The following is a 57,671-nucleotide window of genomic DNA, read 5'->3' on the forward strand; positions in this document are numbered from 1 at the left end:
AAGCGGCGCAGGCCGTCACCTCGGCGCGCTACACGGCTTGCATGCTGGGCTTGCAGCGCTGGCTGCAGGCGCGCGCCTGGCGCGACAATTGTTCCGCGCGCCAGTTGCGGCGCCTGGACGCGCGCGTTTCGCCATTTGCCCGCGCCACCCTGCGCAAGGACCAGCGCCGGCTGATGCAGCGCGGCAAGCGCCTGCCGCATGCGACGCCGCAGCAGCGCCACCGGGTGCGCATCGCGGCCAAGAAGACGCGCTATGCGACGGAATTTTTCGCCTCGCTGTTTGCGGGCCGGGCCGTGAAACCATATGTGGGGCGGCTGTCGGCCTTGCAGGATGAACTGGGCTGGCTGAACGACGTGCAGGTGGCCGACCGGCTGCTGCGGCAATTGCCCGAAGTTCAGGCTGACCAGGCCGACCAGGCCGTCCAGGACGGGTTGCGCCTGCACGCGGCCTTCGTGCGCGGCTATCTGGCGGCGCGCGCGCAGGCGCAGGGCAGCGATGGCCGCATGCACAAGGCCTGGCGGCGCTTCAAGGCGGCCCGCTTGCCGGCCTGAACCCGGCTAGGCCAGCGGGCGTTGCAACTGGCGCTCGAGGATGGCCAGCGGCGACTTGTGCGGCGCGGCCATGGCGCGCACGGGCAGCAGCCAGGTTTGCTCCAGTGCATGCTGTCCCCGCAGGGCCGCGTGCGATACGACGTCACTGAAGACGATCCACGTCTGGCCCGGCGCGAACGCATGCGTGTGCTGTTCCACCTGCGCCTGGTAGCCGAGGTCGGCCTTCATGGCGTCGTGCAGCTGCAGCATGTAGTGGTCGTAGGCCGTGCGCCGCGACTTGGTGACGCGCAGCCATTGCAGCAGGGCCGCCAGCACCGGTTGCGGACGTTTCGCGGCGGGCAGGAAATGCTGCGCCACCTGCTCGAATGGCGCGCCCAGTTTCCACACGCGCGGTGCGTCGCGCGGATGGATGTTGGTGAACACGCGCAGGATGCGCCGGCCCTGCGTGGGCGAGGAGGGAAAGCTGTCGACGTGCAGGCGCGTATCGTCCTTGCGCCACGAGGTCACCCTGCCGGCGATTTCCACGGGGCGAAAGCTGCCCTTGCCCTGCTGCAGGTGGGCCGAATAGCGAGGCAGCAAGCCGGCCAGCAGGCGCTGCGTGTGCCGCGCATAGCGCTGCATCAGCGCGGCCAGCAGCGTCGCATCGCAGGCGTCGCCATGGCCGCGCACGCCGCGCGCCGGCTCCCAGCTGATGTTCTTGGCGCTGACGGCGCTACCCACGGCGCCGTTCAGCAGCGCTTGTTCTTCCTGTCGCAGGGGAAAGCCCAGCGCGGGCAACAGCAGCACCTGCCCATCTTCAAGCGCCTGCAGCGCCGCCGCCTGCTGCGCGGCGTTGCCGCTGGCATCCCACCGGTCCAGGGAAATATCGATGAGTTTGCTCATGGCACAAACGGGGAAGACATCGGAGCGGCCAGTATGGGCGCTTGCCGCCCGCTCCCGTTTGCGCTGGCGCAGCTTCAGCGCACGGTGTGGATACATCGCGGTTCATTGAAAGCGCGGCGAGCGGCGCGGCTCAGTAGGCCAGGCGGCCCGGCACGCTCACTTCGATCTGCGTGCCGGCGCCGGACCGGCTGTCGATGCGCAGGCTGGCCTTGATGGCGGCGGCGCGCTCGCGCATGCCGACGAGACCCCAGTGGCCGGGCCGCTGGCCCGTTTGCGCGACGGCGTCATCGAGGCCGCAGCCGTCGTCGCGCACGCGCAGGGTGAAGGCATGGTCCGCATAGTCGAGTTCCAGCACGATGTTGGCCGCCTCGGCATAGCGCGAGGCGTTGAACAGCGCTTCGCGCGCGATGGCATAGATTTCGTCATGCACGCGCGGCTGCAGGCGCCGGCAGATGCCGCTCACATGCACGGCGAAGGCATGCGCGCGGTGTTCTGCCAGGCCCTTGCCGAATTGCTGCAGCGCCAGGCGCAGTTCGTCGGGTTCGGCCGAGGCGCGCAAGTCCATGATCTGGTCGCGTCCTTCGATCAGCAACTGGTCGGCCAGATTGAGGGTGCCGTCGAGGCGCGCCCGTTCGCGCGTGCCCTTGGGCAGCATGTCGGCATGCGCATGGAACGAGAGGATCAGGCCCTGCACGCTTTGCAGCAGGGTGTCGTGCAGCGAACGGGCGATGCGCGAGCGCTCGGCCAGGCGCTCCTGCAAGCGTTCCTGCAGCCGTTCCTGCATGTCGCGCGTCAGGTGGCGGATGCGCAGCACATAGCCGCCATACAGCAGCAGCGCGGCGCCCAGCGCCAGCAGCACGACGAACCACGACGTTTGCACGAAGGTCGGTGCGATGACGATGCCTAGCCCTGTCCCCTGCGTGTTCCACACGCCGTCTTCGTTGGCGGCCGTGACCTCGAAGCGGTAGCTGCCAGGCGCAAGGTTGGTGTAGTAGGCTTCGCGGCGTCCCACTGCCTCCTGCCAGCCCGTGTCCACGCCCGTCAGCTTGTAGCGCAGGCGCACGCGCTCCGGCATCGACAGGCTCAGGGCCGTGAAGCCGATCTGCAGGGTCTTGCTGCCCTGCGGCAGGTGCAGCGGCTTGCCGTCGTCCAGCGCGTAGCGCGCGCCATCGGCCAGCAGGCTGTGGATCTGCACGGGCGGCGGCAGGGCGTTGCGGCGGATGTGCAGCGGGTCGAGCATGCCGATGGTGGCCGAGGTGGAAAACCACAGCTGGCCATCGGGCGCATGGATCAGCGACGGCACGGGGCGCAGCTGCGAGGCATGGCCCTGCAAGCCGTCGAGCGCGTCGAAGCGTTCCGAGGCAATAGCGCTGCCGTCGCGCATCCACGCGGCCAGGCTGGCGGCGCCGATATGGGCTATGCCGTCCGCGCCATGCAGCCACAGGTCGCCGTCCGGCAGGCGCACGATGCCCGACACGCCGCGAAACGCCGCGCCGCGCGCGCCGCGCAAGGTGTGGAAGCGGCCGGCACGGTACAGGGCCACGCCATTTTCGCCGCCAGCCCACATCGCGTCGCCATCGCGGTACAGCTGCAGCACGGTGCCCACTTGCAGTCCCTCGGGCGCGCCGAGCCGCCTGACGGCGCCCGCGCGCTGGCCATCGGCCACCAGGCTGACGGTATTGTCGGCATGGCCCAGCCAGACGGTGCCTGCGCCATCCATCGCCATGGCCGTCGTCAGCACCGTCGGCAAGCCCGAGAGGCCGCCGTTCGCGCTCCATTTTCCGTCGTTCAGGCGAAACAGGCCGCCGCCGGAAAACGAGGCCCACAGGGCGCCCGAGCGGTCTTGCTGCAGGGCCTGCGGATCGAGTCCCTGCACGGGCGCCACCACGCGCGTCATGGCGCCGTTGCGCGCGCGATGGTGCAGTTCCTGCTCGTTGCCCAGCCATAGCGTGCCGTCGGGCGCCCAGTGGCTGGCCGCCAAGGCCCCTTTCAAGATCAATTTTTTCATGCCGTCGGCCGTAAAGCTGCGCACGTCGCTGACATAGTCGCCGATCCACACGTCGCCGTCGGGCCCCGGCAGCATGCCGGGATGGTCGAAGGGCACGGCCACGGCCAGGGTCTTCAGGCGGTTCGGCCGCAGCCGGTCCAGGCCCGTCGAGGTGCCGAACCACAGATTGCCTTCGCGGTCCTGGAACGAGGTTTGCGGCAACGGGCCGCTGATGCCGTTCTGGCGCGTCAGGCGCTGGGCCGGCAGGCTGGGACCGGAAGGGTCGAACTTGCGTTCGATGCCGTCGGGCTGCATCAGCCACATGGTACCGGCGCGGTCGAAACGGATGCTGTTGCCCCTGGCGTCGGGCCGGATGGGCGCACCGCCGCGCGGCGCGCTGGTGCGCACGCGATAGTAATTGCTTTGCGCATCGACGGCCCAGATGGCGCCATCGGGCGCTTCATCCATGCCGGTGAGGATGGTGCGCGGCCAGGCATGGGAAAAATGCGTCTCGCCCGGCCTGCGGAAATAGGCGCCATGCATGGTGCCCATCCACTGCGTGCCATCGCGCGCGAACAGGATCTGGTAGACGCGCTTGTCGGGCAGGCCCACGTTGGCCGCTTGCGCAACGAAGCGGTCCGCGCCCGGCGCCAGGCGCGCCGCGCCATCGCGCGTGCCGACCCAGATGGCGCCGTCGGGCGCTACCTCGATATGGAACACGGCGCCCGGCGGCAAGCCGTCCGCCTCGCGGTAGGTGCGCACGCCATCCTTGCGAAAGACGCTGACGCCGCCGAGGCGGTAGCCGACCCACACGGCGCCGTCCGCCGGCGTGGCCAGGCCCAGCACATTGCTCGACGGCAGGCGGTGGCCGTACACGCTGTCGACCCTGTCGAAGCGCACGCCGTCGTAGCGGTACAAGCCGGTGGCCGTGGCGATCCACAGCCAGCCATCCTTGCCCTGGGCGAATTTCAGCACGTCGACGGGCGCGCCTTGCAGGGCGCCCCAGGCGTTGTGGGTGTAGTCGGACAGCAGGGGAGACGGGGCGGCAGCGCACGCGTGCAGGTGGCACGCCAGCAGGGGCAGGATCAACAGGCGGCGCAGCAGGCGAGCGGACATCGGGGCAGGGGAAGATAGCGGTGGCGGGGCAGTGATTGTAGCGCAGCGCCGTGCCTTTCAGCAGGCAAAAAAAAGCCTGCGCAGGTGGCGCAGGCTTCTTTTCGCCCTACGTTGACAGGAACTGGCGCTTACGCGAAGTTCTTGGCAACGAAGTCCCAGTTGACCAGGCCCCAGAACGTTTCCACGTACTTGGCGCGCAGGTTGCGGTAGTCGATGTAGTAGGCGTGTTCCCAGACGTCGCAGGTCAGCAGCGGCTTGTCGCCGGTGGTCAGCGGGCAGCCGGCGTTCGAGGTGTTGACGATGTCGACGGAGCCGTCGGCTTTTTGCACCAGCCAGGTCCAGCCCGAACCGAAGTTGCCCACGCACGACTTGGTGAATTCTTCCTTGAACTTGTCGAACGACGACCATTTGGCGTTGATCGCGTCAGCCACGGCACCCGCAGGCGCGCCGCCGCCGGCCGGCTTCATGCCGTTCCAGTAGAAGGTGTGGTTCCATACCTGGGCTGCATTGTTGAAGATGCCGCCCGACGATTTCTTGATGATCTCTTCCAGCGACAGGTTCTCGAACTCGGTACCCTTGATCATGTTGTTCAAGTTGGTGACATACGCCTGGTGATGCTTGGCATAGTGGTATTCCAGGGTTTCTTTCGAAATATGCGGCGCCAGAGCGTCCATTTCATATGGCAGTGGTGGCAGAGTATGTTCCATGTGATGTCCCTTTGTGGTGAGTATTCGGAGTCTACCGGCCTGTGGCCGGAGGGTTGAGCCAAGCTTGCTTGAAGCAGGCATTCTTGCTGAACGAGCCACTATTGTAAAGCGGATGCGCCATTGCTGCAGATTCCGGCACGCGTCGCGGATGCCTTTGGCGTAGTGATTCTCGTTCAGCCTGAATCGGGCGGAAAAGTTCCCAACCGCAAGCCTCAACGGATGCGCCGGGTGGTTTCCCTGACGATCAGTTCCAGCGGTGGAATGGCCGCCTGCACGGCCTCGCCATTGATCAGCCCCAGCAGCGCTTCCGTGGCGATGCGGCCGATGTCATACAGGGGCTGGTGGATGGTCGTCAGCGGCGGCGTCGTGTAGGACGAGCCGGGCAAGTCATCGAAACCGACGAGCGAGATATCGTCGGGCACGCGGATGCCCTTGCGGTACAGGCACAGGCGCACGCCGTAGGCGGACAGGTCATTGGCGGCGAAGACGGCGCTGAATTGCTGCTGCGTATCGAACAAATGGTTCATGGCAAGCATCCCGCTTGCCTCGTGGAAATCGCCTTCCACCATCAGCTTCGGGTCGATGGCGATGTCCGCTTCGCGCAGCGCGCGCTGGTAGCCCGTCAGGCGCTCGGCCGCATCCGTGTTGTTGGCGGGGCCGGCCACGAAGGCGATGCGGCGGTGGCCCAGCTCCACCAGGTGGCGCACGGCCAGGTAGGCGCCGTATTCGTTGTCGAGCTTGAAGCCGATGGCGCTTTTCGTGGCCAGCAGGCGGCCCGTCGAGACGATGGGCCGCTGCTGCGAGAAATCGAGCACGCTCTCGTCCGAGATGCGCCCAGACAGTAGGATGATGCCGTCGACCTTCCTCGCCAGCAGCAAGCGGATGCGGTCCGCCTCTTCCTGCGCATTCCAGTGCCCGCTGACGATGACGGACGCATAGCCCGTGTCCTTCAGGCCGTCGTCCACGCCGCGCAGGCTTTCGTCGAAGAAGGGGCTGGAAATATCCTGCACCACGATGCCGATGGTCATCGAGCGGCCCTTCTTCAGACCTTGCGCCATCTGGTTCGGCGCGAATTTCATGTGCGCGATGGCCGCCAGCACGGCGTCGCGCTTGTCGTCGGACACCCTGGCCGTGCCATTGAGGATGCGCGAGACGGTGCTCGGCGACACGCCGGCCTGGCGGGCCACGTCGAGCAGGGTGGAAGGGGGAGCAGCGTGGGCGCTATCGTTCAAGGTGATTCCTGGGTATCAAGATGGCTGGTTCTCAGTGCTCTGAAAACCTTTTCATCGAAAGATTACCATAAATGGCTACAGGGGCGGGGCGTCGGTCGGGGTAGGTCGGCGTAGGTCGGGTTAGCCCGCAGGGCGTAAGCCGACACCGCGCAGCCAACAACGCGCCGGAACCATGCCTCTGGCGCCAACAATGTTGTCGGATTACGCGCTCATGCGCTAATCCGACCTACGCTTGAAAACGTTTTCACAAAAAACAACAGCAATCTCCACAGTCTGTATTTTCGCCTTTTTCATAGGAGAACACGCGCCATGGCGTGGACCTTGTCACACTGCCCTCAATAAAAATGACAACTTTTTCGGTTGACTTGATTTTCTTTGCGGTGTTAAATGGACACATGTTGTGAAAACGTTTTCAAGATAGAAGACGCTCAATAAACGGAGATGAAATAATGAAGTCAAGCATCCTTGGCGCCGCCCCCCTGGCAGCGCTGACCCTGGCCTTTGGCGTGGCCGCCGCACCCGCCACGCCGACCGTCCTCCCGCAGGCCGCACCGTTGCCGGCGCTGGCCCCGGCCACGATTACCGTCGCCTCGTTCCCCGACCTGGACCGCGCCGTGAAAACGGCCTTGCCCCTGTGGGAAAAGCTGTATCCGCAAGTGAAGGTCAAGCTGGTCAGCCTGCAGATCGACGACCACCATAACTCGATGACGACGGCGCTGGCGGCCGGCGCGCGCCTGCCCGACGTGATGGCCATCGACTTCCGCTATGTCGGCAGCTTCGCCGAATCGAAGGGCATGGAAGACTTGCTGCAGCTGCCATACGGCGCAGGGCAGTACCGCGCCCTGTTCGTGCCGTTCACCTTCGTGCAGGCGACCAGTGCGCGCGGCACCCTGGGCGCCATGCCGGCCGACCTGGGACCTGGCACCCTGTTCTACCGCAAGGACTTGATGGACAAGGCGGGCATCCAGGAAACCGATCTGACGCAATCGTGGGAGTCGTATATCGCGGCCGGCAAGAAGCTCAAGGCCGCCACCGGCACCTATCTGCTGGCCGGCGCCAGCGACCTGGCCGACATCTATATTCGCGCCAACCTCAAAGACGGCGAAGGCATTTACTTTGGCGACAAGGGCCAGGTGCTGGTCGACTCGCCCCGCTTCGTCAAAGCGTTCGAACTGGCCAAGGCGGCGCGGGTCGCCGGCATCGATGCGCGCACCGTGGCCTGGACGGGCGAGTGGGCCGAAGGCTTCAAGCGCGACAAGGTGGCCAGTCAGATGATGGGTTCGTGGCTCAGCGGCCACCTGGCCAAGTGGCTGGCGCCCGATTCCAAGGGCCAGTGGCGCGCGGCGAACCTGCCTGCCGGCGCGCTGGCGTCGTACGGCGGCTCGTTCTACGGCATTCCGAAAAAGGCGGCGAATAAAACCCAGGCCTGGGAATTCATCAAGTTCATGACCGTCAACAAGGATATCCAGCTGCACTCGCTCAAAGAGATCGGCGCGTTCCCGGCCCTCAAGGCCGCGTATGCGGACCCGATGATGGACGAGCCGCAGCCGTATTTCGGCGGCCAGAAGACGCGCCTGCTGGCGCGCGACACGGCGGCGAAAATCCCCGTCATCCGCGTCGACAAGTTCGACGCCGTGGCGCGCGACATCGTCAACATGGAACTGGAAAGCGTGCTGGCGCAAAACAAGGATATCAAGACGGCGCTGGCCGACGCCAAGGCCCTGATCACCCACCGCGCGCGGCGCTAGGAGCAGCATGACTACTTCCATGCCTTGTACCGAGGACGCGCCCGCTGCTGCGGCGGCGAGGCCCGCCAGGAAACGCTTCAACATGAAGAAGTGGGCGCCGTATCTTTTCATCAGCCCCTTCTTCATCCTGTTCGCCGTCTTCAGCCTGTTCCCGCTGCTGTTTTCCATCTATCTGTCGTTCAACCAGTGGGAAGCGGCCAGCGGCGTGGAAGCCATGCAGTGGGTGGGCCTGGACAACTACAAGTACGCCTTGAGCGACCCGTGGTTTTTGCGCTCGCTGGGCAATACCGTCTGGCTGGCGCTGGCCTCGGGCGTGCCGCAGCACCTGGTGGCCATTCCGCTGGCAGCGTTCATCCACAACAGCTTCAAGCGCTCGCGCAACCTGGTGATCGGCATTTACTTTTTACCGTTCATCACGTCCAGCGTGGCCATCGCCATGGTCTTCAACACCCTGTTCTCGCGCGACTATGGCCAGATCAATGTGCTGCTCCAATGGTGCGCCAGCCTGCCGTTAATCGGTGGCCTGTTCCCGGCCGAATCGATCGACTGGCTGGGCAGCTCGCTGTTCATCAAGCCGGCCGTCGCCTTCGTGATTTTCTGGCGCTACCTGGGCTGGAACCTGGTGCTGTATCTGTCCGCGCTGCAGGTGATCCCCAAGGATCTGTACGAGGCGGCCACCATCGACGGCGCCTCGAAACGCCAGCAATTCTGGTACATCACCTTGCCGCAGCTGCGCCCCATGATCTACCTGGCCGTGACACTCACCATCATGGGCAACCTGCAGCTATTCGAGGAACCGTTCGTGCTGGTGGCCGAATCGAGCGGCGTGAGCCAGTCCGTGATGACGACGGCCATCTTCGTCTACAAGACGGCGTTTTCCTCGGGCGACTTCGGCACGGCGTCGGCCATTTCCTGGCTGCTGTTTTTGATCATCGCCAGCACCACCTGGGTCAATAACCGCATTTTCAGCCGCAATGAACGCAATGAGCGCAAGGAGGCCAAATGAAAACCACCCGCTGGACGGCCTACGCCATGGTGGCCATCGGCGCCCTGATCATGGTCGCGCCGTTCTACTTCATGTTCGTCTTCGCCACGCACACAAGCGCCGAGATCTACAGCCTGCCGCCGCCGCGTTGGTTCGGCACGGCCCTGCTCAACAACCTGGAATTGCTGCAGGAACGCCTGCCGTTCTGGCGCAATATCGGCATCAGCCTGTACGTGGCGCTGATGACGACGGCCCTGACCTTGTTCTTTTGTTCGCTGGGCGGCTATGCGTTTGCCATGTACGAGTTCCGCTTCAAGCGGCCCTTGTTTACCCTGGTGATGGCGTCGATGATCATTCCGTCCTTCATGAACATGATTCCGACCTTCATGCTGATGGATTTCTTCGGATGGCTGGACCAGCCGCGCGCCCTGTACGTGCCGGGAGCGGCCGGCGCGCTGGGGATTTTCCTCATGCGCCAGTACATCGGCACGGCCATCCCGAAGGATCTGATCGAGGCGGCGCGCATCGACGGCTGCGGCGAATTCGCCATCTACTGGCGCGTCGTACTGCCGCTGATCGGTCCCGCCATGGGCACCCTGGGCCTGATCACCTTCATCAACTCCTGGAACAATTTCATCACGCCGCTGGTCGTCATGCGCTCGGTCGAGAACTACACGATTCCGCTGGCCCTGCGCAGCATGCAGGCGCCGAACAACACGGAGTGGGGCGCGCTGATGACGGGCGCCGCCATCGCCGTGCTGCCGCTGCTGCTGATGTTTTTTGTCGCCTCGAAGCGTTTAATTGAAGGACTGACCCAGGGCGCAGTCAAAGGCTAGCACTTTTTTCATCCACTCACACTGACATGACCACCATGCATAACGACGACATTGACACCAACTTTCCCGCCACCTTCACCTGGGGCGTGGCCACCAGCGCCTACCAGATCGAGGGCGCCGCCGCCATCGACGGCCGCGGCCCCTCCATCTGGGATACCTTCAGCCATACGGATGGCAAGATCATCGACGGCAGCAATGGCGACGTGGCCTGCGACCACTATCACCGCTACGCGGAGGACGTGGAACTGATCGCCAGCCTGGGCGTGAACGCCTACCGCTTTTCCATGTCCTGGTCGCGCGTGCAGCCCACGGGTTCCGGCGCCTGGAACGAGGCCGGCTTCGATTTCTATGGGCGCCTGCTCGACGCCCTGGCCGCCAAGGGGCTCGATGCCCACCTGACCTTGTATCACTGGGACTTGCCGCAAGCCTTGCAGGACGAGGGCGGCTGGCTCAATCGCGCCACCTGCTACCACTTCGCCGCCTATGCGGCCGAGGTGGCGCGCCGCTTCGGCCACAAGGTCGCCAGCATCGCCACCCATAACGAACCGTGGTGCACGGCCGTGCTGGGCCACGGCACGGGCCAGTTCGCGCCCGGCATGGCCGACCCGGCCGCCGCCGTGCAAGTGTCGCACCATCTGCTGCTGTCGCACGGCCTGGCCATGCAGGCGATGCGCGCCGTCAATCCGCCCGCGAAACTGGGCATCGTGCTCAATCAATGGACGGCCACGCCGGCCACCGACAGCGCCCAGGACCGCGAACTGGCCGAACTCGAATATGCGCGCTCGGTGCAGTGGTATATGGACGCCATCTTCAAGGGCCGCTACCCGGTTTTGGCCCTGAAACACGTCGACGCTTCAGCTTTGGCTATCTTTGAAAACGATTTCATGGATATCAAGCAGCCCATCGATTTCCTCGGCGTGAACTACTACACGCGCGCTTTCATGAGCGCCGAGACGCCGCCGCGCAAGCCCGAGTGCAAGCTCGGCGTCAACGACATGGGCTGGGAAACCTATCCGCAGGGCTTGACGGAACTGCTCGTCGGCCTGCACCGCGAATACCGGCTGCCGCCCGTCTACATCACGGAAAACGGCATGGCCGTGGCCGACAAGCCCGTCGACGGCAAGATCCACGACGCGCCGCGCATCGAGTACGTGCAGCTGCACCTGGACGCCTTGCGCGCCGTGATCGCGCAGGGCATCGACGTGCGCGGCTATTTCTACTGGAGCCTGATGGACAACTTCGAGTGGAACTCGGGCTACGCCAAGCGCTTCGGCATGCTGTACGTCGACTACGCCACGCAGCAGCGCAGCTTCAAGGACAGCGCCCTGTGGTACCGCGACTTCATCGCGGCCCAGCGCGCATCCCACGCCGCCGTCCTGGCCGAGGAGCACTGACATGGCCGCCATCTCCCTGCGCGGCATCCGCAAGACCTACGGCGACGGCCCGGAAATCGTCAAGGGCCTGGACCTCGATATCCACGACGGCGAATTCATGGTGTTCGTGGGTCCGTCCGGCTGCGGCAAGTCGACCCTGCTGCGCATGATCGCGGGACTGGAAGACATCAGCGCGGGCCAGCTGCGCATTGGCGACCTGCTGGCCAACGACGTGGCGCCGGCCGAGCGGGGCATCGCCATGGTCTTCCAGAGCTACGCCCTGTATCCGCACATGACGGCGCGCGACAACATGGGTTTTGCCCTCAAGTTGGCGGGCAAGCCGGAAGCGGAAGTGCGCGCGGCCGTCGGCAAGGTAGCGGAGATTTTGCAGATCACGCACCTGCTCGAGCGCAAACCCAAGGCCCTGTCGGGCGGCGAGCGCCAGCGCGTGGCCATCGGCCGCTCCATCGTGCGCCAGCCCAAGGTGTTTTTGTTCGACGAGCCGCTGTCCAACCTCGACGCGTCCTTGCGCGTGCAGACGCGCATCGAGCTGGCCAAGCTGCACCAGGAACTAGGCACGACGATGATCTACGTGACGCACGACCAGGTCGAAGCCATGACCCTCGGTGACCGGGTCGCCGTCTTCCACGGCGGCCACCTGGAGCAGGTGGGGGCGCCGCTGGACCTGTACCGCCATCCGGCCAGCCAGTTCGTGGCCGGCTTCATCGGTGCGCTGCGCATGAACTTCTTGCCGTGCGCCGCCGTCCCCGCGCTGGCCAGCCAGCTTGGCGGCGAGGCCGGCATGCTGGTCGGCATACGCCCCGAGCACCTGCGCCTGGTGCCGCGTCACGAAGGCTACGGCGCCACGGTCACCCTGATCGAGCAGCTGGGCGACGCGCAGATCATCCACGCCACGCTCGATGCCAACCCGCACGCGGTGGCCATCAAGCTGCACGGCGAGGCGCGCCACAGTCTGGCGCAGGGCAGCGCCATCGGCTTCGCGCCGGAAGAGGGCCATGCCTTTCTATTCGACACGGCCGGGCGCGCCGTGGCTACCCATTGACCCCGCACGGAGGCGACATGACTTCAGATTGACACCCAAAAAATGTGCAGCAATAGCCAAAGAGCTATGTGATCATCAATCAACCAGCGGTACAGGAGACAACAACAATGCAACAGCTCAAACGCAATACCATCGCCCTCAGCCTGGCGCATGCGACCTTCGCCCAGTTCATCTTGCTGGGCAGCGGCGCCGCCATGGCCCAGGAGGCTGCAGCCACGGACGCGGCAAAGCCGGCCGCCGAGCAGATGGACCGCATCGTCGTCACGGCCACGCGCCGCAATACCTTCGTGCAGGAGACGCCGCTGGCCGTCACCGCCTTCAACCAGGACACCCTGCAAAACAACCAGGTTAAGGATCTGGCCTCGCTGGCGACCATGGTGCCCAGCCTCGTCGTCGAGCAGCATGGCGACTCGGGCGGCGTGCACGTCTACATGCGCGGCGTCGGTTCGGCCAACCACACGGAGCTGGGCGACCCGGCCGTCGCCTTCTACGTCGATGGCGTGTATTCGCCGCGTCCGCAGGGCGCCACGGCGCTGATGTATGACCTGTCGCACGTCGAGGTGGCGCGCGGACCGCAGGGCACCCTGAACGGCCGCAATTCGACGGCCGGCGCCGTCAACCTCGTCTCCGCCGCGCCGAGCACGGCCAAGTTCATGGGCTCGGCCGGCATCACGGTGGGCGACTACCGCCATCTGCAGACGCAGGGCATGATCAATATCCCGTTTTCCGACGACGTGGCGCTGCGCATCGCCGCCATCAAGGATAGCCACGACGGCACGGTGGATTTCCGCCGCGGCTCGAACGTCATGCCGGGTACTGCCAAGTATGGCGCCGGCGACCAGATGGGCGTGCGCGCCTCGCTGCTGTGGAAGTTCACGCCGCAGCTGCGCGGTACCTTCATCGCCGACTACTTCCTCGACCAGGGCGCCGGCAACGTCTACCTGGCGGCCGAACCGAAACCCGGTGAAAAACTGCGCTCGGCCCTGATCGATACGCCAGGCACCCTGGACCAGTCGATTCTGACCTATAAGGGCAAGCTCAATTACAAGCCGACGGACGCGCTGGACTTCACGTACCTGGGCAGCTGGAGCCGCTACAAGCGCCAGAACAGCAACGACTCCGATGCGGGCCTGTTCCCCGGCTTCAAGTCGGAAAACCGCACGGACTGGGCGCAGTTCGACAGCTATTCGCACGAGCTGCAGGCCCGCTCGGATGACGACGCGCCGTTCCAGTGGGTGGCCGGCCTGTTCCTGTTCAATGAAAAGAACAAGGTGCGCTTCGATATCGACCGCAGCCAGATTTCGCAGGCGGCCGTGCAGCAGGATATCGCCAACGGCGCCGTGATCTTCGTGCAGCCGACCGTGGGCCAGTACGCGTCCTCGATGTCCTTCATCCAGGGCGACCGCCAGCTCAAATCGAAAGCCGTGTTCGGCCAGGTCAGCCAGCAAGTGACGGACCAGATCAAGCTGACGGCCGGCGCGCGCTACACGAAAGACCATAAATTCGATATCGGCGGCAAGAACTGGGCATGCCCGAACTGGCCGGCCAACACGCCGCTGGGCACCACGGTCCTCACTGCGGACCAGCTGCGCCAGCTCGTCACGCCGGGCACGGGCCTGGCCAACACGCACAATATCGGCCCGGGCGGCGCCATCACGGCCGCCACCTGCGGCAATACGCCGGGCGACAATACGGCCGACCTGAAATACGGCCAGGCCACCTGGCTGGGCCGCATCGAGTACAAGCTGCGCCCCGACATCCTGCTGTTCGGTTCCGTGACGACGGGCTTCCATTCGCCGGCCATCGGCGACGGCGGCGCCACCACCAAGCCGGAAAAACTGACCAGCTATGAAATCGGCTTCAAGTCGGACTTGCTGAACCGCGAACTGACCTTGAACCTCGACGCGTTTTTGATGAAGTACAAGGACAAGCTCGAGTCGCAGGTGGTCAACAGCGTGCTGGCCAACTTCAACGCGGCCGGCGCCACCGTCAAGGGCCTGGAAGCGGAATGGGTGTGGCGGCCAACGAAGGTCGACCGCCTGACGGGCAACGCCACCTGGCTCAAAGCCGTGTATGACGATTTTCTCTCGTGCGACGTCGATGCGGCGCGCGCGAATGGGCAGTCCTGCGGTTCGACGGCGCCACTGGTGAACGTGGGCGGCAGCACCATGAAGCATGCGCCGAAGTTTTCCACCACCGTGCAGTACGAGCATGATTTCACGGTCGCCGGCGGCCAGCTCACGCCGCGCGCTTCGGTGCACTATGAAACCATGTCGTACGTGGGGGCGGGCGCGTTCAACGGCGACGTGCCGGGCCACGCCGGCGTCAAGCGCCAGGAAGCCTACACGACCCTGGACCTGAGCCTGCGCTTCCAGCCGGCCAACAAGGCCTACACGGTCGAAGCGTTCGTGCAGAACGCCACGGACAAGGCCGTCAAGCTGGACGTCAATGAAATCTGCACGGACGTGGGCATGCCATGCCAGCCGACGCAGCAGATCTACGGCGCCTTCTACAACGCGCCGCGCACGTTTGGCGCGCGCGTGTCGATGAAGTTCTAAGTCAGGTAGTGTGAAAGAGCAGTTGCGGTAGCAGTCCACTCAGTAGGGAAGGTGTTGGGCCGGGGTTCTTCCCCGGCCTTTTTTATTCTAACGCTTATTCCAGGCTGGCTTGCACGCTGGCGATGCCGACCTGCGCGCTGCCTTCGGCCAGGCGCACGTTGACGTTCTGGCGCGCCTGCAGCTGCGCCGGCGAGCGCACGATATTCCCTTTTTCATCGCGCAGGATGGCGTAGCCGCGTTCCAGCGTGCGTTGGGGATTGAGCAGTTCCAGCTGCGCCGCCAGGCCGTCGAGGCGGTGGCGCCGCTGGCCCAGCTGCTGCGCCATGGCCGCGCCGCTGCGCCGCTGGGCTTCCAGCAGCCGCGCGCGCGATGCCGTGACGTCGGGCCGCAGGTTGGCCCAGCGCGAGCGCAGGCGTTCGAGCGCGTACTGCGACTGGTTCAGGGGCGCGCGCGCCGCATGCGTCATGGCCGTCGACAGGGCCAGCAGCTGCAAGCGCTGCTTCCGCAGCTGCGCTGTCGGGTTGAGCAGGCGGCGGCTGTGGCGGTCCAGCGTTTGCGCCGCGTCGTCGAGGCTGCGGCGCATGGCGCGGCGCAAATCGGCCGCATCGGCGCGCAGGGACGCCATCCAGTCGGCGCGCGGCGTGGCCGCCAGTTCGGCCGCCGCCGTCGGCGTGGCCGCGCGCAGGTCGGCCGCGAAGTCGGCGATGGTGAAATCCGTCTCGTGTCCCACGCCGCTGATCACGGGCATGGAACAGTCGGCAATCGCATGGGCCACGGCTTCATCGTTGAACGACCACAGGTCTTCGATGCTGCCGCCGCCACGGCACACGAGCAGCACGTCGCACTCGGCCCTTGTCGATGCCGTGCGGATGGCGTGCGCGATCTTTTCCGGCGCCTGCTGTCCCTGCACGGGTGTCGGGTACAGGATGATGTTGACGTGCGGCGCGCGGCGCTTGAGCGCGATCAGCACGTCGCGCAGGGCGGCCGCCTGCGGGCTGGTGACGATGCCGATGCTGCGCGCGAACATGGGGATGGCGCGCTTGCGCTCCTGGTCGAACAGGCCCTGCGCGGCCAGCTTTTCCTTCAGGCGCTGGAATGCTTCGTACAGTGCGCCCACGCCGGCGCGGCGGATGGCTTCCACGTTGATCTGGTAATCGCCGCGCGCGCCGTACAGGGTGACGAGCGCGCGCACTTCGACCTTGTCGCCTTCGCGCGGCGTGAAGCCCGCGTACTGGGCGCGGCCGCGGAACATCACGGCACGGACCTGGGCGCCATCGTCCTTCAAGGTGAAGTACCAGTGGCCGGAAGCGGCGCGCGTGAAGTTGGAAATCTCGCCGGCGATCCAGGTCAGGGGGAACGAGCGCTCGAGCAGGCGCGCGACGGCCTGGTTCAGGGCGCTGACGGTCAGCACGGGCGGGGCGGCAAAGCCGCTGTCAGTGGGGTTGTCGGTCATCATAAAGCTGGGAGCGGGAAGGGAACTGTCCACATATTATCGGCGAGGTCATGCTTATGTCATATATCGCGCAAAACAACAAGTTCTATTTCTAAGTAATTGATTTCATGACGAATTCCCGTATGCCTGATTTGCGTGCACAGGGAAAAAATCCTTTAATATCAAGCACATCAGTGTAGCCCCTGCCACTTACGCACAAAGTTATCCACAGAAAGTGTGCGGAACTTTTTGCCTTGGACAAACATGACACGGCTGGACCTGATCGAGCGATAAAAGTGCCTTGCTACATTTTTGCGCACGGAAATAAAGTACATAGGAATCAAGCGCTTAGTATGCCGTGAATGGCCTTGCGCACAATCTTATCCACAAAAAATGTGCAGAACTCTGGCGCGGCACCGGATTTATCCACTGCAAGGCATATTGCATGGCTTGCCTTAATTTTGCGCAGCATAAAAATAGCCATATAAATCAAGGGGGTAGCATCGAACCGTACGTCTTGCTCACAATCTTATCCACAGAATGTGTGCAAAACCGCATAAACCGTTTCGTCTTTTATCGTGTTTTTCCACCGCGCGATCAGCTTGATTTGCTGCCTCATTTTTCAGCATGAAAAAAAAGTCCTTTAAAATCAATGCTCTTGCATGGAGTCAATCGGCTTGCTCACAATCTTATCCACACTTTATGTGTGGAACTGCGCTGGCGCTGGAAAACTGCAGTTTTGAAGTGGAATCGGACCGTGAAAAACACGCTTTTCAGCCATTGCCACATTTTTATGCATGGTAATAAAAACGATATAAATCAATGTACTTGGCGCGTATCCGTACGCTTGCGCACAATCTTGTCCACAGATTGTGTGCAGAACTTTGACGGCCAGTCTGACGCCGATTGCGCGCCTGCTGCCACTTTTTTACGCATCGATTTAATCTCCTTTAAAATCAATGGCTTGATTACATTCCTCGGCTTTGCGCACAATCTTGTCCACAGTAAATGTGCAGAACTCTTCAAGTATTAACTTATTGACATTGACTACTATCGATAAGCTGCTATGCCTGTATTTTGCGCAGTATCATAATCTCCATGTAAATCAATCACTTGCATGCTGGACTTCATGCTTGCTCACAATCTTATCCACACAAAGTGTGCAAAACTGTGCCCCCGCCAGCACGCTGGGGACATGCAGGCGCCTCTTGCCGCCGGCGCGGCAACGCGCTACATTGCGCCATTCCTGCGCGCACGTACAATCGGTCTTCGGCGCTCGGTACAATACAGGCTGTTCTGGCGCTCCATCGCCTTCCCTTTACCAGGAGTTTCTTTTGCTCGCTATATTTCAAGCCGCTGGCTGGCCCATCTGGCTGTTGTTGATCGCTTCCATCGTCGCCCTGGCCCTGATCATCGAGCGCCTGCTGTATTTGCGGCGCGGAAAAATCCTGCCCCGCAAGCTGTTCGATGAAGTGGTGCAGGTGTATCGCAGCGGCAAGATCACGCCGGACACGGTGGCCAAGCTGGAAGACAATTCGCCGCTGGGCGTGGTGCTGGCCGCCGCCCTGCGCAATGTCGACGCGCCGCGCGAGGTGATGAAGGAATCGATCGAAGAGGCAGGCAGCGGCGTGGCCCACACGCTGGAACGTTTCCTGACGACCCTGGGCACCATCGCCACCCTGGCGCCGCTGATGGGTCTGTTCGGCACGGTGGTGGGCATGATTGAAATCTTCGGCTCGCAAAACGCCAGCGGCTCCAATCCGGCCCAGCTGGCGCACGGTATTTCGGTGGCCCTGTACAACACGGGTTTCGGCCTGGCCATCGCCATGCCGACCCTCGTTTTCTACCGCCACTTCCGCGCCCTCGTCGACAGCTTCGTCATCGACATGGAGCAGCAAGCCGTCAAGTTCGTCGACATCGTCCACAGTGGCCGCAAATGAACTTCCGCAAAGGCAAGGGGCGTGAAGACCCCGAAATCAACCTGATCCCGTTCATCGACGTGTTGCTGGTGATCCTGATCTTCCTCATGGTCAGCACCACCTACAGCAAGTTTACGGAGCTGCAGATCACCTTGCCGACGGCCGACGCCGAGCAGGCGAAAGAGAAGCCGCAGCAGATCGACGTCACCATCGACGCCAAGGGCAACTACACGGTCAACCGCGAGCCCGTTTCGTTCCGCGACGTGGCAGGCCTGGCCGACGCCCTGCAAAACGCGGCAAAGGCGGCCAACGGCGGCAAGGCGCCCGCGCAGACGCCCGTGGTGGTGGTCAACGCCGACCAGTTCGCCATGCACCAGATGGTCATCCACGTCATGGAAGCGGCGCGCCTGGCCGGCTATGAAAAGCTGACGTTCGCGGCGCAGGCGGGTGGCAAGTAGGTCGGCTTAGCCGGCACGGCGTAAGCCGACAAAGCCGCAGCCGAGCATGTCGGATTACGCTGCGCCTGGCGGCGCAGCTAATCAGACCTACCCCCATTTTTAAGTCTTCCCCCATGCCCACATCCTCCCCCGCCAAGCTTGAAACCACATTGACCCGCGCCTGGCTGACGCGCGGCCCGCTGGCGTGCGCGCTGTGGCCCGTGTCGCTGGTGTTCGGTGCTTTGAGCCGTATCAGGCGCTTCCTGTACCAGGCAAACATTTTGAAATCCGAACGCCTGCCTGTGCCCGTCGTTGTCGTCGGCAATATTTTCATTGGCGGCACGGGCAAGACGCCGCTGACGATCTGGCTGGTGCAAGCCTTGCGCGACGCGGGCATGCGCCCGGGCGTGATTTCGCGCGGCCATGGCAGCGCCGACCGTTCGCCGCGCGCCGTCACCGCCGCTTCCACGCCGCAGCAGGTGGGCGACGAGCCGCTGCTGATCTTCCAGCGCGGCGGCTGTCCCGTGATGGTGGGACGCGACCGCGCGCAAGCGGGCAGGGCGCTGCTGGCAGCGCACCCCGACGTCGACGTGCTGGTCACGGACGACGGCTTGCAGCATTACGCCTTGCGGCGCGACGTGGAAATCGTGCTGTTCGACGGCCGCGGCGCGGGCAATGGCTGGCTGTTGCCGGCGGGGCCTTTGCGCGAATCGCCGCGCCGCCGGCGCGACGTGACGGTGATCAATGCGCCCGGGCTGGCGCCGGCGCTGGTGGCCAGAGTCGCGCCGCAGGGCGGGCTGGTGGTGCAGATGCTGCTGGCCGGCGGCGTGGCCGAACGCCTGGTGGACCGCGGCGAAAGCGTGGCGCTTGCAACCCTGGCGGCCAGCGGCCAGCGCATCGTGGCGGCGGCCGGCATCGGCAACCCGCAGCGCTTCTTTGCCATGTTGCGCGGCGCCGGACTGGACTTCATGGAACTGCCCCTGCCCGATCATCACGACTTCCTCGACCAGCCATTTGCGGGGCTCGACACGGATGTGATCTTGATCACCGAGAAGGATGCAGTAAAATGTGCGCAAATTGAATATCTCAAAGATGACCCGAGACTGTGGGTCGTCCCCGTCAGTGCGCGCATCGATAGCGCGCTGGCCCAACAAATTGTGGAGAAATGTCGTGGACGCTCGACTGCTTGATATCCTGGTCTGCCCTGTTTGCAAGGGTCCGCTTGAACACGATAAGAAGGCGCAGGAACTGATTTGCCGCGCCGACCGCCTCGCCTATCCTATCCGCGATGGCATCCCCATCATGTGGGCGGACGAAGCGCGCACCCTGCAAGACGCAGTGGAATAACGATGGCGTTCATCGTCATCATCCCGGCCCGCCTGGCCTCGACGCGCCTGCCGGGCAAGCCGCTGGCCGACCTGGGCGGCAAGCCCATGGTGGTGCGCGTGGCCGAGCAGGCAGCCCTGTCGGGCGCCGCGCGCGTCATCGTCGCCACCGACCACGAATCCATCCGCGCCGCCTGCGCCGCGCATGGCGTGGAAGCGTGCATGACGCGCAGCGACCATCCGTCGGGCACGGACCGCATCGCCGAAGTGGCGCGCACGCTCGCCTTGCCGCCGGACGCCGTCGTCGTCAACCTGCAGGGCGACGAACCCTTGATCGATCCGTCCCTGCTGGCCGCCTGCGCCGCGCAGATCAGCGCCGCCGTCCCCATGGCCACGTGTGCCCATCCGCTGCACGATGTGGCCGATGCCTTCAACCCGAACGTCGTCAAGGTCGTGCTGGACAAGAACGGCCGCGCCTTGTATTTCTCGCGCGCGACGATTCCGTGGCACCGCGACGGCTTTGCGCAGTCGAAAGACAGCCTGCCGGCCGGCTACGTGCCGCTGCGCCATATCGGCCTGTATGCCTACAGCAATGCGTTCCTGCAAACGTATCCCGGCCTGTCCGCGTCGCCGCTGGAAGCGATCGAGGCGCTGGAGCAGTTGCGCGTCTTGTGGCATGGCTATGCCATCGCCGTGCACGTGACCGATAGCGCGCCGGCCGCCGGTGTCGACACGCCGGAAGATCTCGCACGCGTGCAGGCCCATTACCGCGCCCTGTAAGCGCTACCCGCAAAACGGCAGGCGTGCAAATAAAATTTTGCGCGCCTGCAGCAAAAACCACATTTTGAAACGTCTGCTTCGATAATTGCTGGCTTTGATCAATCAGGGCATAGCAATTCGACAGCAAACTGGCGTTCCGGGGATTTTTTGTGGTAAGTTTCGTAGGGAAAGATAGCCATAGCAACATCATCTAAAAATAATTACACATACCACCATCCAAAATCTGTTTTTTAGGAACTTTTCAATGCGTCTGATACTTTTAGGAGCACCCGGTGCCGGCAAGGGCACCCAAGCTAACTTCATCAAAGAAAAATACAATATTCCACAAATCTCCACGGGCGACATGCTGCGCGCGGCGATCAAGGAAGGCACGGAACTGGGCCTGGCAGCGAAAAAAGTCATGGATGCGGGCGGCCTCGTGTCGGACGACATCATGATCGGCCTGGTCAAGAACCGCCTGCAGGAAGCCGATTGCGCCAATGGCTACCTGTTCGACGGCTTCCCGCGCACCATCGCGCAAGCGGACGCCATGAAGGATGCCGGCATCAATGTCGACTACGTGCTGGAAATCGACGTGCCCGATGAGTCCATCATCGAGCGCATGGATGGCCGCCGCAGCCACCCGGGTTCGGGCCGCGTCTACCACGTCAAATTCAATCCGCCCAAGGTCGACGGTATCGACGACATCACGGGCGAGCCGCTGATCCAGCGCGACGACGACAAGGCGGAAACGGTCAAGAAGCGCCTGGACGTGTACCACAACCAGACCAAGGTCTTGCTCGGTTACTATAATGACTGGGCCAAGTCCGGCCTGCCGGGCGCGCCGAAATACCGCCGCATCGCCGGCGTGGGTCCGGTCGAGCAAATCCGCGACAGCGCATTTGCCGCCCTGGCGGAATAAGCAGTATTTGAAAAGCGGACCTGAGTGTCCGCTTTTTTTGTGCCCGCGCTTGAGGGCGCCGTGTCGTTTTCGTGGTTCAGTTTTTTTGCAGGTCGTGTTTTCCTGGCTGCGCGTGCCTGCCCGGTGCGGTCTGCAGCTGTTGGCAATGACGTCGGATAAAAACAGAAGGGGACGATATGGCAGCCAGTCTGTGGTTTGCGGTAGCCTGCGGCGTGGTCGCAGTTATTTACGGTTTGGTGTCGCGCAGCTGGATCCTGCGTCAGGATCCCGGCAACGCGCGCATGCAGGAAATCGCGCTGGCCATCCAGCAGGGCGCGGCCGCCTACCTGGCGCGCCAGTACCGTACCATCGCCATCGTCGGCGTGGCGCTCTTGATCGCCATCTATCTGCTGCTCGGCCTGCATACGGCGCTGGGTTTTCTGATCGGCGCCGTGCTGTCGGGCGCCTGCGGCTTCATCGGCATGAATGTCTCCGTGCGGGCCAATGTGCGCACGGCGCAGGCGGCCACCCTGGGCATCAACCAGGCCCTGAACGTGGCCTTCAAGGGCGGGGCGATCACGGGCATGCTGGTCGTCGGACTGGGCCTCCTGGGCGTGACCCTGTTCTACTGGCTGCTGGTGACGACGGGCGCGCCGGGCCTGACCCAGCATGACCTGATCAAGCCGTTGATCGGCCTGGCCTTCGGCGCCTCGCTCATTTCCATCTTCGCGCGGCTGGGCGGCGGCATCTTCACCAAGGGCGCCGACGTGGGCGCGGACCTGGTGGGAAAGGTCGAAGCGGGCATCCCCGAAGACGATCCGCGCAACCCGGCCGTCATCGCCGACAACGTGGGCGACAACGTGGGCGACTGCGCCGGCATGGCGGCCGACCTGTTCGAAACCTATGTCGTGACCCTGATCGCCACCATGCTGCTGGGCGCGCTGCTGATGGCCGAGGCCAGCGGCATGGCCATCATCTATCCGCTGCTGCTGGGCGCCGTGTCCATCCTCGCCTCCATCGTCGGCTGCTCGATGGTCAAGACGGCCCCCGGCAAGAAGATCATGTCGGCCCTGTACACGGGCCTGTGGTGGGCGGCCGGCCTGTCCCTGGTCGGCTTTGCCGTCGTCACGTGGCTGCTGTGGCCCGACGACGCCATGCGCTACAAGATGCTGGGCGCGACCGTCGTCGGCATCGTCCTCACGGGGCTGATGGTGTACATCACCGAGTACTACACGGGCACGGACTTCAAGCCCGTGCGCCACATCGCCGAAGCGTCGACGACGGGCCACGGCACCAACATCATCGCCGGCCTGGGCGTGTCGATGAAGTCCACCGCCTATCCGGTGCTGGCCGTCTGCATCGCCATCCTCGTCTCGTATCAATTGGCGGGCCTGTACGGCATCGCCATCGCGGCGACCTCCATGCTGTCGATGGCCGGCATCATCGTCGCCCTCGACGCGTATGGTCCCATCACGGACAACGCGGGCGGCATCGCGGAAATGTCGGGCTTGCCCGACTCCGTGCGCGCCATCACCGACCCCCTGGACGCCGTCGGCAATACTACCAAGGCCGTCACCAAGGGCTATGCCATCGGCTCGGCCGGCCTGGCCGCGCTGGTGCTGTTTGCCGACTACACGCATGCGCTCGAATCCGTGGGCCAGCACATCACGTTTGACTTGTCGAATCCCATGGTCATCGTGGGCCTGTTCATCGGCGGGCTGATACCGTATCTGTTCGGCGCCATGGCGATGGAAGCCGTGGGCCGCGCGGCGGGCGCCGTGGTGGTCGAGGTGCGCCGGCAGTTCCGCGACATCAAGGGCATCATGGAAGGCACGGCGCGGCCCGAATACGACAAGGCCGTCGACATGCTGACGGCGTCGGCCATCCGCGAAATGATAGCTCCCTCCTTGCTGCCGGTGGTGGTGCCCATCGTCGTGGGCATGCTGCTGGGGCCTGCGGCCCTGGGCGGCCTCCTGATGGGCACCATCGTGACGGGCCTGTTCGTGGCCATTTCCATGACCACGGGCGGCGGCGCCTGGGACAACGCGAAGAAATACATCGAGGATGGCCATTTCGGCGGCAAGGGGTCCGATGCGCACAAGGCGGCCGTCACGGGCGACACGGTGGGCGACCCGTACAAGGACACGGCCGGTCCCGCAGTGAACCCCCTGATCAAGATCATCAATATCGTGGCCCTGCTGCTGGTGCCGCTGCTGCCGGCCACGGGCTGGCTGGCGGTCAAGGCGCCGGCCCCGATCCACGCGCCCGTGCCGCCCATCCTGGCACCGGCCACACCCGTGCAAAGCTTGCCGGCGCAATAAACTGGTCACTCCCTGCAGCCCCGTGGCCCGCGCCGCGGGGCTGTTTGCATTTGTATGGACGCGACTCCCGGCTGGCCTTGTTCCCGGCGTCTAAAAGGTGAGCAATTGTTACGGCAGCTTGGCTTGCGCCGCCCGTTTGCCAATAATGGAGAAAGGATGATGAACGCCTTGCACGGCAGGAGGATGTCATGGACAGCAAGCACAAAAGACGTGGCCTATGGCTGGCGCTGCTGGTAGCGGGCCTGGTGCTGGCAGGCGATGCCTGGGCCACGCCCGGTGGCCATGGCGGCCACGGTCATTTTCACGGCCGCGTGCATGGCGGCGCGTGGGTTGGCCATGGATGGCACCATGGCCACGGACCGCGCTGGTATGGCAATCCCTGGCATGGCTATCCCCGTGTTGACTACTACGGCGGCACGGTCATCGTGCCGCCGCCCGTGTATCTGGAACCGGACGTGTGGTATTACTGCGCGCGGCCACGCGGGTACTACCCGTACGTGGCGCGCTGCATGACACCCTGGCGCGCCGTGGTGCCGGCCAGCGTGCCCTGAACGTCAGAAGCGCGACGTCAGGCCGACGAACATGCGCCGTCCCGGCACATAATAGTCGACCAGTCCATCGGCCAGCGGGCCTTTCTTGAACAGGTTTTCCACGCCGCCGCGCACGGTCCAGCGGGGCGTGACCTTGTACGACACGACCGTGTCGACGATGGTGTAGGCCTTGTTGGCCGCCTGGCCCGCGTCGAGTTCCTTGCCCGTGTACTGGGCCGATACTTCGCCGAACAGCTGGTCGTTGACTTGCCAGCCCAGCGCCGAGTACCACGACAGCTTCGGCGTCGACAGCAGGTTGGCGCCCGTCGTCAGGTTTTTCGCTTCCGCCATGTAGGTGACGTTGTTACGCCAGTTCAGGTTTTTCGTCAGCGGGACGGTGGCCGTCGCTTCCACGCCGCTGGTGCGCGCTTTCTGGATATTCGTCATCTTCGTCCACCACTGCTTCTGGTAAAAACCCAGCGGCGCGTAGTCGATCTTGTTCTTGAAATTTGTGTGGAAGTACGTCACGCCCACGTCCCAGCCATTCTGTTCCCACGCCACGCCGATCTCGCCGGCCGTGCTCGTTTCCGGCTTCAAGTCCGCATTGCCGGCCATGTAGCAGCCGCCCGTGATGTAGCCCAGCGGTTTGAGGCTGCCGCAACCGCGTCCGCCCGACTGCGTGGCCGCCGCCGGCGAGTTTTCCTTCAGGCTCGGGGCGCGGAAGCCTTGCGACACGCCGCCCTTGATGGTCCAGGCGGGGGCAGGGTGGTACACGAGGTACAGGCGCGGGCTGTAGTGGTTGCCGAACTTGCCGTGGTGGTCGAGGCGCAGGCCGGCCGTGGCCGTCAGGTTCTCGCGCAGGAACAGCTGGTCTTCCGCGAACAGGGCCGACGTGGTGCCGGACAGGGTGGCGCCGCTGACGGGGTTGCCCAGGTAATCGGTAGGGATGGTGCCGATGGTGTCCGTATTCGTCAGTTCCTGGTGTTTCCACTGGCCGCCCATCACCAGCATCTGTTCGATGCCGCCCCAGCCGACGCGTTTTTCCAGGCTGGCGTCCAGCGTGCTGTCCTTGGATTTGGCCACCGTGCCGACGACTTCGTTGTCGAAATCGTTGTGGTACAGGTTGATCATGGCCTTGCCGAAGTCCCAGCGGCCTTCATAGCCGATGCTGGCGCTCTTGCGTATCAGCTTGCTCGCGCCCCAGGCGCCGAACAGCGGGTAGCCGTCCGCATCGAGCGTGGTCGAATCCGTCGATTGCTGTTTGCCGTAGCTGGCGTCCAGCGTCAGGTTCTGTTTCTTGTCCAGCGCCCAGCTCAGCTGGCCCGTGACCGTCTGGTTGCGTTCGCCGCCGATGCCACCCGATTTGCCGATGGCTTTTTCATCGGGATTCTGGCGCGTCTGGCCCACGCCCAGGCGCATGCCGACCGTGTCCGACAAGGGGCCGGCCACGTTCACGCCCAGCTGGTGCGCCGTGCCGCGGCCGCTGTCCTGCGGCTGCGTGTAGTTGGCCGTGGCCGAGCCGTTCCACTTGCCCGGCACCTTGCGCGTGATGATGTTGATCACGCCGCCCATGGCGTCCGAGCCGTACAGCGAGGACATGGGGCCGCGCACCACTTCGATGCGCTCGATCATGTCGGGCGAAATCCAGTTCAGGTCCTGGCGGCCCAGGTCGGGACGGTAAGCCGTGTCGGCCGAGCTGCCCACGCGCTTGCCGTCGACGAGGATCAAGGTGTATTTGTCGGGCAGGCCGCGCAGCTTGATCTTCGATTCCTCGCCCACGGGGCTGGTGCCGCCCGTCACGCCGGGGATGCGGCGCAGCAGGGTGTTGAGGTCGTACACGGGCTGGCGCTCGATTTCCTCGCGCGTGATGACGCTGATGCTGGCCGGCGCATCCTTGATGTCGATGGCCGTGCCGGACGCAGTGACGACCACCGTGTTCATGGTCGGGTCGGCGGCCGCATTGCCTTCGGCCCAGGCGCTGCTGACGGCCAAGGAGAGCAGGCAGGGCAGGAGCAGGGCGGCGGAATGCATGGAGCGGGCGGGAGCGACGACGGGGGCTGCGAGGGGTGCGAAGGCGGGACTGCGCTGTGTCATGGTGAGCTTTCCGGGTATTGTTATTTCCTGGCTGCCTTCCGGGTGGCTCGGGTATGAATGATTGAAAATGCAATAAACTGCGCTCCCATTCTGCTAATGAGAATAAGAATCGTTCTTATTGTAATGCCGTCCTGGCAAGAAGGAAAGTGCTGAAAGGAAATAAAACACTGTTGCAGCATGTGCATGGCAGCTACAAGCGTGAGAAATTGTTACGCGCGCTGGTATCTGTCACGGCGTGTGCCAATAATGAACACCATGAGATCGATGCTTGGAGAGGCGGCATGAAGATGATGAAAAAAGCGATACCGGTGCTGGCCTGCGCCATGCTGCTCGCTGGCGGCCATGCCTGGTCGCAGGAGCCGCCGGCGCCCGCCGAATCCTTGCCTGAACCTTTGCCCGTATGCCGGCTCGACCCGCGTGACAGCGGCAAGCTGCTAGAGGAACCATGCCGACCGGCGCCGCCCGTGCGGCCGCGCCGTTCCGTGGCGCAGGTGATCGGCCGCATGCCGGCGCAAGTTACACCTCCCGTCGTGCCCATGGCGCCCCTGCCGCCCAGTCCGGCCGTGCCCATGCCCCGCGCGCCGCAGCCGATCGGCGCTTGCGACACGGGCGGTTGCCGCGACGCGTCGGGCGCACGCTACAACGGCGCGGGCAACGCCACGCTCGACGCCAATGGCCGCATCTGTCACCGCAATGGGGCGTTCGTGCAGTGTTTCTAGGGTGCAGGTGCCAGCGTATGGCGCTGTCACGCCGGAAGAAATAGGCAGGCCCGGCGCATTGCCGGCGGGCGCCATCCGTGCGTGTTCCCACTGTTCCATTTTCGAAGTATTAATAAAAAACAAATTTCGGCGATGAGTGGTCGGGATTTATCTATTGCTTTTTTGTATATATCATGAAACAATAAAAGTAAATATTTAATAATTTATTGTTGTCATCGTATTGTTGTCAATTCATAATGAAACCAGCCCATCTTCGTCTCTTGTTCGTCACGTTTTCCATCTGTGCACTGGCTGTATTTTCCTGGTATTTTTTGGCAGGAAATGCACTGCTGGAGGCGGCCTACGACGGGCGCTCATGGTCGGTGCTCAATAAGGTACTCGGACATGCGGACCGCCACCCGCTGGCATTTTATGTTCAGAAAATGGATGCATTGGTGAGCTTTTACCTGTTGCTTTGGCTGGCCTTCACCGTCACTGCCGCAGTATTCCTGTATCGCTTGTATCGGCCCGCTGCAATGAGCGACGATGGGCTCGATTACCTGTTGTTCGCCATTTACACCGCAGTGTTTGCCGGCATGCTTCTGCGTTTCGGCACGCAGGAAAGCTGGTACCTGATCGATGACATCATGGCATTCAAAGGTACGCCGCCGTTCCAGCACCGGGTCATGTTCATTTTCCCGGCGCAGGTCTTGCAGTACCTGTTTCCTCGCCTGGGCGCCATCGAATGTTTTCTCTGGTCCCAGGTGCTGGCCGTGGTGCTGATGCTGTGGTCGGTCCGGCGTTTTGCCGCTCTCTTCATCCGACGGGATCTGGCCTTCGTGGCGCAGTTTCTGGTGTTGTGCATGTGGGCGCCCACGGTCACCTATTACACGTTTTACGATATCGGTATCATTTTTGTCTATTCCTTTTGCCTCTACCATCTGCTGCGCCGCGAAATGCTGCCCTACGTGGCGATGCTGGTGGCGGGAACGTTCAATCACGAGATCACGCTCTTCCTGATCGTGGCGAGCGGCTTTGTCTTGCTTGGACAGATGAAGCTGCGCTCGCTGGCGGGCTGGATATTGCTGCAACTGCTGCTGTACGGTCTGGTGCGCGTACTGATGTTTTATGTGTTGCCAGCGCATCAGGCATGGGAGGGTGGTAAGATTGACAACAATATCAATCTCTTCCTGCACCATCCGCGTACGCTGGTACAGAACGTTGGCCCTATATTGCTGTGGTATCTCTTGGCCGCCTCCGGCTGGCGCTATGCGTCTGAGCCGTTGCGCCGCTGCCTGATTATCCTGCCGTGTTTGCTGACCATGACCTTTATGGTGGGACAGTTCAATGAAGGGCGCCAGTTTGACGCCTTCATCCCCGTTGCCGTGGCATTCATGTTGTGCGCACTGAGTGCACGTGTCGGTGCGCCAGCCATGCCCACGCTGGATCGGGACAGTGCTTGGTTGCTGTCACGCATGCCGGCATCCGGCACGGGAAGGTAATATCATGGCCGAACCCATGTTGCGCGCGCAGGGCGAACAGAAGAGTGTACCGCTGGTGGTCGATCTCGACGGTACGCTGATCCATTCGGACTTGCTGTGGGAAGCGATTCTCATCTTTATCAAAGTGCGGTTCTTGCAGCTCTGGCGCTTGCCGTTCTGGCTGTTTTCCGGCAAGGCTGGCTTCAAGGAAAAAATGGCGGACATGGTGGAGATCGATCCACAAGCCTTGCCGTATGATCAGATTTTGCTGGCCGACCTGGCGCGCCAGCGCAGCGAAGGGCGCCAGATCATCCTGGCGACAGGTTCGCAGCGCCGTTTCGCCGATGCCATCGCCGTCCACCTGGGCCTGTTTGACCGCGTGCTGGCCACAGAGGGCGGGATCAATCTCACTTCGCATAACAAGGCGCATCAACTGAGCGAACTGTTTGGCGCCAGGGGGTTTGATTACATAGGTAATGCCAGTGTTGACGTCGCGGTATGGAATGCCAGCAACGCGGCGTTTTCCGTCACGCGCACCCCGTTCCGGCTGGCCGGTGGCGGCGCCACGCAGGCTGCGGGGACGCCGCGCGCCGGGTGGGGCGCGCCTCTGCTCAAGGCAATGCGGCCCCGCCAGTGGCTGAAGAATCTGCTGGTCTTCGTGCCGATGCTGGCCGGCCATGCGCTGAATCTGCCGACCTTCCTGCAGGCACTGGTGGCGTTTTTCGCTTTTTCGCTGTGCGCCTCTAGCGCCTATCTGCTCAATGATGCGCTCGATGCGCCCGATGACCGGCGCCACCCCACCAAGTGCCGCCGGCCGATAGCCGCCGGCAGCTTGCCGCTGCCCGTTGCCTTGCTGGCCAGTCCGCTGCTGGCCATCCTGGCACTGGCCATTTGCGCGCTGTTCGATCCGCTGCTGTTGCTGGCCGTGGCGATTTACTTCGCCAGCACCTTGGCGTACTCGATTTACCTGAAACGCTTGCTGATGGTCGATATCGTCACCCTCGCCATCCTGTATACCTTGCGCATACTGGGGGGCAGCGCGGCGACGCATATCGAACCTTCGTTCTGGCTGCTGGCCTTTTCCTTCTTTATTTTCCTCAGCCTGGCACTGCTCAAGCGCTATAGCGAGTTATTCAATCTGGAGCGCCAAGGCAAGGAAAAGACGCGCGGCCGCAGCTATACGACGGCCGATAAGGCACCGATCGGCATCATGGGCGTGAACAGCGGATTTATTTCGCTGCTGGTGTTCATGCTGTACTTTAATTCCCAAAACATCCTGGTACTGTATGCGCGTCCTTACCTGTTGCTGGGTATCGTGCCCCTGCTGGTGTTCTGGCTGGGGCGACTGTGGACGCTGACCTTCCGGGGCGAGGTCAACGAGGATCCCGTGTTGTATGTGAGTAAAGATACTGTCAGCCTTGTGGTCATCGCCGCCTGCATGGCGCTGGCGATCGGCGCTAGCCTGTAGAATGCCGCACCTTCTCCCGAAACCGTACCCGAACCGCTACCGATGATGACTTCCGCTTCTTCAGGCTTCCTATGGTGCGCGCTTGCCTCAGTGGCCAGCGCGGCCGCCACCTTGCTGATCAAAATGTCCAGCCAGTATGGCAGCGGCCTGAGTGTCGCCCGCCTGCTGTGGCTGGGCAGCGCAGGGGGGGCCTATGCCCTGGGTTTCATCTGTTATGCGGTGGCGCTGGAAAAGCTGCAAATCAGCCTGGCCTATCCCGTCATGACGGCCATCACGATGGCGCTGGTGACCTTGATCGGCTGCAGCGTGCTGCAGGAAGCGCTCACCATGCCGAAATTGTTTGGCATTCTGCTGATCACTGCGGGCGCTTTCGTTCTGTCCCGCTGAGCGCTCCAGCGCCGACCTGCTCCGTTCGTCCTTAACTTTTCGCTGCGTCGCGCAAAAAATGGCTACAATTGTCGCCGACATTACGTTTACGTAAACGTAATAATGGCATCATGTGCCATGCAACCATCAGGCGCCGGGAACGTGGCCCTTATTACTCAGGATACTCAGGAGATTTCATGCAGATTCAGGACAATGTATTCATCATCACGGGCGGCGCATCGGGACTGGGCGCGGCCACGGCGCGCATGCTGACGGCCGCTGGCGGCAAGGTCGTGCTGGCCGACGTGCAGACGGAGGCGGGCCAGGCGCTGGCCGCGGAACTGAACGGCGTGTTCGTGCAATGCGACGTGACGTCGGAAGAAGACGGCATGGCCGTGGTGGCGGCAGCGGCCAAACTCGGCACCTTGCGCGGCCTGGTCAACTGCGCCGGCGTGGCGCCGGCCGTGAAAACCGTGGGCAAGGATGGCCCGCATCCGCTGGCCCTGTTCCAGAAAGTCGTCAACATCAACCTGGTGGGCACCTTCAATATGTGCCGCCTGGCGGCCGACGCCATGGCCAAGCAGGATGCGACTGCCGAAGGCGAGCGCGGCATCATCATCAACACGGCTTCCGTGGCGGCCTACGATGGCCAGATCGGCCAGGCTGCCTACGCGTCGTCGAAGGCGGCCGTGGTGGGACTGACCCTGCCGATGGCGCGCGACCTGTCGCGCAACGGCATCCGCGTGATGACGGTGGCGCCCGGTATTTTCGAAACGCCGATGCTGCTGGGCATGCCGGCCGAAGTGCAGGATGCGCTGGGCAAGATGGTGCCGTTCCCATCGCGCCTGGGCAAGCCCGGCGAATACGCGCAGCTGGTGAAAGCCATCGTGGAAAACGTCATGCTCAATGGCGAAACGATTCGTCTCGACGGCGCCATCCGCATGCAGCCGAAGTAAGCCCTCGGCCAGGGTGCAGCGCCGTGGCCGGCATTTGAGGTAGCATACCCGGGTATCTTTACCGGAGTAAGCATGATCACATTGAAGCCGCTGGCGCTGAGCCTGACCTTGCTGGGAGCACTCGCTGCCAGTCCCGTATTTGCCGAGGCGCCGCAGAAGGCGCCGGAAATCGCCACCGCGTATGCGGAAAAATCGGGCTGGGCGGCGCAGAAATTCATGGTGGCCGCCGCCAATCCGCTGGCCGCCGATGCGGGCTACCAGATGCTGAAAAAGGGCGGCAGCGCCATCGACGCGGCCATCGCCACGCAACTGGTGCTGACCCTGGTCGAGCCGCAATCGTCGGGCATCGGCGGCGGCGCCTTTTTGCTGTATTCCACGGCCAAGGGCGTGCAGGCGTTCGACGGGCGCGAAACGGCGCCGGCCGCCGCCGATGAACACCTGTTCCAGAATGCGGACGGCACACCCGTCTCGCGCGCCACGGGCGTGGTGGGCGGGCGATCCGTGGGCGCGCCGGGCGTGCTGCGGATGCTGGAACTGGCGCACAAGGAACACGGCAAGCTGCCGTGGGCGACGCTGTTCGGCCCCGCCATCAAGCTGGCGCACGGCGGCTTTCCCGTCAGCCAGCGCCTCAACGGCCTGCTGAACTGGGACCAGGCCCTGAAGCGCGATCCTGTCGCCGCCGCGTATTTCTATGACAAAGAGGGCAAGGCCTGGCCCGTCGGCCACGTGCTGAAGAATCCGGAACTGGCGCGCACCCTGCGCGAGATCGCCCGCGGCGGCGCCGACGCCTTTTATAACGGCCGCATCGCGCGCGACATCGCCGCCAAGGTGGCGTCGCACCCGACCAATCCCGGCAAGCTGACGGCGGCCGACATCGCCGGCTACCGGGCCAAGGTGCGCGAGCCCGTCTGCAGCGATTACAAGGCCTGGACCGTGTGCGGCATGCCGCCGCCATCGTCGGGCGGCATCGCCATCGCGCAGATGCTGGGTATCCTGGAAGTGAAGGACATCCGCCCGTATGCGCCCGTCGACGGCGTGCTCGATGCGCAAGCGATCCACCTGTTCTCGGAAGCGGGGCGCCTGGCCTACGCGGACCGCAACCGCTACGTGGCCGATACGGACTTCGTGCCGCTGCCGGGCAATGGCGTCGCCTCGATGCTCGACAAAACCTACCTGGCGCAGCGCGCTTCCCTGATCGGCGACAAATCCATGGGCCGGGCCTTGCCCGGCACGCCGCCCGGCATGCAGGTGGCGTGGGGCATGGACAACGCCTTGCAGCGCCCGTCGACGTCGCACCTGGTGGCCGTCGACGCTTTTGGCGGCGGTCTGTCGATGACTACCAGCGTGGAAGACGCGTTCGGTTCGCGCCAGATGGTCGACGGCTTTTTGCTCAATAACCAGCTGACGGATTTCTCGTTCGATTCGCGCGATGCGGATGGCCCGATCGCCAACCGCGTCGAAGCGGGCAAGCGGCCGCGCAGCGCCATGTCGCCCACCCTCGTGTTCGAGAAGGGCACGCACAAGCTGGTGCTGGCCACGGGTTCGCCCGGCGGCTCGTCCATCATCAATTATGTGGCCAAGGTCCTGGTCGGCACCATGGACTGGGGCTTGAACGTGCAGCAGGCCATCAGCCTGCCGAACTTCGGCAGCCGCAACGGCCCGACGGAACTGGAAAAGGGCCGCGCGCCGGCAGCGCAAGTCGAGGCGCTGCAGGCGATGGGCCACGAGGTGCGCGTGATCGAGCAGAACTCGGGCTTGCAGGGCATCATGCGCCTGAATGCGCATGGCAAGGATTTCTGGTTTGGGGGGGCGGATCCACGGCGTGAAGGCATGGTTCGGGGCGATTAGGGGGCACCGGACCAAACCTACTGCGCGTCGGTATAGGCGGCCTGCGATGCTCACCGTACTAGAGTACGGTTGCGCTTCTTAGCCGCCTCTCCCTTCCGCTCGCTACGGTTTTGTCCGGCGCCGTGCTGCCAACAATATACCTGCAGGAACTGGCGTCTACCTTCCAAACTTTTCCACAAAGCATCCAGACCCTGCTAATCTGCCGGCATGGGAATGCAAAATAAAACAGGCTTGATACTCACGGGAGGAGGCGCCCGTGCCGCCTATCAGGTGGGTGTGCTGCAGGCGATTTCGGCGATTCTGTGGGAAGCGGGCTGGGCGCCGGCGCGCAACCCGTTCGACATCATCTGCGGCACCTCGGCCGGTGCCATCAACGCCACGGCGCTGGCCTGCCGGGCCGATAACTTCGGCGAAGGCGTGCAAAAGCTGCTCGATGTCTGGCAGCACATCGAAGTCGAGCAAGTGTACCGCGCCGATTCGCTGGGCGTGATCCGTTCGGGCGCGCGCTGGCTGTCCCTGCTGTCGTTCGGCTGGCTGCTGCGCCAGTGGCATGCGTCGCCGCCCAGTTCCCTGCTCGACAATACCCCGCTGGTCAGCCTGCTGCACCGCATGCTCGACTTGCCGCGCCTGGACGCGGCCCTGGCCGATGGCCTGCTGCATGCGCTGGCCGTGACGGCGTCGTCGTATTCGGGCAGCCGCCACATGACGTTTTACCAGACGGCCGAGGACATCGCGCCTTGGGTGCGCACGCAGCGCCTGGCGCTGCCGGATCAGATCGGCGTGGAGCACTTGCTGGCCTCGGCCGCCATCCCCTTCATCTTCCCCGCCGTGCCCCTGTACGTGGGCGGCCAGCGCGAGTACTGCGGCGACGGTTCCATGCGCCAGCTGGCGCCGATCTCGCCGGCCATCCACCTGGGCGCGAACAAGGTGCTGGTGGTGGGGGCGGGGCGCATGACGGAGCCGGCGCCGGCCGCGTCCGAAGCGGCGCGCTACCCGAGCCTGGCGCAGATCGCCGGCCACGCGCTGTCGTCGATCTTCCTCGACGGCCTGGCCGTCGACATCGAACGCCTGAACCGCATCAACCTGACCCTGTCGATGCTGCCGCCCGAGTTGCTGGGCAAGACGGCGCTGAAACCGGTGGAATTGCTGGTCATCGCGCCGTCCGAGCGGCTCGACGCCATCGCCAGCCGGCATATCGGCAGTTTGCCGCGTCCCATCCGCACCATGTTGTCGGGCATCGGCGCGGCCGAAGCGCGCGGTGCGGCGCTGGCATCGTATTTATTGTTCGAATCGACGTATACTAACGAGCTGATCCGTCTTGGACAGCGCGATACGCAAGCCCGCAAGGACGATGTACTGGCGTTCTTTGGTTCCTGAGACGGCCCTTGGAGCGGCGTGCGGGTTTTTCGCGTTTTTTTTGACAGGACGATTGTGCGGGTATTTCGACGTGTTTGCGATGTTGCCTTACTATTAATTCTGCTGGTGGGTGGCTCGGCCGTGGCGGGGCCTGCGCCCACCCTGCGTTTCGACCAGCTCAGCGTCGACCAGGGCCTGGCGCAGGAATCGGTGCTGGCCATCGCCCAGGACCGGCAAGGCTATATGTGGTTCGGCAGCCAGTCTGGCCTGAGCCGCTACGACGGCTACCGCATGGTCGTCTACAAGAATATCGAAGGTGACAAGACCAGCCTGGCCGACAACTGGGTGGGCGAACTGCACGTCGATGGCCAGGGCCAGCTGTGGGTGGGCACGGACAATGGCCTGGACCGTTTCGACGCCGCCAGCCAGACCTTCATCCATTACGGCCCCGCCGAAAAGAGCAAGCGCGGCAACGGCAACCGGCATATCCACGCCATTCTCGACGATGGCGCGCGCGGCTTCTGGATCGCCACCTCGGACGGCTTGCAGCATTTCGACCCCGCCACGGGCCACTTCCGCACCTGGCACCATGAAGAAGGCAACCCGCACAGCCTGGGCGACAATGAAATCAAGGCGCTGGCGCTGGACGCGCAACAGCGTTTGTGGATAGGCACGGTAACGGGCCTGGACATGCTGGCGCCGGGCAGCGAGCGCTTCGAGCATTTCGCCGTCGATGCGGCGCCCGGTTCGAAGTACAACGTGATCCAGTCGCTGCTGATCGACCGCCAGCAGAACCTGTGGATCGGCACCATGGCCGGGGCCGAGCGCTGGCGCCTGGGCGCCGCCGGCCAGCCGCCGCAATCGAGAGTGCGCTTCGGCGAGAAACATGGTTTTTCCGCCATCCGCGTGGCCAGCCTGTACCAGGATGTCGACGCCACCGTCTGGCTGGGCAGCAATGCCGATGGCCTGTTCCGCTGGCTGCCCGAAAGCGGCACCTTCCTGCAATACCGCCACCAGACGGGCGACAAGTTCAGCGTCGCCGACAACCAGCTGTCGTCCTTGTACCGCGACCGCGCCGGCACCTTCTGGGTCGGCTCCTGGTACAACGGCGTGAGCCGGGTCGACCTGGGCAGCGGCGGCTTTTCGCGCATGGCGCGCGCGCCCGGCGACGTGGGCGCGCTGGCCGACAAGAAAGTGCGCGCCGTGGCCGACGCGGGCAATGGCAAGCTGTGGCTGGCCACCAAGGGCGGCCTGAAACTGTACGACACGCGCGACGGCAGCTCGCGCCTGTTCGACTTGCGCAGCGCGCCCGGCATGTCGCGCGACGAGCAAGTCACGACCCTGTACAAGGCGCCGGACGGCGTGCTGTGGGTGGGCGGCTCGACGGGCTTGCACCGCTTCGATCCGGCCCTGGAACGCTTCTTCACCATGCGCTTTGCCGCCGGCGACCCGAATAGCGACACCATCCGCAATATCGTCAGCGACCGCAGCGGCATGCTGTGGGTCTCGACGCGGGGCGGCGTGCACCGCTTCGAGCCGGCCAGCAAGCGGTTTATCACCTACCGCCACGATCCGGCCGACCCGAACAGCCTGTCCGACAACATGGTGCGGCCCGTGCTGGAAGACGGCAAGGGACAGCTGTGGATAGGTTCCTTCCACGGCCTGGACTTGCTGGACCGCGCCAGCGGCCGCTTCCGGCATTTCCGCCACGACCCGCAAAACCCGCAGAGCCTCAGTCACGACGAGGTGCATTTCCTGCACGAGGACAAGCGCGGCGTGCTGTGGGTGGGCACGGCCAATGGCTTGAACCGCATGGACGTCGACGCGAAAGGCGAGATCCGCTTCCGGCGTTTCCTGCGCAAGGATGGCATGGCCGACGACGCCGTCGCCAGCATCCTCGGCGACGACAACGAGCAGCTGTGGCTGAGCACGAATAGCGGCATCACGCGGCTCGACATGCGCAGCGGCCTGTTTCGCAACTACGACAGCGCCGACGGCACGGTGGAAGGCTCGTACTTCGATGGCGCGGCCCTGCGCGCATCGGACGGCACCATGTATTTCGGCGGCTTCAACGGCATGACGGCGTTCGTGCCGCAGGATATCCACGACAACCGCGTGCCGCCGCTGGTGGCCGTCACGGAGCTGCAGATCTTCAACAAGCCGGTGGGCATCGGCCGCGGCGAGTTCGCGCACGTGCTCAAGACGGCCATCGACCACACGCGCAAGCTGGTGCTGACCAGCCGCGAAAGCGTCTTTTCGCTGGAATTCGCGGCCCTGCATTTCGCCGCGCCCCAGCGCAATATGTTCGCCTACCGGCTCGAAGGCTTCGACCAGGACTGGGTCATGACGGATGCGGGGCGGCGCTTTGCCACCTACACCAACCTCGATGCGGGCAACTATGTGTTTCGCGTCAAGGCGGCCAACAAGGACGGCGTGTGGAACGAGAGCGGCGCCACCCTGGCCATCACGATCTTGCCGCCGTTCTGGAAAACCTGGTGGTTCCGCACCCTGATGGCGGCGTTGCTGCTGGGCGCCGTGTATGGCGCCTACCGCCAGCGCGTGCGCGCGTTGCGGCGCCAGCAGAACGAATTGGAAAAACTGGTCGGCGAACGCACGGCGGAGCTGCAGAGCAAGGAAATCGAAGTGCTGGCCCAGTCGGAAAAGCTGGCGCAAGTAAACAGCAGCCTGACGAAAAACGAGGAAAGCCTGCGCCAGGCCAAACGCAAGGCCGAGGATGCGACGCGCCAGAAGTCGGAATTTTTGGCCAATATGAGCCACGAGATGCGCACGCCGCTCGCTGGCGTGATCGGCATGCTGGGCTTTGCCCTGCGCGACGAGCAGCTGCACGACGCCACGCGCGAGCAGATCCTGCGCGGCCAGGCCAATGCCCAGTCGCTGCTGGTGATCATCAATGACTTGCTCGACTTTTCCAAGATCGAAGCGGGCAAGCTGAGTATTGAAAACATCGATTTCGCGCTCGGCGCGGCCATCGAGACGGTCGTGGCCCTGTTCGAGGAACAGGCGGCCGCGCGCAGCATCGGCTTTTCCATCGATTTCGCGCCCGACCTGCCCCCATTCGTGGTGGGCGACCCGACCCGCTTGCGCCAGGTGCTGGTCAACCTCGTCGGCAATGCCTTCAAGTTCACCCAGCGCGGCGGCGTGAGCGTTTGCGTCGAGCGGGCCGGCGTGGCCAGCGGCAGGGGCGGGCGCAAGGTCAACCTGATCCGCTTCAGTGTCAGTGACAGCGGCATCGGCATCGATGCGGAAGCGATGGCGCGCCTGTTCCAGAAATTCGAACAGGCCGACGCCAGCACCACGCGGCGCTACGGCGGCACGGGGCTGGGCCTGGCCATCTGCCGCCAGCTGGTCGAACTGATGGATGGCGAGATCGAAGTGACCAGCACGCCGGGGCAGGGCAGCACGTTTGCTTTCACCTTGCCGCTGGCCGACGGCGTGGCGCCGCCGCTGGTGCCGCAGGTGGCGCTGGCGCCGCACAGCCACCAGCTGCGCGTGCTGTGCGCGGAAGACTTCCCCACCAACCAGATCATCATCCGCGTCATGCTCGAAGAGCTGGGGCATCGGGTCGACGTGGTCGCCAATGGCATGCTGGCCGTGGCCGCCTGCGTGCATACGCGCTATGACCTGATCCTGATGGACGGGCGCATGCCGGAGATGGATGGCGCCACGGCGACGCGATTGATCCGCGTGGGCGGCTGGCCGGACCAGCCCGTGCGCGACAAGGAATTGATGATCGTCGCCCTGACGGCGAACGCCAGCGAAGAGGACCGCAGCCGCTACCTGGGCGTCGGCATGGACGATTTCCTCAGCAAGCCGGTGGACGAGACGGCGCTGCATGGCTTGCTGGCGCGCGCCATCGAGCGCCAGCTGCAGCGCGGTTTCCTGTTGCCGCGCATGCCGCCGAACGAGCCACGCGGCGCTCCTCGCGGGCAGGCTGAACTCGACGCCCTGTTCGGCCTTGCGCCGGCAGGTCCCGCCTTCACGCCGTCCCAATCCATCCGCAGCGGCGAGCTGCAGCGGCGCATCCGCGTCGCCTTCGTCTCCGACCTGGAAGGGCGTTTGCGCGAACTCGACGACGCCCTGGCGGCGCAGGACCGCGATAACGCCGGGCGCCTGCTGCACGGCTTGAAGGGCAGCGCCGCCTATCTCGATGAAACGCAGCTGCACATGCTGTGCACGGAAATGGAAGAGGCGGCGGATGGCGGGCGCTGGACGCAGGTGGCCCTGCATTTGCCGCAATTGCGCGCACTGTTGGCGCAAATAGCCGTTTCGGGCCAGGAAATGTAAAATAAGCAATTCCGGCTGTGTGGCGCGCCGCGAAACTGGGTAGAATACGGCCAGGGCCCTGACGCCGCCGGCAATGGAGAAAGCAATGAAAGTACTGGTGGTTGACGATGATGTCGTGTCGCGCATGGTGCTGATGCACCTGATCGACAGCTGCGGCGTGCACGATATCGTGGAAGCCGAGGATGGCGCGGCCGCGTGGGAACAGCTCGAAGGCGGCTTGCGTCCCTCGCTGTGCTTTTGCGACTTGCGCATGCCGCGCCTGTCCGGCATGGAGCTGCTGCAGAAGATCCGCTCTGACAGCGCGCTCGACGCCATGCCGCTCGTACTCGTCTCGTCGGCCAATGACCAGGACACGGTGCGCGACGCCGTGCAGGCCGGCGCCGCCGGCTACATCATGAAACCCTTCCAGCCGGAACAGGTGCGCCAGCATATCGACGCCTGCTTTGACGTTTCCGCCTTGCCGGCCGAGGTGCCGCGCGACACCTTGCAGCGGCTGGGCATCGACAGCGAACGCCTGCTGGCGTATCTGACGGGTTTCCAGGGACAGATCGGCGCCGCCAGCGACCAGGTCGACGACTTGCTGGCGCGCGGCGAACCGGCCCAGGCACGCCAGCAGCTGGAACGGCTGCACCTCGGCTGCCGCACCCTGGGCTTGCACGGCGCGGAAGCGGGCATGAGCGCGCTGCTGCAGTCGGCGGTGCTCGACGGCGAGCAGATGCAAACGGCCCTGGCGGCGCTGGCGCGCAGCGTGGCACAGCAGGCGCGCTTGCTGCAGCAACAGGACAGAGACGACTGAATCTGCTGTTTTTCGCTTGCCGGAAAAATACTTTAGGTTTAAAGTATCTGCTTCCGGGCCTTGTGCACGCGCCCGCTACCCGCCAGGATGAGCATGAGCAGCGACCCTTCGCCTACCACCGCATCTCCCCAGGACGACTTTGCGCGCACGCATTTGCCGCCGCGCGCACTCTGGCCGCAGCTGTGCCTTGATCAGCCCGAGCTGCAATATCCTGCGCGCCTCAATTGCGTCGCCGCGCTGCTCGATGCGGCCGTGGCCAATGGCGGCGGCGGGCGCACCGCCATCCTGGCCGACGGCCAGCGCTGGAGCTACGCCGACCTGGCGCGGCAAGTCGACCGCATCGCCCACGTGCTGCGCAGCGACCTGCGCCTGATCCCCGGCAACCGCGTGCTGCTGCGCGGCGCGAATACCCCGATGATGGCGGCCTGCCTGCTCGCCGTGCTGAAAGCCGGCTGCATCGCCGTGCCCACCATGCCGCTGCTGCGCGCGCGCGAACTGTCCACCATCCTCGCCAAGGCGCAAGTGAACGCCGTGTTGTGCGCGCAGGGCTTGCGCGCGGAGCTCGACGCGGTGCCATCCCTGCCGGCCATGCTGTGCTTTGGCGCCGATGACGGGGAGCTGGAACGGCGCATGGCGGCCCACGCTGCGCCGTTTGCCGCGCACGACACGGCGGCCGACGATGTCTGCCTGATCAGCTTTACCTCGGGCACGACGGGCGTGCCCAAAGGCACCATGCACATGCACCGCGATATGCTGGCCATCTGCGACTGCTTTCCCCGCTCCATGCTGCAGGTGCGCGCCGACGATATCTTCATCGGCACGCCCCCGCTGGCGTTTACCTTCGGCCTGGGCGGCCTGCTGCTGTTCCCCCTGCGCTTTGGCGCGGCCACCGTGCTGCTGGAAAAGCTCACGCCCGACGGCCTGCTGCGCGCCATCGGTGCCTATCAAGCCACGATCTGCTTCACGGCGCCCACCTTTTATCGCCAGATGGCACCCCTGGCAGCCAGCCACGACTTGCGCAGCCTGCGCTTGTCCGTGTCGGCCGGCGAAGCGCTGCCGCTGGCCACGCGCGACGCGTGGCAGGCGGCCACCGGGCTGGCCATGACGGACGGCATCGGCGCGACCGAGATGCTGCACATCTTCATTTCCGCCACGGGCGAGGGCATCCGCCGCGGCGCCATCGGCAAGGCCATACCCGGCTACCAGGCGTGCATCGTCGACGATGCGGGCGTGCCGCAGCCGCCCGGCGTGACGGGCCGCCTGGCCGTGAAAGGCCCCACCGGTTGCCGCTACCTGTCCGACCCGCGCCAGCGCGAGTACGTGCAGAATGGCTGGAACCTGACGGGCGACACCTTCGAGATGGATGCGGACGGCTATTTCTATTACCGTTCGCGCAGCGACGACATGATCGTCTCGGCCGGCTACAACATCGCCGGCCCGGAAGTGGAAGAGGCGCTGCTGCGCCACCCGGCCGTGGCCGAATGCGGCGTGGTCGGGCGCGCCGATGCCGAGCGTGGCCAGATCGTCGAGGCGCACGTGGTGCTGAAAGACGGCCGCCAGGCCAGCGATGCGCTGGCGGCCGAATTGCAGGACTTCGTGCGCCAGCAGATCGCCCCGTATAAATATCCGCGCGCCATCCGCTTCCTGCCTTCGCTGCCGCGCACGGAAACGGGCAAGCTGCAGCGCTTCAAACTTCGCACGGACACTCCATGAATATTGTCTGCATCGGCGGCGGTCCCGCCGGCCTGTATTTCAGCCTGCTCATGAAAAAGCAGAATCCGGATCACCGCATCACCGTCATCGAGCGCAACCGCCCGTACGACACGTTTGGCTGGGGCGTCGTGTTTTCCGACCAGACCCTGGGCAACCTGGCCAACGCGGACGAGCCGACTGCGCGCGCCATCCTGCAGGCGTTCAATCACTGGGACGATATCGAGATCCACTTCAAGGGCGAGACCGTGCGCTCGGGCGGCCATGGCTTTTGCGGCATCGGCCGCAAGCGCCTGCTCAATATCCTGCAGGCGCGCTGCGAGGAACTTGGCGTGCAGCTGGTGTTCGAGACGGAAGTGCGGGACGACCAGGCCATCGCGAAGCAGTACGGCGCCGACCTGGTGATCGCCAGCGACGGCTTGAACAGTCGTATCCGCACGCGCTATGCGGCCAGCTACCAGCCCGAAGTCGACCAGCGCCATTGCCGCTTCGTCTGGCTGGGCACGCGCAAGAAATTCGAGGCCTTCACGTTTGCCTTCCGCCAGACGCCGCACGGCTGGTTCCAGGCGCATATCTATCAATACGATGGCGACACTTCCACCTTCATCGTCGAGACGCCCGAACACGTGTGGCGCGCGGCGGGGCTGGACAGCATGAGCCAGGAAGAGGGCATCGCCTTTTGCGAAGCCCTGTTCGCCGAGGAACTCGACGGCCATGGTTTGCTGAGCAATTCGCCGCACTTGCGCGGCTCGGCGCAGTGGATCACCTTCCCCCGCATCGTCTGCCGGCAATGGGTGCATCACCAGGACGGCGTGCCCGTCGTGCTGATGGGCGATGCGGCCCACACGGCCCATTACTCGATCGGCTCGGGCACCAAGCTGGCGCTGGAAGACGCCATCGAGCTGGCGCGCTGCTTCGGCCAGCATGCAGATAGCGATGCTGCGCTGGCCGCCTACCAGCAGCTGCGCGCCATCGAGGTGCTGAAAATCCAGAGCGCGGCGCGCAATTCCATGGAGTGGTTTGAAAACGTCGAGCGCTACAGCGCCATGGAAGCGCCGCAGTTCGCCTATTCCATGCTCACGCGCAGCCAGCGCATTTCGCATGAAAACCTGCGCCTGCGCGACCCTGCGTATGTGGCCGACTATGAACAGTGGCTGGCGCGGCGCGCGGGCGAGCAGGCTGGCGTGGTGTTGCCGCAAGAGCCATTGCCGCCCATGCTCACGCCGTTCCGGCTGCGCGGCGTGCTGCTGAAAAACCGCATCGCCGTCTCGCCCATGGCGCAGTACAGCGCCGTCGATGGCGTGGCGGGCGACTACCATCTGATGCACCTGGGCGCGCGCGCCATGGGCGGCGCGGGCCTCGTGTTTGCCGAGATGACGTGCGTGTCGGCGGACGCGCGCATCACGCCCGCCTGTCCCGGCATGTACAGCGAAGCACACACGCAGGCCTGGCGGCGCATCGTCGATTTCGTGCATGCGAACAGCGATGCGAAGATCGCCCTGCAGCTGGGACACGCGGGCGCGAAAGGCTCGACACGACCCATGTGGGACGGCATCGACCAGCCGCTCAGCGAGGGCAACTGGCCCTTGATCTCGGCCTCGGAACAGCAGTACCTGGCCGGCGTGTCGCAAACGGCGCGCGCGGCCACGGAAAGCGACCTGGCGCGCATCGAGCAGGACTTCGTGCGCGCCACCCTGGCCGCGGCCGTCGCCGGTTTCGACTGGCTGGAACTGCATTGCGCGCATGGCTATCTGCTGTCGAGTTTTATCTCGCCGCTGACCAACCGCCGCACGGACGAATATGGCGGCAGCCTGGAAAACCGCTGCCGCTATCCGCTGCGCGTGTTCCGCGCCATGCGCGCCGCCTGGCCGCAGGACAAGCCGATGAGCGTGCGCATCTCGGCCCACGACTGGGTCGAAGGCGGCATCACGCCCGACGATGCAGTCGTCATCGCGCGCCTGTTCAAGCAGGCCGGCGCCGACCTGATCGACTGTTCCTCGGGCCAGGTGAGTAAACTCGAGCAGCCCGTGTACGGACGCATGTTCCAGGCGCCGTTCGCCGACCGCGTGCGCAACGAGGCGGGCATCGCCAGCATGGCAGTCGGCTCCATCTTCGAAGCGGACCACGCCAACAGCATCATCGCCGCCGGGCGCGCCGACCTGTGCGCCGTGGGCCGCCCGCACCTGGCCAACCCGGCCTGGACGCTGACGGAAATGGCGCGCATCGGCTACAGCGGCGCCGGTGCGGCGTGGCCGAAACAGTACCGGCCGGGCCAGCAGCAGCTGGAGCGCAATCTGCAGCGCGAGCGCCAGCTGGCCGCCGCCAATACGGGCCTCACCCCGCAACAGGTGGCCGCGCGGCTGCTGGAAGGATGACATGAGCAAGGAACAACTGGACGGTGCATTGGCCAACAAGCACGCGCTGGTGACGGGCGCCGGCAGCGGCATCGGCCTGGCCTGCGCGGCCGCCTTGCTGGACGCGGGCGCCAGGGTCACCCTGGCCGGGCGCGATGGCGCGCGGCTGGCGCGCGCGCGCATGCAGCTGGAAGAGGCGGGCCACGCGGGCAGGGTGGCCATCTGCGTGCTCGACGTGGCAGTGGAAGCGTCCGTGCAGGCAGGATTTGCGCAGGCGGCCGCGCATTTCGGCCGCATCGACATCTTGATCAATAACGCGGGCCAGGCGCATGCGGCGCCTTTCGGCAAGACGGATGCCGCCATCTGGCAGCAGATGCTGGCCGTGAACCTGACGGGCGTATTCCACTGCTGCCAAGCGGCCATGCCGGCCATGCTGGAAGCGGGCTGGGGGCGCATCGTCAACGTGGCGTCGACGGCGGGCTTGAAGGGGTATCGCTATGTCAGCGCCTATGTCGCGGCCAAGCATGGCGTCATTGGCCTGACGCGCGCGCTGGCGCTGGAAGTGGCGCCGCGCGGCGTCACCGTCAACGCCGTCTGTCCCGGCTACACGGAAACGGAGATGGTGGCGCAGGCCGTGCAGAACATCGTGCGCAAGACGGGGCGCGGCGAAGACGCGGCGCGCGCGGAACTGGCGGCGGGCAATCCGCAGCAGCGGCTGGTGCAGCCGCGGGAAGTGGCCGATGCGGTGGCGTGGCTATGCCTGCCCGCGTCGTCCGCCATGAATGGACAATCGATCGCCGTCGCCGGCGGCGAAGTCATGTAACTGAATGAAGACCATGGATAAAGAACCCGAAAATTTGCGCGACGAACCCGTGCTGGACCTGGCCAGCCGGCTGACGCAGGACCATCACCAGTCGCTGAAATTGTGGCTGCGCATGCTCTCGTGTACGGTGAAGATTGAAAACGAGGTGCGCACGCGCTTGCGCGCCACCTTCGGCATCACCTTGCCGCGCTTCGACCTGATGGCGCAGCTCGAGCGCTTTCCCGACGGCTTGCGCATGGGCGAACTGTCCAAGCGCATGATGGTCACGGGAGGCAACATCACGGGCATCACCGACCAGCTGGAGCAGGAAAAGCTGGTGGTGCGCGTGGTCGATCCGAAGGACCGGCGCTCGTACAGCGTCAAGCTGACGCCGGCGGGCCGGCGCGCCTTCGACGAGATGGCGCGCGTGCACGAAGGCTGGATCGCCGAACTGCTGCACGGTGTGACGCCGGATGACAAAACCCAGTTGATCGACCTGCTGTCGCACATGAAACAGCAGCTGAATGACACATCGATAAAGGACTGACCATGCGCCATCTCCCCGGCCAGCCGCAAGACCTGCCAGGCAACCGCGCCAGCCTGGCCCATTACGTGGCGCGGCATTTTCTGTTTGCCGTCGATGCAGGCGTCGCCACCTTGACCCTGCACCGGCCCGAGCGCAAGAATCCGCTCACTTTCGACTCGTATGCGGAATTGCGCGAGCTGTTTCGCGCGCTGGCGCATGCGGACGACGTCAAGGCCGTCGTCATCACGGGCAGCGGCGACAATTTCTGTTCGGGCGGCGACGTGCACGACATCATCGGCCCGCTGACAAAACTCGACATGCCCGGCCTGCTGGCGTTTACCCGCATGACGGGCGACGTGGTGAAAGCCATGCGCGCCTGCCCGCAACCCATCATCGCCGCCATCGACGGCATTTGCGCGGGCGCCGGCGCCATGCTGGCGCTCGCTTCCGATATCCGCATCGGCACGGCGCGCAGCAAGACGGCCTTTTTGTTTACCCGCGTGGGCCTGGCCGGCTGCGACATGGGCGCCTGCGCCTTGCTGCCGCGCGTGATCGGCCAGGGCCGCGCCGCCGAGCTGCTGTACACGGGGCGCTCCCTGGCCGGCGCCGAGGCCGAGCGCTGGGGCTGGCTCAACCGCCTGGTCGAGCCGGAGGAGCTGGCCGAAGCGGCGCAGCTGTTCGCCGCCGGCCTGGCCAGCGGCCCCACGTTCGCGCACGGCATGACGAAAAAAATGCTGCAGCAGGAGTGGAACATGGGCGTCGATGAAGCGATCGAGGCGGAAGCGCAGGCGCAAGCCATTTGCATGGCCACCAACGATTTCCACCGCGCCTATCACGCCTTCGTGGCGAAGGAAAAACCACAATTCGAGGGTAACTGACATGCGTGACATGAGCTATCTGGATTGGCCATTTTTCGAAGCACATCATGCAAAGCTTGAGTCCGAGCTCGACGCCTGGGCGATGCAGCACCTGGACGGCGCGCACGGCGCCGACGTCGATGCGGCTTGCCGCGCGCTCGTGGCGCAACTGGGGCAGGGCGGCTGGCTTGCGCATGCCACGGGCACCGATGGCAAGATCGATACGCGCGCCATTTGCCTGATGCGCGAAACCCTGGCGCGCCACGACGGCCTGGCCGATTTCGCCTTTGCCATGCAGGGACTCGGTTCGGGCGCCATCGGCCTGTTCGGCAGCTTGGACAACAAGGCGCGCTATCTGTCAGACGTGGCCAGCGGCAAGCGCATTGCCGCCTTTGCCCTGTCCGAGCCGCAGGCCGGCTCCGACGTGGCAGCCATGGCGTGCGCGGCGCGCCGCGACGGCGACGACTACGTGCTCGATGGCGAAAAGACGTGGATCTCGAACGGCGGCATCGCCGACTTTTACGTGGTGTTCGCCCGCACGGGCGAAGCGCCCGGTGCGCGCGGCATCAGCGCCTTCATCGTCGACGCCGACAATCCGGGGCTGGAAATCGCCGAGCGCATCGCCGTCATCGCGCCGCATCCGCTGGCGCGCCTGCGCTTTGCCAATTGCCGCGTGCCCGTGTCGCAGCGCCTGGGCGAGGCGGGGCAGGGCTTCAAGGTGGCGATGGCGACGCTCGACGTGTTCCGCACGTCGGTGGCCGCCGCCGCGCTGGGCTTTGCGCGGCGCGCGTTCGACGAAGCGCTGCGCCATGCGACGGCGCGCCAGATGTTCGGCCAGACCTTGGCGGACTTCCAGCTGACGCAGGCAAAATTGGCGCAGATGGCCACCGGCATCGATGCGGCCGCGCTGCTCACCTACCGCGCCGCCTGGCAGCGCGACCAGGGCCGCAAGGTGACGAAGGAAGCGGCCATGGCCAAGCTGACGGCCACGGAAACGGCGCAGCAGGTGATCGATGCGGCCGTGCAGCTGTTCGGCGGGATGGGCGTCGTCAGTGGTCACCCGGTCGAGCGCCTGTACCGCGAAATTCGCGCCTTGCGCATCTACGAGGGCGCCAGCGAAGTACAGCAATTGATCATCGCGCGCGAATTGCTGCGCGAGGCGGCGGACGTATGAGTGACATGAATAACGAGGAAAATAATATGCAAGTGCTGCAACCTGCGGGATGGGCCAAGCCGCGCGGCTATGCGAACGGCATCGCCGCCAGCGGACGCACGGTGTACGTCAGCGGCATGATAGGCTGGGATGCGCAGGGGCAGTTCCATACGGACGACTTCGCGGGACAGGTGCGCCAGGCGCTGCAAAACGTCGTCGCCGTGCTGGCCGAGGCGGGCGCCTTGCCCGAGCACATCGTGCGCATGAACTGGTATGTGCTGGACAAGAAGGAATATGTGGCGGCATATCCACAAATCGGCGTTGCCTACAGGGAAATCATCGGCAAGCATTTCCCGGCCATGACGGCGGTGCAGGTGGCGGGACTGATCGAGGACAGAGCGAGAGTTGAGATCGAGGTGACGGCGGTGTTTCCTGGCTGAATTTCTGCTATGAAATATTGCGTATTAGCATCTAAATAATAAATATAAAAACATTATCTATCGTGTTATATTTGGCAACCGGAGCATAGGCCGGTGTTAAATACTGACAGTCGAGGTAGATGATGCGCAATAATTTCAAAGCGGTAAGAAGTGTGGTGCTGGCCGTGGCCGGTATGGGTGTTTGCCTGGGCGCGCAGGCTGGACCCGGTATGTCGCTACTTTCCCCCAGCTATCAGACGCAGCTGGAAACCTGGCTTGGCGAAGGCCATCTGGCGCTGACGAACATTTACAGCAAGGCGGCGGGCGACACTTCGCTCGATTTTCACAAGGCATCCGACGGCAAGGGGCGCACGTTTTCAGTGATGGAGGCAAGCAATGCGTCGGGGCAGACCTGGCTGGTGGGCGGCTACAATCCGCAAAGCTGGAGTTCCACGGACGGCATGCATGTGACGATGGCCGACAGCGCGCGCACGGGTTTCCTGTTCAATCTGACGTCGGGGCTGATGCTGCCGCAATTGAAGCAGTATTTCAACGGCGATACCATCGGTAGCGGCCAGACTTTTAATGACGGCGACTATGGCCCTACCTTCGGCAGCGGGCATGATCTTTACGTGCCGCGGGATCTGACGCATGGCGGTTACTCGTCGTTGTACACCTATAACCGTTTTGGCCTGCCGCCCGGTGGCGTGAGCCTCATCGATGGTTCCGTGTTTACGAATCCTGATATTACTTATGGCGCCATCCAGGTGTTCAGCATCAGTGCCGTACCGGAACCTGGCAGTTATGGTTTGATGCTGGTGGGGCTGGCTGTGATGGGCATGCTCTTGCAGCGCAAGCGCCGCTTGGTTTAATGCCATGAAAATGCCAAGAAAAAGCCCGCGTTGCGCGGGCTTTTTTGCAAGAGGCATCGTCGAATATGGCTGGTCCCCCCGACTGGAATCGAACCAGTATCCCACGCTTAGGAGGCATGTGCACTATCCATTGTGCTACGGGGAGGACGCTATCGGTCGTTGCTCGCTCCCGAATTGAGCGCAATTATAGCCCACACCACCATGGAAATGTAAGCAGTGCGCCATTGCGCATCGCTTATCTTGCCGAACCGGACAAGACGGCAGTGCTGAGGGCGGCGCGGCTCTTTGCCTCTTGCGGCAGCATGGTCTGGTCCAGATAGGTTGCCATTTTTCTGCTGTAGGCGGGACGCATGTGGACCGGGTCGGTATAGGCCGGGATGCCGCTGCCATCCGTGACCGGGCAGGTCGCTCCCGTGCACAGGTAGTCGAGCGGCTCGATGATGCGTGCGCCACTGTGCCGAGCTATGGCGATCAGGCGCGCGCGCACGCCGCCATTTTCCTCCAAAAATGCCTGCTTGTTGAGATTGGGAATGCTCGGCAGGGGGTGTATGTCGCCGAAGCGCGATCCCGTGTACATATTGCGGGGATCGAAAAGCGGGCCGGTGGGCGGTTGCAGTATCAGGAAAACGCGTTTCCCTTGCCCCGACAGGCGGGCGATGCTCGCGCGCAGCGACTCATAGCTGGCATCCATTGCCTGTGCGGACGGAAACGCCAGTACGGATGCATTCTTTTCGAACAGCAGTTCCCGGTTGCCGGGGCTGAAATAGCCATACCAGGCCGCGCCGATGACGACCGTATCGACGTCGCTGGCGCCTGCCAGGTCATAGGCCGCTTCCGTTGCTTGAGGGCAAAGTGGGAATTTGAAGCGAGGTAACTTTACCGCGTGAAGGATGGGCGGACAGCCTGCCGCCGTGGCGAAGATCACGGAGTTGAAGCGTGCCGGATCGCTGGCGATGGCTTGTTCGATGCGGGGACCATATTGCTGAACCACTGAGTCGCCCAGAAACACGGTCAAGCCTTTGGTCTGGCTGCTGACTTTTTGAAAGACGATATTCTGGTGTCTCAACGGGGTGAACAAGGGGCCGGGGAAAGCGCTGTCGTTGAGTGCTTGCAAGTATATTTCCGCGCCGTGCACATCGATCCTTTCACGCAGGACGCCGCCGGCCGTGAGCACGCCCAGCAATACCATGGCCAGCATGGCCCCTCCCAGGCCGCTGACGACATGTTTGTGGTTGCGCCGCTGCCGCAATGGCACTTCGATCAGGCGGTAGGTGAGATAGGCCAGCATGAACGCAGACGCGATCAGGGCGACCTTGATCTGGAACGGTGTTTTTTCACCGTAGATAATGTGACTGTATGATAACAATGGCCAGTGCCATAAGTACAGGGGATAGCTGATGAGGCCAATGCCGACCGCCGCCTTGTTGCTGAGCAAGTAGCGGTTGAGTGCCTGGCCCGCATCGGCCATGATGATCAGGAAAGTGCCGCCAGCCGGGAGCAAGGCCCACCAGCCAGGAAAGAAAACATCGGGCTTGACGAAGGTAAAGCCCAGCACCAGCAATGCCGTCCCGCCGACGGAGGCGACGGTGCGCCAGCGCTGTGTCCAGGCGGTGCGGTGCAGTTGCAGATAAGCTGCAATCCCGCCTGTCATGAGTTCCCAGAAGCGTGTCACGGGCGAATAAAATGCGGCCGTCGGATTGCTTTCGACCGTCATGACGTTGATGGCCATCGACAGGCAGAAAATGATGGCCATGATGAGCAGGAAATTGCGGTGCCGCTTAAATGCCAGCCACAGGATCAGAGGCCACAGCAGATAAAACTGTTCCTCCACGCCAAGCGACCACAGGTGCAGCAAGGGCTTCGATGTCCCCGAACTGTCGAAGTAGCCGGCCTCGGACCAGAACACGAGATTGGCGACAAAGCCGCCCCCCGCCGCGATGTGCTTGCCTATCTGGCGAAATTCGCCGTGCAGCAGGACCACCCAGCCAAACAGCAGCGTGGCAAACAGCACCAGCACGAGTGCGGGAAAGATGCGCCGCACATAGAAGTCAGCAATGCTGAACTTGCCCGCTTCCAGTTGCATGAGGATGATCGAGGTGATCAGGTAGCCGGAAATGACGAAGAAGACATCGACGCCGATGAAACCGCTGACGAACCAGTTCGGCCAGGCATGATGCAGGATGACGGCGAGCACGGCCACGGCGCGCAAACCGTCGATGTCGGCCCGGTAGGGCAGTCCGCCCGGATGAGCGGTGCTTGCTGTAACTTTCAGAATAGTCTCCCTGCTGAGGCGTATGCCGAGCAGTCTACTCTTCAGCCTGAAGAATAAATTGCGGAGGCGGCATTTCTCTCGCCGTTAAAAATGTTTTAATTTTAGCATCATATGTTGTGAAAATTATGATATTTTTCAGGCGTTTTTGGGTGCCGCCGCAGGGGCGGCATGATCAAAAAAGCAATCTGGCAGGCGGAGGTGGCGGCTGGAAACCGAATCAGTTCGGCAAGAACTGCCTATGCTGGCGTGAGTATCGGTACAATGCGTGCTTCATTCATCCAATCGGCGGCTGTTTTGCACACCACGCGGTGTGCGCGAGACGGCGCCCGAGCACTCTTACTCATTATGGCTGTCATTTCTCTTTCATCGGCGCAACTTGCGTTCGGTCACGTCGCGCTGCTCGATCACGCGGAATTCTCACTGGAAACCTCGGAGCGGGTCGGCTTGATCGGCCGCAACGGCACGGGTAAATCGTCGCTGTTGAAGGTTATTTCGGGCAAGTTCAAGCTCGATGATGGCTTGCTCGTCATGCAACAGGGCATCAAGATCGCGTATGTGGAGCAGGAGCCGCAATTCGATCCGGACATGTCCGTATTTGACGCCGTCGCTTCCGGCATGGGCGAATCGCAGGCGTGGCTGAAGGAATACGATGCGCTGACGGGCCAGTTTGGCCAGGGCAATGACGACGAACTGATGGAACGCATGCACGACATCCAGGTCAAGCTCGATGCGGCCGATGCGTGGAGCTTGCCGAACAAGGTGGAAACCGTGCTCGACCGTCTGAACCTGACGGGCGACATGGCGATGAAAACCCTGTCGGGCGGGATGCAGAAGCGCGTGGCGCTGGCGCGCGCGCTGGTGTCGGCGCCCGACGTGCTGCTACTCGATGAACCGACCAACCATCTGGACTTTAGTTCCATCTTGTGGCTGGAAGGCTTGTTGCGCGACTTCAAGGGCAGCGTGCTGTTCATTACCCATGACCGCTCCTTCCTCGACAACGTTGCCACGCGCATCATCGAACTGGACCGCGGCCGTTTGCTGTCGTACCCGGGCAACTTCACGGCGTACCAGGTGCGCAAGGCCGAGCAGCTGGAAATCGAAGAAGTGGAAAACGCCAAGTTCGACAAGTTCCTGGCGCAGGAAGAAGTGTGGATACGCAAGGGCGTCAAGGCCCGCCGCGTGCGCGACGAAGGCCGCGTGCGCCGCCTGGAAGCGCTGCGCCTGACGCGCAATGCGCGCCGCGAACAGCAGGGACAAGTCAAGCTGGACGTATCGGCCGGCGAACGCTCGGGCAAGATCGTGGCGGACCTGGAAAACGTATCGAAGATTTATGGCGACAAGGTCATCGTCAAGGACTTCAGCGCCACCATCCTGCGCGGCGACAAGGTCGGCCTGATCGGCGCCAACGGCGCCGGCAAGACCACCTTGTTGAAAATGATCCTCGGCGAAGAGCAGTCGGACACGGGCACCATCCGCCTGGGCACCAAGCTGCAGGTGGCGTATTTCGACCAGATGCGCACGCAGCTGAACGAAGAGGCGAACCTGATGGAAACCATCGCACCCGGCAGCGACTGGGTCGAGATCAATGGCCAGCGCCGCCACGTGATGACCTACCTGAACGACTTCCTGTTTGCGCCGGAACGTGCCCGTTCGCCCGTCAAGTCGCTGTCCGGTGGCGAGCGCAACCGTTTGCTGCTGGCGCGCCTGTTCGCCAAGCCGGCCAACGTGCTGGTGCTCGATGAGCCGACCAATGACCTGGATATCGATACCTTGGAATTGCTGGAAGAGTTGCTGGAAGAATACACCGGCACCGTTTTCCTCGTCAGCCATGACCGTACCTTCCTCGACAACGTGGTCACGCAAGTGATCGTCGCCGAAGGCGAGGGCAAGTGGCGCGAATTCGTCGGCGGCTACACGGACTGGGAACGCGTGCGCACCTTGCCGATCGCCACGGCGCCCGCCAGCAAGCCGGCAGTGAAGGTTGTCGAAGCGGCAGCGCCGGCGGCCAAGCAGAAAAAGCTCAGCTACAAGGAACAGCGCGAGCTGGAAGAGTTGCCGAAACTGATCGCCAAGCTGGAAGACGAGCAATCGGTGCTGGCCGCCGAACTGTCGCATCCGGACTTCTACAAGAAAACGCCGGCCGAAGGCAAACGCCTGAACGCGCGCGTGGCCGAGATCGAAGGCGAACTGCTGGAAGCGTTGGAAAAGTGGGAGCAGATCGAGGCGCGCAGCAATGCCTGATTAGTTTCTTGCATTCTCTGTTGTAATTTAAGTTAGGATTACTTGCCACGGCAACGGTTCTGCTTGATATAATTATATAATTATATTTTTTACATCGGAGGATGCATGTTTGTTATCGAAAACACGCGCTCCGGACCACGACGTCCGGCGCGTGGTGCCACCTCCGGTGCGCATCAGCATGTTTGACCGCGCCGCCTTGCCCCGGGTAGCGCCATTCCTGGCCTACCTCTCCTTCATTTTCATCGCCGACATGCTGGCCCGCCTGGGCGTTGCCGCGCAGGACATGCGCTGGCTGTATGCCATCAAGATCGGCGTCGTGCTGGGCATGTTGTTGTATTGGCGCCGCAGTTACACGGAACTGCGGTGGTCGCCGCTGGGCGCGCGCGCGCTGGCTGTGGCGCTGGCCACCGGGCTTGTTGTTTTTTTGCTGTGGATTAATCTGGACGCAGGCTGGATGAGTATCGGCAGCGCCGACGGCTTCGACCCGCGCAATGACGGCCAGATCGAGTGGAGCCTGGTGGTGCTGCGCATCGCCGGCGCGGCGCTCGTGGTGCCCGTGATGGAAGAGCTGTTCTGGCGCTCCTTCCTGTTGCGCTGGATCGATGCCCAGGATTTTCTTGCATTTCAGCCCCGCCTGGCCAGTGCCAAGGCATTTGTTGTCAGCGTCGTGTTGTTTGGTTTTGAACATAATTTGTGGCTGGCGGGCATTGTTGCCGGCGCCGCCTATACTCTGCTGTACATGCGCAGCCAGTCCCTGTGGTCGCCCATCCTGGCGCACGGCGTGACGAACGGCGTGCTGGGCCTCTGGATTGTTTCCGGTGGACACTGGACTTACTGGTAATATTGCCAACTAACTGTTTGATCTTTCAAAGACAAAGCCCATGTTGAATTCCCCGCCAAAAAGCCTCCGTAGCCACCCATGTCTACCGCCTGGCATGCCGCTCATGTCTATCTTGCGTGCCGCTTGCGTGCTCGTGGTCGGAGGTGTGGCCAGCTCGTCGGCAATGGCCGCCTGGAGCGATACCATTTCCCCGTTCCTGGCGACCTCGTATTCCTATGACGACAATCTGTTGCGCCTCGACGACAATGTTCCCGGCTATAACGGTCCCCGTTCCGATACGTCGCGCCAGGTACAGGCAGGTTTTCTCGTCAACCGGCCGATCGGGCGCCAAGTGCTGACGGGACAGGCCAAGTGGTCGCGCGTGTCGTTCCAGCATTTTGACCAGTTCAACTACAGCGGTAAGGATTTCCTGGCCGATCTTGAATGGCATCTAGGTAATCATCTCGATGGCCATGCGGGCGCCCTGTATTCGCAAACCCTGACGCCGTTCAGCGATTTCCAGAGCACTGAACGCAATTTGCGTACGCGTCAGCGAGAGTACGTCGATGGCGGCTGGCGTTTCCATCCGAGCTGGCGCGTGCGTGGCGCTTACAGCCGTGAGCGCTACTCGTATGACTTGCTGTCGCAGCGCGTGTCCAACCGTGAAGAAAAAGCGACGGAACTGGGGCTTGATTATTTGCCTGCAAGTAATAGTCGTGTCGGCGTGCAGTTGCGGCATATCAATGGCAGCTATCCGAATCGCGTCAACGGCGGCCAGTTCGGCGTCGACGATGGCTATACTCAGGATGAGATCAAGGCGAATATTTATTGGAATTACAGTGCGATTACCCAAGTGCAACTCTTGGGCGGATGGGTGCGCCGCAGCCATTCCTTTTATTCGGGGCGCAATTCGAGCGGCGCCAACGGGCGCATCGTGGTGAACTGGGCGCCTCTGGGTAAGGTGCGTTTCACCGGTTCCCTGTGGCATGAGTATGGAGTAGTGGAAAATGCGCTGATTTCGAGCAGCCTGAATAATGGCGCCAGTGTTGCCGCCGCCTGGGATATCACGTCCAAGGTTCGCATGGATGCGCAACTGCGCCGCGAGAAGCGCGACTTTTCGGCCGCCAGCGGCCTGGTATTGCCCGTCGATGTCAGCGACACCTCGCATACCGAATCTCTGGGACTAACCTATGCTCCGCAGCCAAATATCCAGCTGGGTCTGAACGCCTTCCGCGACACGCGCAAGGGCGCACCTATTATTAATACTGGCAGTTTCCGCGCCAAAGGCGTGTCGTTCAGCGCCAGTGTCCAGTTCTGAAGAGCACTATGACGGTTAATGATATACCCTTGATTTCGTTCTTTCAGCGCATACTCGACCCATTGATCATCATGGGTACGCTGTATCTGTTGTCCGCCTTGTCAGGTTCCCCCTTTACTGGCTATTCGCTGGTATTGATGATCCTTGCGTTCTTTATTTCCTCGTCCGTATTCCAGTATGTCGACCCTTACCGCACCTGGCGCAGCGGTCGGATGCTGGCCTATACCCGCGATATTTTTGTCAGCTGGGGCATCACAGCCCTGATTCTGGTATTCCTGGGTTCGGCGACAGGACTGGCTTTTCATTTCGACCGCGAACTGGTGCTGGCCTGGTTTCTGCTGACGCCATTCATATTGCTGCTCAGCCATCTGGCCGCCCGGCGCATGGTGGCCGATCCCGGACGCGACAGCGAAGTGCGCTCCGTCGTCATCATCGGCGCCAACGATGCCAGTCTGAAATTTGCTGCCACCGTCGAGCGCAATCCGAATCTGTTCATGAGCGTACGGGGCTTTTTTGACGACCGTACCGATGACCGCTGGCCCGAGAAAATGCGTGAGCCCATGCTGGGCAAGATGGCCGATATCGCCGCCTATGTGCGCGAACACAATATCAAGATGATATTCATCAGCCAGCCCATTTCGGCGCAGCCGCGCATCCGTAAAATGCTCGATGAACTGCAGGATACGACGGCGTCCGTGTACTTCTTGCCGGATATTTATATCTTCGACCTGATGCAGGCGCGTTTCGATAATGTGGGCGGCATGCCGGTGATCGCCATCCGCGAATCGCCGTTCACGGGCTTTAACAGCATGGTCAAGCGGGGCAGCGACATCGTGCTGGGTCTGCTGATCCAGATCATGCTGCTGCCGGTGATGCTGGTCATCGCCATCGCCGTCAAAGCGACGTCGAAGGGGCCGGTGATCTTTCGCCAGCGCCGTTACGGCCTGTATGGCGAGGAAATCATCGTCTATAAATTCCGTTCGATGACGGTCAGCGAGGATGGCGACAAGGTCGTGCAGGCCACCAAGAACGACCAGCGCGTGACGCGTATCGGCGCCTTTCTGCGCCGCAGTTCTCTCGATGAGCTGCCGCAGTTCATCAACGTCCTGCAGGGGCGGATGAGCATCGTCGGACCCCGTCCGCACGCGGTGGCGCACAATGAGCAGTACCGCAAACTGATCAAGGGTTATATGTTGCGCCACAAGGTCAAGCCGGGCATTACCGGCTGGGCACAGGTGAACGGCTTGCGCGGCGAGACGGAGACGCTCGACAAAATGGAAGCGCGCATCCATTTCGACCTCGACTACCTGCGCAACTGGTCGCTGTGGCTGGATTTGTGGATCATTTTGCGCACCATCAAAGTAGTGCTGAAACGCGATAACGCGCATTGACCGCAGGCCGATGGCGGGCCGCACACACCGGACCTGAATATTTTTTGCAGAGATTTAATCCGCGTTAAAATGACGCAGTCATGCAGGATGTCCAATAGCCGGTTCCTGGAACCGGCTGAACAGTGATTCGACGAGCCATACGACCCTATGAGGCAAGCACGGCGACATGATGTGCACGGTGACATGCTCCGCCTGCCTGGCGGCGGGCCAGATTGTGGCCTGTGGCATGCGCGTCATGCCCGCAGGCGCCATGCCCGGCCCGCAGGGCGCATGGGAGCAGTTGAACACATGCTGTCCCCCATGCACCGGCCCCAACCCCGCCGCTTTCCCGTGCTGGCCCGCCTCCCATTCTTGTGCGGTGCAGAGCAGGTACCCGTCGCTGCACGAGAAATATTGCCTTGTGAGAATTATTTATCGAAGCCTGGCGATTGCGATGCTTGTGTTTCTGACGAAACAGTTGTTTTTAAGACCTTTTAATAGTTTTTTAAGCAAATAGTTTCCTAGCAAGCTAGTACATTGTGTATCATATTTATAATATTGACAATCATGTGGTCGCAAGCCCATAATTTCAATCGAAATCTGCTTTTTTTGACAATGTTTTGTTGTTAAGTGAGTTATCATGACAATCACAAAACCGTCAGCGGATTTCCTTACCTGAACCGAAGGAGTCATTTTGAACCAAGCGCAAATCGCCCGTGTGTCCTCGAGCAAGTCCACCACGCGTTCCCGCCTGCTGTGCGCAGGCCTGGTGGTACTGGCCGTCGCAGGATTGTCTGCCTGTGGCAATAAAGAAAAAAAGCCCGGCCAGGCGTTGGCGAGTGTGAATGGGGAAGAAATCACCGTCCTGCAACTCAATGAAGAGATGCAGCGCGCCAATGTCCAGGCGCCGCAACAGGAAGCGGCCAG

At 63.4% G+C, this 57,671-nt stretch carries 44 protein-coding genes and 1 tRNA gene (2 of these 45 cut by a window edge); 37 read left to right on the forward strand and 8 right to left on the reverse strand.

The window, feature by feature from the left end; genetic code table 11:
• Nucleotides 1-551: the end of a CYTH and CHAD domain-containing protein gene (locus CLU90_RS25430; RefSeq protein ID WP_100429135.1), read on the forward strand. 1,030 nt of this gene lie to the left of the window's left edge; only the last 551 of its 1,581 coding nucleotides appear in the window; its start codon lies beyond the left edge, outside the window; it ends in the stop codon at nucleotides 549-551.
• Nucleotides 552-557: 6 nt separating this feature from the next.
• Here CLU90_RS25430 and CLU90_RS25435 read toward each other — a convergent pair whose 3' ends face one another.
• The 4 genes from CLU90_RS25435 to CLU90_RS25450 form a co-directional block, all read right to left on the reverse strand.
• On the reverse strand, nucleotides 558-1,433 hold the full coding sequence (locus CLU90_RS25435) for a Kdo hydroxylase family protein (protein WP_100429569.1): 876 nt from the start codon (nucleotides 1,431-1,433) through the stop codon (nucleotides 558-560).
• A gap of 130 nt (nucleotides 1,434-1,563) precedes the next feature.
• On the reverse strand, nucleotides 1,564-4,536 hold the full coding sequence (locus tag CLU90_RS25440) for a sensor histidine kinase (protein WP_100429136.1): 2,973 nt from the start codon (nucleotides 4,534-4,536) through the stop codon (nucleotides 1,564-1,566).
• Between the two features lie 128 nt (nucleotides 4,537-4,664).
• The gene (locus tag CLU90_RS25445) at nucleotides 4,665-5,243 is read right to left on the reverse strand and encodes a superoxide dismutase (RefSeq protein WP_100429137.1); all 579 of its coding nucleotides are present in this window, start codon (nucleotides 5,241-5,243) and stop codon (nucleotides 4,665-4,667) included.
• 212 nt (nucleotides 5,244-5,455) lie between these two features.
• Complete coding sequence (locus CLU90_RS25450; RefSeq protein WP_034751748.1) at nucleotides 5,456-6,475, reverse strand: LacI family DNA-binding transcriptional regulator; 1,020 nt, start codon at nucleotides 6,473-6,475, stop codon at nucleotides 5,456-5,458.
• Nucleotides 6,476-6,924: 449 nt separating this feature from the next.
• Between CLU90_RS25450 and CLU90_RS25455 the strand changes: the two genes are divergently transcribed.
• The 6 genes from CLU90_RS25455 (at nucleotide 6,925) to CLU90_RS25480 (ending at nucleotide 15,038) form a co-directional block, all read left to right on the forward strand.
• Nucleotides 6,925-8,223, forward strand: coding sequence for an extracellular solute-binding protein (locus tag CLU90_RS25455; RefSeq protein ID WP_100429138.1), 1,299 nt, complete (start codon nucleotides 6,925-6,927; stop codon nucleotides 8,221-8,223).
• 82 nt (nucleotides 8,224-8,305) lie between these two features.
• Nucleotides 8,306-9,229 (forward strand): carbohydrate ABC transporter permease, encoded by a 924-nt coding sequence (locus tag CLU90_RS25460; RefSeq protein ID WP_198511266.1) that lies wholly within the window; start codon nucleotides 8,306-8,308, stop codon nucleotides 9,227-9,229.
• On the forward strand, nucleotides 9,226-10,044 hold the full coding sequence (locus CLU90_RS25465) for a carbohydrate ABC transporter permease (protein ID WP_092715058.1): 819 nt from the start codon (nucleotides 9,226-9,228) through the stop codon (nucleotides 10,042-10,044). The genes CLU90_RS25460 and CLU90_RS25465 overlap by 4 nt, the downstream gene beginning before the upstream one ends.
• 26 nt (nucleotides 10,045-10,070) lie before the next feature.
• Nucleotides 10,071-11,438, forward strand: coding sequence for a GH1 family beta-glucosidase (locus tag CLU90_RS25470; protein ID WP_100429140.1), 1,368 nt, complete (start codon nucleotides 10,071-10,073; stop codon nucleotides 11,436-11,438).
• 1 nt (nucleotide 11,439) lies between these two features.
• Entirely contained in the window at nucleotides 11,440-12,480 is a 1,041-nt protein-coding gene (locus CLU90_RS25475) for an ABC transporter ATP-binding protein (protein ID WP_100429141.1), read from the forward strand.
• Nucleotides 12,481-12,587: 107 nt separating this feature from the next.
• Nucleotides 12,588-15,038: a TonB-dependent receptor gene (locus tag CLU90_RS25480; protein ID WP_100429142.1), complete on the forward strand. Its 2,451-nt coding sequence runs from the start codon at nucleotides 12,588-12,590 to the stop codon at nucleotides 15,036-15,038.
• 94 nt (nucleotides 15,039-15,132) lie between these two features.
• Here CLU90_RS25480 and xseA read toward each other — a convergent pair whose 3' ends face one another.
• On the reverse strand, nucleotides 15,133-16,494 hold the full coding sequence (xseA, locus tag CLU90_RS25485; RefSeq protein WP_092715068.1) for an exodeoxyribonuclease VII large subunit: 1,362 nt from the start codon (nucleotides 16,492-16,494) through the stop codon (nucleotides 15,133-15,135).
• A gap of 1,310 nt (nucleotides 16,495-17,804) precedes the next feature.
• Between xseA and CLU90_RS25490 the strand changes: the two genes are divergently transcribed.
• The 8 genes from CLU90_RS25490 to CLU90_RS25525 all read left to right on the forward strand — a co-directional run bounded on the left by CLU90_RS25490 (nucleotide 17,805) and on the right by CLU90_RS25525 (nucleotide 24,683).
• Nucleotides 17,805-18,410, forward strand: a complete 606-nt coding sequence (locus CLU90_RS25490) for a MotA/TolQ/ExbB proton channel family protein (RefSeq protein ID WP_092715070.1) — start codon at nucleotides 17,805-17,807, stop codon at nucleotides 18,408-18,410.
• Entirely contained in the window at nucleotides 18,407-18,847 is a 441-nt protein-coding gene (locus CLU90_RS25495) for an ExbD/TolR family protein (protein ID WP_034751736.1), read from the forward strand. The genes CLU90_RS25490 and CLU90_RS25495 overlap by 4 nt, the downstream gene beginning before the upstream one ends.
• A gap of 113 nt (nucleotides 18,848-18,960) precedes the next feature.
• Nucleotides 18,961-20,016 (forward strand): tetraacyldisaccharide 4'-kinase, encoded by a 1,056-nt coding sequence (lpxK, locus tag CLU90_RS25500; RefSeq protein ID WP_100429143.1) that lies wholly within the window; start codon nucleotides 18,961-18,963, stop codon nucleotides 20,014-20,016.
• Nucleotides 19,997-20,173 (forward strand): Trm112 family protein, encoded by a 177-nt coding sequence (locus CLU90_RS25505; protein ID WP_010395789.1) that lies wholly within the window; start codon nucleotides 19,997-19,999, stop codon nucleotides 20,171-20,173. The genes lpxK and CLU90_RS25505 overlap by 20 nt, the downstream gene beginning before the upstream one ends.
• A gap of 2 nt (nucleotides 20,174-20,175) precedes the next feature.
• Nucleotides 20,176-20,931 carry a 3-deoxy-manno-octulosonate cytidylyltransferase gene (gene kdsB, locus CLU90_RS25510; protein WP_100429144.1) on the forward strand — a complete coding sequence of 252 codons (756 nt, stop codon included), beginning with the start codon at nucleotides 20,176-20,178 and terminating at the stop codon, nucleotides 20,929-20,931.
• Nucleotides 20,932-21,175: 244 nt separating this feature from the next.
• On the forward strand, nucleotides 21,176-21,832 hold the full coding sequence (gene adk / locus CLU90_RS25515) for an adenylate kinase (protein ID WP_092715077.1): 657 nt from the start codon (nucleotides 21,176-21,178) through the stop codon (nucleotides 21,830-21,832).
• A 176-nt stretch (nucleotides 21,833-22,008) separates the two neighbouring features.
• On the forward strand, nucleotides 22,009-24,132 hold the full coding sequence (locus CLU90_RS25520) for a sodium-translocating pyrophosphatase (protein WP_100429145.1): 2,124 nt from the start codon (nucleotides 22,009-22,011) through the stop codon (nucleotides 24,130-24,132).
• Nucleotides 24,133-24,320: 188 nt separating this feature from the next.
• Complete coding sequence (locus CLU90_RS25525) at nucleotides 24,321-24,683, forward strand: hypothetical protein (protein ID WP_100429146.1); 363 nt, start codon at nucleotides 24,321-24,323, stop codon at nucleotides 24,681-24,683.
• Between the two features lie 3 nt (nucleotides 24,684-24,686).
• Here the strand turns inward: CLU90_RS25525 and CLU90_RS25530 are convergent, their stop codons facing one another.
• Entirely contained in the window at nucleotides 24,687-26,756 is a 2,070-nt protein-coding gene (locus CLU90_RS25530; protein WP_100429147.1) for a TonB-dependent receptor domain-containing protein, read from the reverse strand.
• A 281-nt stretch (nucleotides 26,757-27,037) separates the two neighbouring features.
• Here CLU90_RS25530 and CLU90_RS25535 point away from each other — a divergent pair, with 281 nt between their 5' ends.
• The 17 genes from CLU90_RS25535 to CLU90_RS25615 all read left to right on the forward strand — a co-directional run bounded on the left by CLU90_RS25535 (nucleotide 27,038) and on the right by CLU90_RS25615 (nucleotide 48,723).
• On the forward strand, nucleotides 27,038-27,475 hold the full coding sequence (locus CLU90_RS25535; protein WP_100429148.1) for a hypothetical protein: 438 nt from the start codon (nucleotides 27,038-27,040) through the stop codon (nucleotides 27,473-27,475).
• Between the two features lie 236 nt (nucleotides 27,476-27,711).
• The gene (locus CLU90_RS25540; RefSeq protein WP_157808900.1) at nucleotides 27,712-28,956 is read left to right on the forward strand and encodes a hypothetical protein; all 1,245 of its coding nucleotides are present in this window, start codon (nucleotides 27,712-27,714) and stop codon (nucleotides 28,954-28,956) included.
• A 4-nt stretch (nucleotides 28,957-28,960) separates the two neighbouring features.
• Nucleotides 28,961-30,403 (forward strand): UbiA family prenyltransferase, encoded by a 1,443-nt coding sequence (locus CLU90_RS25545; RefSeq protein ID WP_100429150.1) that lies wholly within the window; start codon nucleotides 28,961-28,963, stop codon nucleotides 30,401-30,403.
• Between the two features lie 45 nt (nucleotides 30,404-30,448).
• Complete coding sequence (locus CLU90_RS25550; protein ID WP_269800065.1) at nucleotides 30,449-30,790, forward strand: SMR family transporter; 342 nt, start codon at nucleotides 30,449-30,451, stop codon at nucleotides 30,788-30,790.
• Nucleotides 30,791-30,966: 176 nt separating this feature from the next.
• A complete protein-coding gene (locus CLU90_RS25555) occupies nucleotides 30,967-31,725 on the forward strand; it encodes a 3-hydroxyacyl-CoA dehydrogenase (RefSeq protein ID WP_100429152.1) in 759 nt (252 codons plus the stop codon).
• A gap of 72 nt (nucleotides 31,726-31,797) precedes the next feature.
• Nucleotides 31,798-33,573 (forward strand): gamma-glutamyltransferase, encoded by a 1,776-nt coding sequence (gene ggt, locus CLU90_RS25560; RefSeq protein WP_100429153.1) that lies wholly within the window; start codon nucleotides 31,798-31,800, stop codon nucleotides 33,571-33,573.
• A gap of 207 nt (nucleotides 33,574-33,780) precedes the next feature.
• Complete coding sequence (locus CLU90_RS25565; RefSeq protein WP_092715093.1) at nucleotides 33,781-34,950, forward strand: patatin-like phospholipase family protein; 1,170 nt, start codon at nucleotides 33,781-33,783, stop codon at nucleotides 34,948-34,950.
• Between the two features lie 105 nt (nucleotides 34,951-35,055).
• Nucleotides 35,056-39,234 carry a hybrid sensor histidine kinase/response regulator gene (locus tag CLU90_RS25570; protein ID WP_232731332.1) on the forward strand — a complete coding sequence of 1,393 codons (4,179 nt, stop codon included), beginning with the start codon at nucleotides 35,056-35,058 and terminating at the stop codon, nucleotides 39,232-39,234.
• Between the two features lie 85 nt (nucleotides 39,235-39,319).
• Nucleotides 39,320-40,030 carry a response regulator gene (locus tag CLU90_RS25575; RefSeq protein WP_100429155.1) on the forward strand — a complete coding sequence of 237 codons (711 nt, stop codon included), beginning with the start codon at nucleotides 39,320-39,322 and terminating at the stop codon, nucleotides 40,028-40,030.
• Nucleotides 40,031-40,123: 93 nt separating this feature from the next.
• Entirely contained in the window at nucleotides 40,124-41,743 is a 1,620-nt protein-coding gene (locus CLU90_RS25580) for an AMP-binding protein (RefSeq protein WP_100429156.1), read from the forward strand.
• Entirely contained in the window at nucleotides 41,740-44,115 is a 2,376-nt protein-coding gene (locus tag CLU90_RS25585; protein WP_100429157.1) for a bifunctional salicylyl-CoA 5-hydroxylase/oxidoreductase, read from the forward strand. The genes CLU90_RS25580 and CLU90_RS25585 overlap by 4 nt, the downstream gene beginning before the upstream one ends.
• A 1-nt stretch (nucleotide 44,116) precedes the next feature.
• Complete coding sequence (locus tag CLU90_RS25590) at nucleotides 44,117-44,917, forward strand: SDR family NAD(P)-dependent oxidoreductase (protein ID WP_100429158.1); 801 nt, start codon at nucleotides 44,117-44,119, stop codon at nucleotides 44,915-44,917.
• 13 nt (nucleotides 44,918-44,930) lie between these two features.
• Nucleotides 44,931-45,443, forward strand: a complete 513-nt coding sequence (locus CLU90_RS25595) for a MarR family winged helix-turn-helix transcriptional regulator (protein ID WP_092715107.1) — start codon at nucleotides 44,931-44,933, stop codon at nucleotides 45,441-45,443.
• 2 nt (nucleotides 45,444-45,445) lie between these two features.
• On the forward strand, nucleotides 45,446-46,300 hold the full coding sequence (locus CLU90_RS25600; protein WP_100429159.1) for an enoyl-CoA hydratase family protein: 855 nt from the start codon (nucleotides 45,446-45,448) through the stop codon (nucleotides 46,298-46,300).
• A gap of 1 nt (nucleotide 46,301) precedes the next feature.
• A complete protein-coding gene (locus CLU90_RS25605) occupies nucleotides 46,302-47,453 on the forward strand; it encodes an acyl-CoA dehydrogenase family protein (protein ID WP_100429160.1) in 1,152 nt (383 codons plus the stop codon).
• Between the two features lie 26 nt (nucleotides 47,454-47,479).
• Nucleotides 47,480-47,872: a RidA family protein gene (locus CLU90_RS25610; RefSeq protein WP_100429570.1), complete on the forward strand. Its 393-nt coding sequence runs from the start codon at nucleotides 47,480-47,482 to the stop codon at nucleotides 47,870-47,872.
• A 122-nt stretch (nucleotides 47,873-47,994) separates the two neighbouring features.
• Nucleotides 47,995-48,723: a PEP_CTERM-anchored TLD domain-containing protein gene (locus CLU90_RS25615; RefSeq protein ID WP_198511353.1), complete on the forward strand. Its 729-nt coding sequence runs from the start codon at nucleotides 47,995-47,997 to the stop codon at nucleotides 48,721-48,723.
• A gap of 70 nt (nucleotides 48,724-48,793) precedes the next feature.
• Here the strand turns inward: CLU90_RS25615 and CLU90_RS25620 are convergent.
• Nucleotides 48,794-48,868 (reverse strand) — tRNA-Arg (locus tag CLU90_RS25620).
• Nucleotides 48,869-48,958: 90 nt separating this feature from the next.
• Entirely contained in the window at nucleotides 48,959-51,040 is a 2,082-nt protein-coding gene (locus CLU90_RS25625; protein WP_100429162.1) for an acyltransferase family protein, read from the reverse strand.
• Nucleotides 51,041-51,340: 300 nt separating this feature from the next.
• On the opposite strand from CLU90_RS25625, the gene CLU90_RS25630 reads away from it, so the two are divergent.
• From CLU90_RS25630 to CLU90_RS25650, 5 genes are all read left to right on the forward strand, one after another.
• Entirely contained in the window at nucleotides 51,341-53,236 is a 1,896-nt protein-coding gene (locus CLU90_RS25630; protein ID WP_100429163.1) for an ATP-binding cassette domain-containing protein, read from the forward strand.
• Nucleotides 53,237-53,345: 109 nt separating this feature from the next.
• On the forward strand, nucleotides 53,346-54,077 hold the full coding sequence (locus tag CLU90_RS25635) for a CAAX prenyl protease-related protein (protein ID WP_232731333.1): 732 nt from the start codon (nucleotides 53,346-53,348) through the stop codon (nucleotides 54,075-54,077).
• Between the two features lie 103 nt (nucleotides 54,078-54,180).
• Nucleotides 54,181-55,374, forward strand: a complete 1,194-nt coding sequence (gene epsL / locus CLU90_RS25640) for an XrtB/PEP-CTERM-associated polysaccharide biosynthesis outer membrane protein EpsL (protein ID WP_232731334.1) — start codon at nucleotides 54,181-54,183, stop codon at nucleotides 55,372-55,374.
• An 8-nt stretch (nucleotides 55,375-55,382) separates the two neighbouring features.
• Nucleotides 55,383-56,765 carry an undecaprenyl-phosphate glucose phosphotransferase gene (locus CLU90_RS25645; protein ID WP_100429166.1) on the forward strand — a complete coding sequence of 461 codons (1,383 nt, stop codon included), beginning with the start codon at nucleotides 55,383-55,385 and terminating at the stop codon, nucleotides 56,763-56,765.
• Between the two features lie 673 nt (nucleotides 56,766-57,438).
• Nucleotides 57,439-57,671: the 5' end (the start) of an EpsD family peptidyl-prolyl cis-trans isomerase gene (locus tag CLU90_RS25650; RefSeq protein ID WP_100429167.1), read on the forward strand. Its footprint extends 751 nt past the window's final position; the window shows 233 of its 984 coding nt (coding positions 1-233); the start codon lies at nucleotides 57,439-57,441; its stop codon lies beyond the right edge, outside the window.

This window comes from Janthinobacterium sp. 67 (assembly GCF_002797895.1).
In the GTDB taxonomy this organism is placed as follows: domain Bacteria; phylum Pseudomonadota; class Gammaproteobacteria; order Burkholderiales; family Burkholderiaceae_D; genus Janthinobacterium.

Excerpts from the sequence above, each read along its gene's own strand:
- CLU90_RS25435 (WP_100429569.1), bottom strand. The coding sequence starts at position 1,433 with ATGAGCAAACTCATCGATATTTCCCTGGACCGGTGGGATGCCAGCGGC.
- CLU90_RS25440 (WP_100429136.1), bottom strand. The coding sequence starts at position 4,536 with ATGTCCGCTCGCCTGCTGCGCCGCCTGTTGATCCTGCCCCTGCTGGCG.
- CLU90_RS25445 (WP_100429137.1), bottom strand. The coding sequence starts at position 5,243 with ATGGAACATACTCTGCCACCACTGCCATATGAAATGGACGCTCTGGCG.
- CLU90_RS25455 (WP_100429138.1), top strand. The coding sequence starts at position 6,925 with ATGAAGTCAAGCATCCTTGGCGCCGCCCCCCTGGCAGCGCTGACCCTG.
- CLU90_RS25460 (WP_198511266.1), top strand. The coding sequence starts at position 8,306 with ATGAAGAAGTGGGCGCCGTATCTTTTCATCAGCCCCTTCTTCATCCTG.
- CLU90_RS25465 (WP_092715058.1), top strand. The coding sequence starts at position 9,226 with ATGAAAACCACCCGCTGGACGGCCTACGCCATGGTGGCCATCGGCGCC.
- CLU90_RS25470 (WP_100429140.1), top strand. The coding sequence starts at position 10,071 with ATGACCACCATGCATAACGACGACATTGACACCAACTTTCCCGCCACC.
- CLU90_RS25475 (WP_100429141.1), top strand. The coding sequence starts at position 11,440 with ATGGCCGCCATCTCCCTGCGCGGCATCCGCAAGACCTACGGCGACGGC.
- CLU90_RS25480 (WP_100429142.1), top strand. The coding sequence starts at position 12,588 with ATGCAACAGCTCAAACGCAATACCATCGCCCTCAGCCTGGCGCATGCG.
- xseA (WP_092715068.1), bottom strand. The coding sequence starts at position 16,494 with ATGATGACCGACAACCCCACTGACAGCGGCTTTGCCGCCCCGCCCGTG.
- CLU90_RS25495 (WP_034751736.1), top strand. The coding sequence starts at position 18,407 with ATGAACTTCCGCAAAGGCAAGGGGCGTGAAGACCCCGAAATCAACCTG.
- lpxK (WP_100429143.1), top strand. The coding sequence starts at position 18,961 with ATGCCCACATCCTCCCCCGCCAAGCTTGAAACCACATTGACCCGCGCC.
- kdsB (WP_100429144.1), top strand. The coding sequence starts at position 20,176 with ATGGCGTTCATCGTCATCATCCCGGCCCGCCTGGCCTCGACGCGCCTG.
- adk (WP_092715077.1), top strand. The coding sequence starts at position 21,176 with ATGCGTCTGATACTTTTAGGAGCACCCGGTGCCGGCAAGGGCACCCAA.
- CLU90_RS25520 (WP_100429145.1), top strand. The coding sequence starts at position 22,009 with ATGGCAGCCAGTCTGTGGTTTGCGGTAGCCTGCGGCGTGGTCGCAGTT.
- CLU90_RS25525 (WP_100429146.1), top strand. The coding sequence starts at position 24,321 with ATGGACAGCAAGCACAAAAGACGTGGCCTATGGCTGGCGCTGCTGGTA.
- CLU90_RS25530 (WP_100429147.1), bottom strand. The coding sequence starts at position 26,756 with ATGACACAGCGCAGTCCCGCCTTCGCACCCCTCGCAGCCCCCGTCGTC.
- CLU90_RS25535 (WP_100429148.1), top strand. The coding sequence starts at position 27,038 with ATGAAGATGATGAAAAAAGCGATACCGGTGCTGGCCTGCGCCATGCTG.
- CLU90_RS25540 (WP_157808900.1), top strand. The coding sequence starts at position 27,712 with ATGAAACCAGCCCATCTTCGTCTCTTGTTCGTCACGTTTTCCATCTGT.
- CLU90_RS25545 (WP_100429150.1), top strand. The coding sequence starts at position 28,961 with ATGGCCGAACCCATGTTGCGCGCGCAGGGCGAACAGAAGAGTGTACCG.
- CLU90_RS25550 (WP_269800065.1), top strand. The coding sequence starts at position 30,449 with ATGACTTCCGCTTCTTCAGGCTTCCTATGGTGCGCGCTTGCCTCAGTG.
- CLU90_RS25555 (WP_100429152.1), top strand. The coding sequence starts at position 30,967 with ATGCAGATTCAGGACAATGTATTCATCATCACGGGCGGCGCATCGGGA.
- ggt (WP_100429153.1), top strand. The coding sequence starts at position 31,798 with ATGATCACATTGAAGCCGCTGGCGCTGAGCCTGACCTTGCTGGGAGCA.
- CLU90_RS25565 (WP_092715093.1), top strand. The coding sequence starts at position 33,781 with ATGGGAATGCAAAATAAAACAGGCTTGATACTCACGGGAGGAGGCGCC.
- CLU90_RS25575 (WP_100429155.1), top strand. The coding sequence starts at position 39,320 with ATGAAAGTACTGGTGGTTGACGATGATGTCGTGTCGCGCATGGTGCTG.
- CLU90_RS25580 (WP_100429156.1), top strand. The coding sequence starts at position 40,124 with ATGAGCAGCGACCCTTCGCCTACCACCGCATCTCCCCAGGACGACTTT.
- CLU90_RS25585 (WP_100429157.1), top strand. The coding sequence starts at position 41,740 with ATGAATATTGTCTGCATCGGCGGCGGTCCCGCCGGCCTGTATTTCAGC.
- CLU90_RS25590 (WP_100429158.1), top strand. The coding sequence starts at position 44,117 with ATGAGCAAGGAACAACTGGACGGTGCATTGGCCAACAAGCACGCGCTG.
- CLU90_RS25595 (WP_092715107.1), top strand. The coding sequence starts at position 44,931 with ATGGATAAAGAACCCGAAAATTTGCGCGACGAACCCGTGCTGGACCTG.
- CLU90_RS25600 (WP_100429159.1), top strand. The coding sequence starts at position 45,446 with ATGCGCCATCTCCCCGGCCAGCCGCAAGACCTGCCAGGCAACCGCGCC.
- CLU90_RS25605 (WP_100429160.1), top strand. The coding sequence starts at position 46,302 with ATGCGTGACATGAGCTATCTGGATTGGCCATTTTTCGAAGCACATCAT.
- CLU90_RS25610 (WP_100429570.1), top strand. The coding sequence starts at position 47,480 with ATGCAAGTGCTGCAACCTGCGGGATGGGCCAAGCCGCGCGGCTATGCG.
- CLU90_RS25615 (WP_198511353.1), top strand. The coding sequence starts at position 47,995 with ATGCGCAATAATTTCAAAGCGGTAAGAAGTGTGGTGCTGGCCGTGGCC.
- CLU90_RS25630 (WP_100429163.1), top strand. The coding sequence starts at position 51,341 with ATGGCTGTCATTTCTCTTTCATCGGCGCAACTTGCGTTCGGTCACGTC.
- epsL (WP_232731334.1), top strand. The coding sequence starts at position 54,181 with ATGTCTATCTTGCGTGCCGCTTGCGTGCTCGTGGTCGGAGGTGTGGCC.
- CLU90_RS25645 (WP_100429166.1), top strand. The coding sequence starts at position 55,383 with ATGACGGTTAATGATATACCCTTGATTTCGTTCTTTCAGCGCATACTC.